Origin of the sequence: Streptococcus sp. 27098_8_22 (assembly GCF_041432415.1) — a bacterium.
In the GTDB taxonomy this organism is placed as follows: Bacteria; Bacillota; Bacilli; order Lactobacillales; family Streptococcaceae; genus Streptococcus; species Streptococcus pseudopneumoniae_M.
Map to the genome: position 1 here is coordinate 1 of NZ_JAPVZP010000008.1, position 57,671 is coordinate 57,671.

Consider the following 57,671-nt stretch of genomic DNA (forward strand, 5'->3'; position numbering starts at 1 on the left):
TTTGATTTCTGTCTTGTGTTTTTTCAAGTCCAAGGTGTATCAGGAAGTATGAATACTGACAAGTGAGAATAAAAAAAGACAACTGTCTCTTTTACAATTGTCTTTGTTTGTGATTTTATATTGATAATTTTTGATTAAAGTTCTGCAATCTGATTAAGATTTACTTCCGCTACTGTATCATTACCAAACATAGAGATAATCATTTTGACTTTGTTGTTATCAATTTCTGTGATCTTACCTGTGTAATCAGCGAAAGCACCGTCAATGATGCGAACAGTTTGGCCAACTTCAACATCAATATCAAATTCTTGGACAGTTTGACCCATAGAAACTAAAATATCGCGAATTTCTTGTTCCAAAAGTGGAGTTGGCTTTGATCTGTTTCCGTGTGAGCCCACAAATCCTGTTACGTTTGGTGTGTTACGCACAACAAACCATGCTTCGTCGGTCATAACCATTTCTACAAGAACATACCCTGGAAAGCGATTTTCTTCGATTTCTTTTTTCTTTCCATTTTTTTCCACTTGCACTGTTTGTGTAGGAATCTCAACACGCAGAATATTTTCTAACATATTGTATGTTTGTGCACGCTGCAATAGATTTTCTTTTACTTTATTTTCGTAGCCAGAATAAGTTTGTAGCACAAACCATCCTTTATCAAAACTATCCATGTTTTTTCCTTTCCTAACTGAAGAATTTCAGCGACTAGATCTTTTTCTTAGCTTATTTTAAAAAATATTAATAAAACGAATCAATCCGCTAACAATCAATTGGTCAAAAATATAAATCATCACTACAAAGAAAGCAGTGTATTCCATGATAGATTTAAAATCTAACCAACTTTCCTTGCGAGTCGGCCAAGTTGTTTCTTTAAGAAGTTTAAAAATGTCCTTAATAAAACGCATCGTTTTCTCCTATCTCGTTTCTCGGTGTGTGGTGTACTTGCCACAGTGTTTACAAAATTTATTTACTTCTAAGCGTGTTGGTTTTGGATTTCCACTAATCTTAATCGAATAGTTTCTAGAACCACAAACCGCACAGGCTAGACTTGCTTTTTTAAGTGCCATAACGCCTCCATCTTACCTATTATAACAAGAATCCTCTGCTTTGACAAGCTTAATTGTTTTTTGTATTCTTAAATCTTTCATTTTAAAATTGTGGTAATTTCTCAAAGTAACTTCCACCATAGCGGAACTTAATCTGAAACGCTTTCAGATAAGGGGATTTTGTGCGCTCTTTTTTTCGATTCATTTTGGCTATAAAAGCGATGAAGTCAAGCATTAGTAAAACCAGTGGAACTTAACCTGACACGGATTTCCACTGGTTTTTACGATTTTTATCAGACTAACTTCCACTTGGATTAGCTGTGGAACTTAGTTTGGGAATTTAGCGTTACAATTTGTCAAATAAGGCTTTCTTTCAATAACGTACCGAATTATTTAGAAATTGAAAAAACCCAGGAATCATCCTAGGCTTTATGGTTCTTATTTACCAAGGTAGTATTCAGAAACTACGTTCAATTTTTCGTCAAATTCGAATACCAATGGTGGGAAGTTAGGGATTTCTACGTCCATGATTTCGTCGTCTGACAATTGTTTGATGTGTTTTACAAGAGCACGGATTGAGTTACCGTGTGCTCCTACGAATACGTTTTTACCATCTTTAAGAGCTGGAGCGATTTTATCTTCCCAGAATGGAAGGGCACGTTCCAAAGTCACTTTCAAGTTTTCAGCATCTGGGATAACTGAGTCGTCAAGTGAAGCATAACGACGGTCTGTGTGAGCTGAGTGCTCATCATCGCGATCCATTGCTGGAGGCAATACATCGTATGAACGACGCCAGATGTGAACTTGTTCATCACCAAATTGTTCAGCTGCTTCAGCTTTGTTTTTACCAGTCAAACCACCGTAGTGACGTTCGTTCAAGCGCCATGATTTTTCAACTGGAACCCACAATTGGTCAGATGCTTCAAGAGCCAAGTTAGTTGTTTTGATTGCACGTTTCAATACTGAAGTATAAGCTTGGTCAAATTCGATACCAGCTTCTTTGATCAATTTACCAGCGTCAATCGCTTGTTGTGTTCCTTTTTCAGACAAATCAACATCAGCCCAACCAGTGAAAAGGTTAGCTTTGTTCCATTCAGACTCACCGTGGCGAGCAAAAACCAATTTTACCATTTGATGGATACTCCTTTTATTTTCCGAGGTTTCCCTCGTTTATCTATTCTATTTTACACAATTTTTCACAAAAAAGCTAGTCAAAATCAATCAAAAAAGAGAAGAGACTTCTTGACTCTTCCCTTATTATGTATAGAACTATCCTTCAATTTGGAAATGTTTTAAGCTCGACAAGTATAGCGCTCCACCAATGATGAGGATAATTCCACCTATCCATCCTAAGAACGGAATCAATGATACTACCGATCCAACGATAAATAAGATAGACGGAGCAAGTGAGATACGCTTGTCATCCTTATAGTAGACAAGAGTGAGAATTCCTAGGATAAGAGTTGCTATTTTTACTAAAGTAAAAACAAGGAAAACAATTCCCAAAATCACTCCCGCAAAATCTTCATTTTCAGAAATAGCTGCAATCATAACGATAACGACTGGTAAAATTGCTAAAACAGCTCCTGCAATGATTCCAATAATTCCATCAACTTGTGCAAGTGTTTTTGTCTTCATAACTGTCTCCTCAAAATGTTATACAATCGTTATTTTATCATATTTTAGTTTTTATTTAAAGTTTTTACCAGTCTGGTACGGAATGATGATTAATGATTGATGATTGATGATTTCGTCACTGGGTCTCTATACGAATCAAACTAGTGATATTTAAAGTGTAATAGTTCTATTGTTTTACTTGTTATTTTACATTATGTTCAGTCGTTCAAGTAATCCATTTATTTTTTTCATAATTTCGTTAAATATTCTCACTCAAATCAGAAACTATATCTAATTTCCTTCTAATTAGAGGAGAAGCATTTATTATTTGATTTGTTACTAATCTTTAGTATTCCTAATTTTTAGCCTATTATACTTATAATTCTTCTTTAGTTTTCCCTATTATTTTTAACCTTAACTTTAGTTACAAGTCAGTTTCCTTCTCAATCTTGATCATCTTCTAGATTTTCTAACTGTTTTATATTTTCAATTTTTCGCCCTACACTCTTCTGTAAGGCTATCTGAGTTAAATATCCGTTTTCTTGTTCTATGCCTTACTCAGATTTAATTTTGTGCTCTTGATCGTTTCTGAAAGAATTATACAACTAGTATTAATAAATTATTGACTAATTTACATACAGTAATTTTCCGAGATATAGTTATCAGGAAAAAATTTAATTTATCTGACTTCAAATAGTAAAACGAGCAATTGAACTCAAAAAGAGTCTAGGACAAAAGTCTAACCTTAAATATAAAAAGCGCAAAAAATCACTTCCTGTACTATACTGTAATTGAAATTTTTTTATTTTGGGCGTTAGAACTATTTCCTCAGTCCTAGCGCCTTTTCTGTTTGATAAGTCTGCTTGGTGGAGAGTAGTTTGTAAATGATTCTGAGAATCTTATGAGCACAAGCAATGACGGCTTTCATCTTACTTCCTCTTGGGGAAATTCGATTGTATAGTTTATTGAAATAAGATATGAACAAAGAGGTTAGGAAAGTCAAGTTAATTTCTAAAAATGTTTTAGAATCCATGGTGTACTACTCTAAGTTCAATCCACTATAAAAAGAAGAAAAAGATGGATCCTTAGAATGTGCTGCAATTAATCCCGACATGGTCAAAGCCTATTTGATATATCGATTTCTTTGCGTGATGTGCGAGGATTTTTTAATGCCAGCACTTTCATAAGACCCTGAGCAGATCCCAGCCCATGATGCTAAGTTTGCATCGAATGGAAAGGCTGTAACAGTTGGTCCAATCTTAGCTAGAATAGTGGCAGCACAGTTTTCATTCACACCAGGAATGGTTTGAAGTATCCTATTTTCCTCAGGGGAACTCCTTTTCGATGTAGCGTTGAATCTCATCGGTCAGTTTTTCAATAAGTTCCTGATACATCTTCAAAGGTTACAACTACTGGACCATCATTATTAACCTTGATGTCTGTTGTTGGGTTAACTTTCTTAACTTTATCTGCTACTTTAGCTTTTTCGGCATCTGTAAGCGATGAGGGGGTTACAACTGAGTTACAGCTGAAGTCTTAACGCATTTTGAGTCAGCTTCTTGTGAAATACATAAATCATATCCTCAGTTAATTTTTAAATTATGACATGTCTTTAACATACAAATTAAACTACAAAACACAGCTTCATTTTAGTCAATCATTTTGAATTATATATTTAAAAATTCTTTTCATACAAAAAAATTCTAAAATGACAATTTTTCTTATAAAATACAATATAATAAATGTAGGCATATTCTTTGTTTTTTTGATTTACTTGTGATATAATAACTAACATCTTAAAAAAATATGATTTTTGTTTGTTATAATCAATTTTATTATAGGAGGAATGATTTATGAGAGCTCTATTGACTCAAAAAGAACAAAGGCAATTAAGAATTTTAGAATATTTATTTGAAAATCCAGACTGGATCCACTTAGATCCTCTAGCAGAAGCCCTAAATATCAATACACGTATCATTAAAAGCGATATTAAGGAAATGCGCGAGGTTCTATCATGCTTTGAAATCCAATCTTCCACAGCTGGTATCAGACTGGCTAACCCTAAAAACTTGGGCATCGAACGAATTTACCGCCACACTTTGCAAGATTCTTCTCACTTCCAGGTATTAAGAGCATTCTTTTTATTGACAGAACCATTTACCTACGAACATCTAGCCCAAAACCTTGATGTTTCTCTTCCTGCCCTTCGCAAAAAGGTCGCCGAGATTAACAATACTCTACAAAGTAAATACCGCTTCAAACTCAAGGTCACTCCAATCTCTATCATTGGTGATGAAAGAGACATTCGCTTTTTCTTCGCCCAATATTTCCATGAAGCCTACGGTTACTTCAAGTGGCCATTTCCTGAATCTAGGAAAGATATTGCAGAGTTTGTAGAATTTTTCCTAAAGCTAACAGGCTATCCTGCCAACTATACAAACCTACTACAGATAGAAACTCTAATCGCCGTTAATCTTCATCGTTTTAAAAACGGTATCACGATTCAAACAGTCAGTGATTCTGAAAAATTACTCCTTATCTACGACCAACTTCCAGAGTATCTGGAGCGACTTGAACCGTTGGCTAAGAGTCTGAATATTGAACTCAATCCTGATACCCTAGAACAACTTTTTCACTCCTTTATTCAAAAAGGAATCTTCTTTACAGTCGAAGATTTTCTAACTGCCCGCTCAATTGATCCACAAGTTGACAACTCTTACCACGCTGCCCGTGATGTCCTTGATAACTTGACACGTGATTTTGGCTTTCACTTCTCAAATACAGATGAGCTGGTCTGGCACTTACATAACACTGCGATTCTTGAACGTCAAGAAATTAACTCTGAATCCTTTATTTCACACAATAAATCATACTCTCTTAAAAAAGTTAAAAAGTTCTTCCCTAAATTTTACGAAGCAGCTGTTTTGGAAATGATGCGCTATAAGTCTAGCATTGGGCAGAAAGAACATGCCTATGCTGTTGTCCATTTGGTCTATACGCTCTTCACTCACGCTTCAGATTTGATGGAACAACTGTTAGAATCACTTAATAACATTCGTGTCCTTGTTTTGAGTGAGTTTGACTTTGCACATCCTCGATCGCTTATCTCTCTTTATAAATTCTATACCTCTAAGAATATCCAATTCGAAACCTGGGACAAAGAAACACTGAATGTTGACGAAATTATGGAGGCTGGATACGATGCCATTTTGACTAACTTCGATATAGATGGCCTAAAACATCCAAATCTAATCAATATCGGTCGCATGTCCAATCTTCAGGTTATTAATGAGCTTAACACCATTTCAATTGGTAGGCTTTAAGGAAGGCTTCTTTTGAAAGATCAAGCATTCACAATTTTATTTCTATATGGCCACTCAGCTTAACTATGCAAAGACGAAAAAGCTAGAATTCTGAATATCAGAAAACTAGCTTTTTTTGTTTATTTTTTTATCCTACCATAGAATTCCCTTATAGGATAAAAGGAGGGCTATAAATAATAAAGCATAGAAGAAAATGAAGAGCCACTTTAATTTCACACATAGAGCTACATATTCACGGATAAAGGCTGACGGAATGTAATAGCCAGCTGTCCGACATCCCAAGCCATCTCCTTTCATGCCTAACTTGCGAGCATAGGTACTTGTTCTAAAAACATGATAATCATTTGTCACAAAAAGAAATTGGGGGCTTGCTACCAGTTTCTCGCCAAGCTTCTTAGAAAAAAGAAGATTCTCATAGGTCGTTCTTGATTGTTCCTCCAGGATAATCGCATCTTGGGGAACATCTGTCTCGGTAAGCAGATAATTTGCAATCGCCTGAGCCTCAGATATCTTTTCATCCGCCCCTTGTCCACCGCTGGCAATAACTTTTATATGAGGATTCTTAGACTTGTGGTAAGCTTCTACTGCCTTATCAATTCTCCTCTTTAGCAAAGGTGTTACCTTTTCTCCACCTAGTAAACCTGCACCGTGAATGATAATAAAATCATAATGCTTCTTCTTAGGAATAAAGAGATACAAGATAGAGTACAACATAAAACCCGCAAAGGCAAAGCCAAAAATAAAATAAGAGTAGAAAATGAATACAAATAAAATGTTTAGAAAGTGATTGGTGTAAAATAATTCATTTTGACCTCCCAATCGAAATGAAATCAAGGCAAAAAATACCAAAATGACTATTCCAAGAAGCATGGAGAGATAATTGGCCTTTGAACGTCCCTCTCGTTTCAGCAGGATAACACCATTATAGATTAAAAAGATACCACTTAGAAAAAGCAACAAGGGGAGTAAAACAAAGGCTACTCCATAGAAAGCAAGCTGAACATTCTCATAACCGTTTTTATAAAAAAGGTAGGATAGATAAATATAACTCGAAATGAGAGATAATAAAAATAATACTGGATTCCACAAACTCCTATTATCCTTCCAAAATGACAGGATAAATGCTAATACAATTCCTATAACGAGATACATTTCTTCCTCCTTTAATGATTCTATTTTATCATAATTATCCACATAGAAAAAGAGGATCTAAGATCCTCTTATCCTTCTATCCTACTCTCTGCATCTGCCACCACTTGAGCAAGACTGGTTTGGCTCAGCTCCTGCTCCATGGCTAGCTGAATCTTTTGTAATTTCTCATCTAAAACCCCATGGATGTTAGCTCCTACTGGACAGGCTGGATTGGGATTGTCATGAAAACTAAAGAGTTGTCCAGTTTTTCCAAGGCATTCGACCGCTTGATAAATATCCAAAAGACTGATATCCTCAAGATTTTTGATAATCTCTGCCCCTCCAGTTCCACGCGCGACTGAGATTATCTCTGCCTTTTTCAGTTGGGACAAGGTTTTACGGATAATAACTGGATTAACTCCTACACTACTAGCTAGAAAATCGCTAGTCACCTTGCTTTCCTTCCCTTTTAGGGCAATAATAATCAACATGTGAGTCGCAATGGTAAATCGACTTGAAATTTGCATCCTCTTCTCCTTTTTTCGTCAGATTAGTTCCTTCTTTTCTTAAGTTTATTATATCTCTTCTAGTTGTAATGTCAAGAATTACCACTAAGCCAGTCGTCTAGTTCTGCATCATGCCCTTGACTTTGGGCGATTTCATGAAGTAATTCTTGATTATGAGTATGGTGAATCCCATTAACCAAGCTTTCATAATAAACTTGGTAGTAGGGTAATTGTAAGTCTTTGGCTAGCTGTAATTCTGCCTCAATATCATAATCAACCCGACGAAAATCGATATCTTTCAAACCTTTTTCATCAAACTCTAAAATCATGTACTGAGCACGTAAGTCCTTGCGTAAATTTTCAGATAAAAAGAAGGGTTGACCAATGGAACCTGGATTCAGGATAAGCTGGCCACCACTACCATACCGAAGAAACTGTTGATGGATATGACCATAAATGGCAATATCGCAGTCTGGATTGGTGACAAGACGGTCAAAGTCCTCTTGCTTTCCAAGATGAATCAGCTCTCGTCCCCAATTTTTATCAGGCAAGTGATGGCTAATCCCTAGCCTCAGATCTCCAAACTGGCGATGAACTTGCAAGGGATAGTTCTGCAGCGCCTCAATCTCCTCGATGCTGACTTCTTCCATGATATACTGACACTGGCGTAAGAGATAACGATGACTGGGTCTACTTTTATCTAACTTACGATGGCAGGTGCGCCATAAGCTCTCCTCCCAATTTCCCAGAACTCTAAGAGTGATGGGTAAAGTCTCCAATGTATGGAGAATATTTTTTCGTCCTGTTCCTGGCATGAGGATATCTCCCAAGAGCCAATACTCATCAACCTCCGACTTCTGCGCATCTGCTAAGACAGCCTCTAAAGCTGTCGTATTGCCATGTATATCCGATAATACTGCGATTTTTGTCATATCTCTTCCTCTTAGCTTTTCTATTTTTATTATAACAAACTCCAAGTTAAAGTCAAAAAGCATCTATCCTCCTATCGTTTTTTACTTTACTTTTTTAGTGAAAAGGAATACAATGAATGTAATAAGAATGAGGAGGTTTTTGCTATGACACAACGTTATGAAAACATCATGGTAGCGGTTGATGGTTCTAAGGAAGCTGACTTGGCTTTCATCAAAGGGGTTCATTCAGCACTGCGTAACCAAGCAAAACTAACTATTGCCCATGTCATTGACACGCGTGCTCTTCAAAGCATCTCAACATTTGATGCTGAAGTTTATGAAGAGTTACAAGTCGAGGCCAACGATTTGATGGCAGAATATGAAAAGCGTGCAAGAGATGCTGGTCTCACAGACATTAAAGTTGTTATTGAGATGGGGAACCCTAAAACTCTCTTAGCTAAAACAATTCCAGACAAAGAAAAGGTTGATTTGATTTTGGTTGGAGCAACAGGGCTCAATGCTTTCGAGCGCCTGCTAGTTGGTTCTTCATCAGAATATATCCTACGCCATACCAGCGTTGACCTTCTCGTCGTTAGAGATAAGGACAAAACTTTGTAATAAAAAAGAAATGAGGTTGGGATTTTTCTCCTAACCTCATTTTTTTCATAAATTGTTGATGCAGTAGATGGAGCCAGGAAATCAAAACATCATTCAAGGCTTTCTTTTCTATCGCCTATTTCTTATCGGCTCTTTCCTTGTGGCGTTCATAGGCCTTTATCTGACGCTCAATCTCCTTTTTAATGGCTGGTTCTGGAGCATATCTCTCCTCCCAGTCATCTGGTTTTAGGATTTTGTGAGTAACTGGGTCAAAATGAGCTTTTCCATCAGGAAACATTTTACCCATATTGGCTTGATGGACAATATCAAAAATCCGCTCTGGATCCACTCCCATCAAAACAAAGCTACCATAGGTGAAATACAAGGTATCAATTAAGGCATCTACTTGCCCTACCAAATCTTGCTTAGCAGGTGTTTTCTTAGCAACTTTCTCTGCTGCTTGATCCAATGCTTGATGTAACTGTCCAACTGCCCGTTCGAAGTCTTCTTCAGAAGAGCTAGCAGCTCGAACAAACTCGACCAGTTCTTCTATCTTAAATCCTGCTCTATGGGTGGCACCTTCTAAATCCCAAGCTTGGGGCTCCTCTTGAGTTCGTTCATCCATCATGTGGTGGAAGGTCTTGACCTTATTGAAATGATAGTCACGGCTGACAAAGACTTTCTCTGAAGCCAAAACACCAAAGTGTTCCAAGGCCTTGTGAATCCCATCTTGCTGGTTGCTGGTTGTGATATGCTTCGCCACTTCCTTGACACTGCTACTACCATTGCCCATAGCGACTGACATCCCAACACCCGCCAGCATCTCTAAGTCATTGTCTGAGTCACCAAAGGCCATGACTTGATTGAGATCAAAACCATACTCTTTTCCGACTCGGCGAATGCCTTCTAACTTGGAATTTCCTTGGTTGATGACATCGGCTGCAAAAGGATTACTACGAGTCAATTTCAAGTCTTTAAAATCAGCTGCTGTTTTCTCAGATTCTTCTGGCGTCATTAGCATCAAAACTTGATAAATGGGCTGATTCATCAACTGAAGCAAGTCTTCTTCCTTCTGAGGAACAATCTTACTCACCATTCGATTAAAGGAATGACTAACTGTACGAGTCAACATAGAGGGGACAAAACGACTCACCCTTTGAGAAAAAGAACCTAGGCCAAAAGACATGATTTTCGAACCCAGCATGGCATCCTTGGTCCCTAGAGCAATCTCCTTTCCCTCTTTTTTGGCATAGGTGATCAACTGCCGTAAATGAGACTTGGAAAGAGGACTTGTAAACAAGACTCTGTCTTTATTAAAGATATATTGGCCGTTATAGGTTACGGCAAAATCCAGATCTAAATCTTCCATTAAATCCTTAACAAAAAAAGGTCCTCGCCCTGTGGCTACTCCAACAAGCACCCCCTGGTCCTTCACAATCTTAATCGCGTCCTTAGTGGATTTCAAAACACTCTTGCGATCGTTGACTAGTGTTCCATCGATATCAAAAAAAACAGCTTTGACTTCCATCCTACCTCATTCTCCCCTTTTGTGATACAATGATTATACCACATTTCAGAAAGAGTGAGTAAATCATGCCTAAGAAAATCCTTGTTTTACATACGGGTGGTACTATTTCCATGCAAGCCGATGCTTCTGGCGCTGTTGTGACTAGCCAAGAAAACCCTATGAATCATGTATCCAATCCACTTGGAGGAGTTGAAGTCCACGCGCTCGACTTTTTTAATCTGCCAAGTCCCCATATTAAACCCAAGCATATGCTGGCCCTCTATCAAAAAATCAAAGAGGAGGCTGATCATTATGACGGTTTCGTGATTACACATGGGACAGATACCTTGGAGGAAACTGCCTATTTCCTCGATACCATGGAGGTTCCTCACAAACCGATCGTACTAACAGGGGCCATGCGTAGTTCCAACGAACTCGGAAGCGATGGTGTCTACAATTATCTCAGTGCCCTACGCGTAGCGAGTGACGATAAGGCTGCTGATAAGGGTGTCTTGGTCGTGATGAATGATGAAATCCACGCTGCTAAGTATGTGACCAAGACGCACACGACAAATGTTAGTACCTTTCAAACGCCGACCCACGGCCCTCTTGGGCTCATCATGAAATACGAGATTCTCTACTTCAAAACAGCTGAACCCCGTGTTCGTTTTGACCTTGATAGGATCCAGGGCTTGGTTCCAATTATTCCAGTCTATGCTGGTATGACAGAAGAACTCCTTGATTTGCTTCCTGTTGACCAGCTAGATGGTCTTATTATCCAGGCCTTTGGTGCTGGAAATGTTCCCAAGGAAACATCACAAAAATTGAACGCCCTTATCCAAGAAGGACTCCCAATCGCCTTGGTTTCTCGTTGTTTTAACGGGATTGCTGAACCTGTTTATGCCTATGAAGGCGGTGGCGTTTGTCTACAAAAGGCTGGTGTATTCTTTGTCAAAGAACTCAATGCTCAAAAGGCTCGTCTCAAACTCCTCATTGCTATCAATGCTGGCCTTACAGGGGATGAATTACGAGCCTATATGGAAGGATAATACTCTTCGAAAATCAAATTCAAACCTCGTCAACGTCGCCTTGCCGTACTCAAGTACAGCCTGCGGCTAGTTTCCTAGTTTGCTCTTTGATTTTCATTGAGTATAAAAAAGTCGGTGAGATAGAAATTACTAGACCACGTCTTGTTTTCTAGTCACCCCCGTAAGCCTTCTACCATCAACTTGATGCTTGAACCATTGACCAAAAAGCTTTTACTACTAAAAAGCGAGGTCGGGATTTTTATCCCGACCTCTTCTTGTTAATCTTTACGAGTTGAATGACGTTCTACCAAACCATGTGGCAAAAGAACTTCACGCTCTTCTAACTCTTCCTTATGCATAATCTTCGTCAACATACGCATACTAATAGCGCCAAGGTCATACAAAGGTTGCGCAATGGTGGTTAGGTTTGGACGAGTATAGCGCGCGATTTGTGAATCATCACTGGTGATAATTTCAAAGTCTTCCGGTACAGAAACTCCCTTGTCAGCAAGTCCGTTCAAAACACCTGCCGCTAATTCATCACCTGTTACAATCGCTGCTGTTGCTTTAGAAGAAATCAAGCGTTCTGCCATGGCATAACCATCAACATAACGGTATTTTGATTCAAAAACAAGACCTTCACTGTAGTTAATTCCCGCTTCTTTCAAAGCATCTTTGTAACCAGCCAAGCGAATCTTACCATTAATATCATCCACTAATGGTCCACTAACGAAGGCAATTTTTTTATTTCGTTTCAAGAGATGGCGGACTGCATCAACAGTAGCATGTTTATAGTCAATATTGACACTTGGAAGTTGGTGTTCTATGTCAACTGTTCCTGCAAGAACCACAGGTGTGCGTGAGCGTGAAAACTCTGAGCGAATCTTCTCAGTTAAATGATAACCCATGAAGATAACGCCATCCACCTGTTTAGAAAAGAGAGTATTGACCACAGATACTTCCTTTTCATCATCCTCATCACTGTTAGCAAGGACGATGTTGTATTTGTACATTTCCGCGATATCGTCAATCCCTTTAGCAAGGGTAGAGAAATAAGTGTTTGTGATATCTGGAATAACAACTCCAACTGTTGTTGTTTTCTTGCTTGCTAGACCACGAGCTACTGCATTAGGGCGGTAGTCAAGACGATCAATGACCTCTAGGACTTTTTTACGGGTGTTTTCTTTGACGTTCTTATTGCCATTGACAACACGACTGACAGTTGCCATTGACACTCCCGCTTCTCGGGCAACGTCATAAATTGTTACTGTATCATCTGTGTTCATTCCGTTTCCTTTCTACTTTGAAAATTTTGTTTTCATGATTCCACTGCTTTCATTTTACCACTAATTGTAAGCATTTTCAAGCATTTGATGAAGATTCGTTGAAAAAATTTCAAAATCATTCTCATCTTTTTAAAGGTAGTTGACTTTTCTTGATTTTTCTAGCAGTTTGCAGTATGATAATAAAAAAATCAATTAGGAGATAGGGATGGCTTTTACAGATTCTCATAGACGATGCGCTAGTTTCGGTGTAGTGACCAATTTACCCGACGATGTTATCGATTCAATCTGGTATATAATAGATCATTTTTTAAAGCATGTTTTTGATCTAGAAGATGAATTGGAATTTCGGCTTTTGAATAATAAAGGCTCCATCACTTTTCGTTTTTCTAGTCAACATCTTCCAACAACGATTGACTTCGACTTCAACCATCCCTTTGACCCACTCTATCCACCTAAAGTTCTGGTGCTAGATATGGATGGGAAGGAAACCATTCTCCTACCAGAAGAAAATGACCTATTTTAAAAACTCTAGCTTCCCCTATCTACTTAGGAAACTAGAGTTTTCTTTTTGCTAATAAATAGAACGACTGACTACTATACCACTTGGTTTGGTATATTCTAAATCAAGATAATCCTGATAAGTTCCTGGGACGATAAATCCTTGGGGGCTGAGAATGTCTGTTCCAGCTTTACCCACGATAGAGTCAGCCAATAAGACACAATTTGTACTGAGAACAAAATAGGTCTTAAACTTAGACGAACTAAACTTATAAAGAGTGGCATCAGCCTCGTGTTTCAGCTGATAAGAATAGGTATGCTTGATTTCTCCTTCTCTTCTTTTCATGAGTTGAGAGCTTGGTTCCCAAGGAATTAAGAGTTCTTCAATTTCTCTCAGTTGTTCCTCTATTGCTTCTTTCTGTTGTTCAGACAAGCTTAAGCCATAGGCAAAGAGAGTTTTCTGGCTTTCTCTCTTACAGAGTTCGATATACTTTTCTCGATTAGCCTTAAATAAAACCCCATCCCCAATCATCCCAAATAAACGCTCCGAGTGCGGATCATAAGAACCATAGGAAATAACCTGACCTTGATAGCAGATATCCACATGCCCCATGGCTAAAAAGAAAGAGGATTCTGAAGTATGGATAAAAATTTCCATATCAACTGTCTGGTCATTTTTTCTCTCTGAATGTACTTTCCCTTCTTCGGACTCATGATTAGAAAACCATTTATTCAATCGACGTAGGGTATTGATAGGAATTAGAGCTGTTATAAAAATGGGCAGGGTCATTCGTATCTTCCGCTTAAGTCTAGGATTACGGATTCCTTTTTCAAAAAAGAAACCATCTCTGAGACTACTTGCCCCTAACATCAGTAAGTAAAAACCAAGTAAGAGCAATTCAAAATTTGTTGCGTCATGAAAAGGGGAGATACTATAGAGACCAAATCCCATCATCCACAAAGCATCAAATAAGTAATTGAGCCTCGGATGGATATGATTATTTCGGTAAATCAACCAGGTAATCAGGCTAATTAAACCTGTAAACAATTGATAACTTCCAATAGCAATGACTAAGACATAGAGGGCTATCCCTTGCAGGATGACTGAATCAAATAGAATGACAGAAAGTCCTAACTTGGCTATGGTTACAAAAATATTTTCTCTACGGGACTTTTCCTGAAACCATCGTGTCAATAAATGCCAAACAGTCGACAAGGAAAAGTAGGCCATCAAGAGTTGATAACCAAGCCTCGGTACAATCTGTCCAAAACAAATCAAGAGAAGACCGAGGATAATAGCTAGCATTCCTTCCCCTAGACTTTTCCATTTACTATAAGTTTCGAAAAACTTAGGCATTTTCTTTCTCCAATTGACGATACAAGTGGCGGATCGGTTGTTTCAGTGTTGGATGGATGAAATGCGGAGCTATTTCTTGGAGTGATTCTAAGACAAAGAGACGTTCAGCAATATAAGGATGAGGCAAGATGAGGTCGTCTGTATAGATGATCTGGTCCTCTACAAAAAGCAAATCCAGGTCAATCAAGCGAGGTCCCCAATGAACCTCTCTAACCCGTCCCATCTCTGATTCAATCTCTAACAAGGTTTCTAACAAGATTGGAGCTGGCAACCAGGTTTCCACTTCAATGACTTGATTGGCAAAGCTATCCTGCTCCACACCACCCCAAGGCTCGGTCGTCAAAACACTAGACTCTTTGAGAATGTGGATGCCACGAGCTTGCATTTGGTCAATAGCTTGCTTGAGATTAGCCGTCTTATCCCCCATATTGCTTCCTAAAGCGATAAAGGCACGCTGCTTGCGACGGTGGATGGTTACTGAACAAGTATCCAGCGGTAGATGGATAGGTGCCCAAGGTTTTTTTAGTTCCAGCTCAATCTCTTGAACGAGAGGGTAGGTCTCAAAAGTACGCTCTACTAGTTTGTAGGCTACTGTTTCAATCAAGTCCTCAGTATTTTCCTGAAACCATGTCGTCCATTGCTGGCAAAGTTCTCCGTAATGGACAGAAGCAGTTAAATCCAAGTCTGTCGCAGCCTTGGTCATATCATAGGATAGGGTGGCTGAAACGACAAACTTCTGCCCCAGTTCCTTCTCACTAGGAAAGAGTCCATGAAAGGCGAAAATTTCTAGGTCTTTAATTCGCAGTTGATCCATAACTAGTCCTTTCTAGAAAAATCCGCCCAAAGCGGATTCTTTTTATACTCAATGAAAATCAAAGTGCAAACTAGGAAGCTAGCCGCAGGCTGTACTTGAGTACGGCAAGGTGAAGCTGACGTGGTTTGAATTTGATTTTCGAAGAGTATTATAGTCCCATGAGACGATAAGCCTGATCACGAAGATCCTTATCTGTCTCAAATAGGCCACGAGCCACTGTTGTCAAGGTTGCAGTTCCTGGTTTTCGAACACCGCGCATACTCATACACATATGTTCTGCTTCAATGACAACGAAGGCTCCCTTGGCTCCCAAATACTCCATCAAGGCATCAGCCACTTCGATATTCAAGCGTTCTTGAATCTGTGGCTTTTTCGAATAAACTTCCACCGTACGAGCTAATTTTGATAAGCCTGCTACACGCCCATCAGGAATGTAGGCAATATGAGCTCGACCATAAAATGGTAAAAAGTGGTGTTCACACATGGTATGGAAAAAGATATCCTTTTCCACTACCATATTGTCATCAATAATCTCAAAGGATTTTGACAGGTGCTCTTCAGCAGTTTGACCAAGACCTGAAAAAATCTCTTGGTACATACGAGCGACACGGGCTGGTGTTTCCTGCAAGCCTTCGCGATTTGCATCCTCACCAACTGCCTCGATAATCATTTTTACAGCTTCTTCAATCTTTTGTGTATCCATTCTAATTTTTCCTCTCCATTAGGTAGGTTCTCACTTGGGCTAAAAAGTATAATGAGCCCGTGATAATCCTAACTGTTTTTTTCTCTTCATTTTCTGATAATTTTTTATCTAGAAATTCCTGCCAACCTTGGTAGTTGAGATTTCTAGAATCAGCCATCTCTTTCAAGACTTTTTCATCCGTCGCCCGACTATCCTCAAAATGAGTTAGTGTAATCTTAGTATTGGACAAAGTTTCTAGCAAGTCCAACATATCCTCCAAGGCCTTGGTTTTGATACAAGTAAAGAGGATTTCCTTCTGATAGTCCGTAAAGCGTTCTTTCAAGGTAGCCAACAAGGCCTTGATGGCATGGGGATTGTGGGCCCCATCTAAAATCATCAAGGGTTCCCTATAAATAACTTCCAAGCGTCCAGGCCAGCTTGTTTCTTCCAAAGCTTGAGCCACTAAAGCATTATCTGGTAATTTTTGACCAGTCTCTTTGCAATAGCTATCTAACAAGGCCAGCGCCATCCCTGCATTCTCTATCTGGTGCAAACCAAGCAATCCTGTTTGGAAACGACCTTGTCTGACTGAGCTTGAATAATCAAAGATTTCGCCCGTCTCCACACTCTCATGATGGCTAACTTGATAATCTTCCCCATAAGCAAACCTAGAAGCTTGTTTCGCTTTCACAATCTGGTCGATAACCGACAAGGCTTCTGGGACAATGTGGCCTGTCACTAGAGGAACTCCTTGCTTGATAATCCCTGCTTTCTGCTCTGCTATGGCTTCCAAGCTGTCCCCTAAAAGCGCTACATGGTCTAATCCGATAGTCGTGATGCCTGTTAGGATAGGTTGGCAGACATTGGTACTATCCAAAAGTCCGCCCATACCAACTTCCATGATCGCCACATCGACTTGCTCAGAAGCAAAATAGTCATAAGCTATAGCAGTGATAATCTCAAATTCTGTCGTTCCTTGCAAGGCTTGAGCATGCTCTCCTTCAAGTAGTGAACGATAATCCGCCATCAAGGACTCTAATCTCGCTTCTGGGATAGATTCCCCATTAATGACAATCTGATCGGTATAATGAATCAGATAAGGAGAGCTAAAGACACCAACTCTTAGTCCCATCTTTTCCAACAGATTCTTCAAAAAGGCTATAGTAGAGCCCTTTCCATTGGTTCCACCAATATGGATAACCTTGAGTTTAAGATGAGGATTGCCACGTAAGGCTAATAGCTCCACCATCCTCTCCAGACCAAAATGCGGTTGGTCTGTCCGGTAGTTTGCTATCCACTGGTTCGTTTCGTTTTTATTCATGTTATTTATATTGTTTCAAATCTAAATTTTCCGCATGGTCTGCCAGACGGATGGCTGATGCAATTTCGACTGCCATCTTGTGACTGGCTACATCATGCACGCGCACTACTTCTACACCCTGTCTAGCAGCAATGCTGGTCACATGAGCCGAAGCAATATCACGATTGCGGAAGCCAGCTTCAGTATCTGGATTTACTTCAAATCCATTTTCTTCTAGAATATTAATGACAAATCGCTTACGAGAAACTCCTAAAAAGATAGGATAGCCCATCTCGTGAAGCTTATCAAGGTCACGTAGGAGAATGAGATTTTCTTTCTTTGTCAAACCAAAGCCAATCCCAGGATCCAGCATGATCTTATCTTGCGAAATCCCTGCTTTCTCTGCTCTTCTTAGAGTACGGTCAAAGAAAGCTGTCATCAATTCTTCTACTGGTAGTTGTTCAAAGTCTGCCAAGTCTTCCTTTGTAAAAGTCTCTCCAAATCCAAAATGAGGAAATATGAGTGAACTAGGGTGCTGAGGGCGTGCCATAACTGGATTAAACATGATGACTACCTGAGCTCCAGCCCTGGCAACCACCTCTGCCATTTTCTCATCACCCATGAGGCCTGTAATGTCATTGACTATATTAGCCCCAGCTCGTAAAGCCACTTCTGCCACCTGACTCTTCCAAGTATCTACCGAAATCCGAACATCACTTTCTTGACGAATAGCCTGAATGACTGGAACCACACGCTGGATTTCCTCTTCAATCTCAACATAGCTACTTCCAGGTCGAGTAGATTCTCCACCGATATCTAAGATAGTGGCTCCTTCAGCTATCAATTTTCGAGCCTGCTTCAAAGCTTCCTCAACAGCAAAAAACTGGCCCCCATCAGAAAAAGAATCTGGGGTGACATTGATAATTCCACAAATAGCTGTTTTTGTAAGATTGTCTCTTTTTTCCACGTTCATCACTCAAATTTCATTTAGATTAGTATTCCTCTATTTTACTGTTTTTTTTGGATTCTGTCCAATTATCCCTCGATACTCCCAAACTTTAAAAGAACGCAAAAAAAGGAGAAGCTGAGTTCTCCTTTACAATCCATGCTTATAATTAAATGCATGTGCTTCAATTTCTTCAATTGTGTCTGGGAAACGTTGTACCAGTCTAGCATTTAATAATTTTCTTAGACTTTCTTGTTGTGTTAATTCTCCCATCTCTAAAGCATGTCTTACATACTCTCTAACTTTCCAGTATTGTTTAGCATCTTCTATCAATAGTTTTTCAAATTTTTTAGGTCGTATAAATATTAATCTTACAACAAAAACAATTGCTGAAAAACTTAGCACTGTACCAATATCTGACAAACCAATTGGTACACTTAATAGCCAAATAATAAAAACTGTAAATAATGGATGTCTTTTAATAAAGTTTACTAATTTCTCAGTATTAAATTCTTTCGTTAGATGTTGAATATCCTTTTGCAAAACTGAAATATTTATTACACTAGCTTTTTCAGGGAAAGGATAGCTTTTAGCTCTTAAATGACCATCGACTTCTAAATGACACAAATCTTCACGTACAATAGGGTCAAAAAATCTAGCTTGATAATTTTTAAACTTTGTAGCTGCTCTCTCCTCAGCTGCTGACAATGTTTTCTGAATACCTATTTTTGTCGCCGCATGCCCTAGTGTTAAGCCAGAGCTAACTTTTAGTGAGTCTGTAAATAATCCCATTTTTTATTTTCCTTGTCTTCTTTTTAATGCTATTCCTAGCCCTGATAGAATTGCTAAAACAAATAATGTTAAGTTACTTTCTTTCGTTCCAGTATTTGGCAATGTTTTTGCACGTTCTACTCGTGAATAAGTCGACTTGCTTGATGCTTGTTGCTGACTTGTGTAAGTCTGACCTTTTACGATAACATTTCCTTTATTATCGATAGTAACGTTTTTATCACTTGCATAATCTTTATTTGATTTATCATTATTGACTTGTGGACGATCAACGTTAACTGGTTTTTCATAAGTAGCTGGTTTTGTTTCACGTACAACAACATTCCCTTGTGCATCCAACGTAACTTCTTTACCTGCATCAAGAGCCTTCTTCAATTCGTCAACATTGATAGTAGGAAGTTCTTCAGCAACTGGTGCATCTTTAGGAACAGCTACGATTGTTCCGTCAGGAAGTGTTTTAACAGTGCTATCTTTAGCATCTTCTTTAGCTAGTTCTTCAAGATTTAGTTCAGGAAGTGTTTCAGCAACTGGTGCATCTTTAGGAATAGCAACAATTGTTCCGTCAGAAAGTGTTGCAACAACGTTTTCTTGAGCTTTCTCTGCAAGGTCAACGAGTCTAGCATATGTTGCTTCAAGTTCTGCGAGTTTAGCTTCTTCAGCTTTTTGTGCAGTCAACAAGTTTTCAAGCTTAGATTGTGCCATTTCTAGGTCAGCTTTAGCGAGTTCCAATTTGACACTAACGGCTGTTCGAGCTTGTTTTGCTTTAGTTAGAGCAACAGGTGCGTCCAAATATGCTTGCAATTGTTCAGCCAATTCTTTAGCTTCTTTAACAAGAGCATCTTTTTCAGCAAGAAGTTTAGTAACTTGTTTGTTCAAGTTATCTAGTTTAGTTTCTTGGTCTTCAAGGTTCGCTGAAGCAATGTCAAGAGCTTGTGACGCAATTGTTTTAACAGTTTTAGCTGATTTAAGTGCGTCTTGAGCTTTTTCAAGAGTAGCTTTCTTGTCAGCTAGACTTGCTGAGAAGTTAGCGACTGCTTCACTTGCTTTAGCTTCACGTTTCTTAGCATTTTCAAGAGCAATGTTTGCTAAACGTAGGTTGTTTTCAGCAACTTGAGCTTGCAATGGCGTAGCCATTGCGCTTGCCAATACTTTTTCAGCTTCAGTTTTCAAGCTAAGTGCGCTTGCGTAATCAGTTGAAGCTTTTGTCAACGCATTCTTAGCGTTTTCTAAAGCTGTAGTTGCTTGTTCAAGATTTGATTGGGATTTGATTACTTTAGCTTGAAGTTGGTTAACATTATTTTTTATCTCAGCTTGAGATAATTTTTCAAAAAATGGTGCGTATAGCTGTTTTGTTTCAGCAATTTGTTCTTGCATTGAGCTCAACTTGCTTTTGACTAAATTATCAACCTTAATGGTCATGATTTTTTTATAATCGTCTAAAGTTCCCGAAAAATCATCTGTTGAACTTGACTGATATTTAAAAGTACCATCATCATTTTTCTTAAGCCAGCTCACACTCCAACCATTGAAAGGGGCGATATGTCTTAATTTAAAAGTTTCCCTAACAGTGAATCCCCCAGATGAACCTGTGAAATCGATGCTTGGAACTTTATGTTCTTTTTCATAATCATCCAACTCCTTCGCTTTACCATCGAGTTGAGCCTGTTTTTGGGGATCAATTACATTTGTTCTACGATACTCATTTTGAATAGCAGCATAATAGTTGTTATATTCTTGGAGTAGATAAATATATTGCGGATGGTTAACAGCGTAATTAATAAGTTCAGCAACCTTACTGTTATACTCAGCTAATGAATGTTCAATTTTGGATAATTTAATTGCCCCATATTGACTATAAATAATCGTATCGTTAGCTTTTGCATTAGGAAATGAATGGGTAAAATATGCACCTCCAGCTTCTGTTGAATCAGACCTATTTTGGTATAACCCCATATGAACGTTATCTCCAGATAGAAGGTTAAAATAATGTCCCCAATTAGAATGAGCATCTTTAAAAGCAAAACCTAACATGTGATACACAAATAAAGTGTTCAATTCTGTAAATGTCATGCTACTTTTCTTAAATCCAGCCATAGGATAAATATTTTCTGTAAATGCGCCTGTAGCTTTTTGAACATTTGAAAATCCATTATGACCTAGTTCAGAACCATATTTATTTACGTTTTCAGGTTTGTTAGCAAAATCATTCCAAGCATCAATAGCTTTCATTCCCAAATCAATACTATTTTCTGTAACTTTATTTATTGGCTCTAGCCCACTGATTTTGCGAAAAGCATTTAGTTGAGATGCGAATGCGATGTTTAGTGCTTTATAATCTTCTCTTGACAAGATTAATTTACCATTTTGTAAATTGTATGTCTTGTTAAACGCTTCATCTCCAATTAGAGCTTTGATGAATTGTTGTGAAGTATCGTCAATATAAAGATTCAACATACTACTAAGTAGATTTTCTTCAGCGTATTTTTGAGCTTCAACATTTTTATCTTCTTTTATTAATCTTCTGAACTCGTTCATTTTAGCTGTAAGATCAAAAGTTTTATCTTTGAAGTAAATAGTACCTGATTTATCTACAATTTCAGCATTGATAGCTTCATAGATGTTTGTTGGTTTGCCAATATTTTTTAATGCATCTTGAGCTTTTTTCAATTCATCTTGAGCTGATTGCAATTTAGCTTCTACTGATTCAGCATGTTGATTAGCTGTTGTCAATTTTTCTTTAGCCAATTTGACAGCATCATTTTTAGTATTTACATCAGTTTCAGCTGATTTGATAGCATCTTCACGTGCTTCATCAGCTTTTTTTGCTGTTGCAAAAGCAGTTTCAGCTTCAGTGACTGTAGCTTCAGTGTCTTTAACGCCTTTTTGAGCTTCTTTCAAGTCTTTTTCAGCAGTTGCAAGTCCAGTTCCGTCAAGAGCAGATTCTGCATTTGCGACTGTTTGTTCAGCTGTTTGGACATCTTTGTTAGCTTGTTCAAGATTAGCTTGAGCACTTGCCACGTCTGATTGCTTTTCAGCAAGAACAGTAGTCTCAGTTTTGATTTGTTCATTTGTAGCTTCAGTTGCTTTTTGGTTAGCAGTTTGTGCTTCAAGGTTCTTAGCTTGAGCATCTTTGACTTCAGCAACTTTTTCAGGTGTTACTTGAGAAGCAATTGCTTGTGCATCGTTAACAGCCTTATCTGCATTAGAATATTCTGTTTCAATTGAAGCAACAGTAGCTTCTTTTTCTTTGACACCAGCTTTAGCTGTATCAATCTTAGCTTCAGCTTCTTTCACAACAGCTTTTTGCGCATCAAGTGCAGGTTTCACTGTGGAAGGCGCAGGAACTTGGCTCTTTTCAAGTGGTTTCAATTGTGACTTAGCAACAAGTGTAGGTTCATTGACAGCAGTCTCAGCAGGTACTGGTGTTGCTTGAGCTTCTTGAGCAAATGCAGGCGCACTAACTGATGCAAGCGCAATAGCTGTTGAAGTTGTGAGGGTTTGCAATTTTTTCATCAATTTCTCCTTTAATGGCTAATAGGATTGGTTTGACTGTTAAGTCAAACCATGGTATACGTAGTATATCATGCAATTTTACATGTTTTATACCAGTATTTTAACATAATTTTAGTTTATAGACAATATTTTTGTAAATATTTGTTTGCACACTGGTTATTTTCTGCTTTTATTCCTTGTATTATGGTAGATAAACGAGGTAAAACATGGAACCTATTCAATTAAAAAAATATATCGGTCAAAAAATTCGTACCATTCGCAAAGAAAAAAGATTAAGTCAACAAAAGCTCAGTGAAAAGGCTGGTGTGGGTATAGATTATATTTCCAACCTTGAAACAAAGGGTTCAAATATAAAGATTGATACACTTGAAAAGATTATCACAGCTCTTAATATCACACCATCAGAGCTATTTGAAAGCCGTATAACCCAAAAGAATCCACATCTAGAGTTATTAGTTGACCAATTAACTCAACTTCCACAAACGAGTCAAGAACAGCTATTAGAAGCCTTCCAATTACTAATAAAAACCGTGAAAGAAAAACCAAACCGCTAAGATTTGAATCCTAGCGGTCATTTTTTCATTCGTTCAATTTTCTTTCCTTATATTATGCAGTTTTGTTGTGATACGAATAACGCTTCGTCGCCTTGTATCAGTCGAAAGTTAATTTTCTATCATCAACATCAACAATTGTTAAAAATCACTAACTTTTGCCATTGTTCAGTATCAAGGAGTTCTGATGCTCCACCACCGCGTCACAAATACATCCACTAACACAAAAAGGTGACAGAGCCACCTTTTTGTTAACGTTTCAGTTTTGTTCCTTTTTCTACAAAATCAGGATTTTATAGAGACTAGCGGGCTGAAATTATTTTTCTGTAAGTGCAGCCAAACCTGGCAATACTTTACCTTCAAGAAGTTCCATTGATGCTCCACCACCAGTAGAGATCCATGAGAACTTGTCTGCACGACCAAGGTTGATAGCTGCGGCAGCTGAGTCACCACCACCGATGATTGATTTAACGCCTGGTTGTTTCACGATAGCGTCCATAACACCGATTGTACCAGCTTGGAAGTCAGGGTTTTCAAATACACCCATAGGTCCATTCCATACAACTGTTTTAGCACCAGTCAAAGCTTCATCAAATTTAGCGATAGATTTAGGACCGATATCCAAACCAAGGAATCCTGGGTCTACTGCTTCACCTTCAGTGTCTTTCACTTCAGTGTAGTCAGCAAATGCATTCGCTTCTTTTGAGTCAACTGGCAAGATCAATTTACCGTTTGCTTTTTCAAGAAGAGCTTTTGCAACATCCAATTTGTCTTCTTCTACAAGTGAGTTACCGATTTCGATACCTTGTGCTTTGTAGAATGTGTAAGTCATCCCACCACCGATAAGAACTTTATCAGCTTTTTCAAGCAAGTTTTCGATAACACCGATCTTGTCTGAAACTTTTGAACCACCAAGGATAGCCACGAATGGACGTTCTGGAGCTTCAACTGCTTCTTGGATGTAAGCAATTTCGTTTTCAAGAAGGAATCCAGCGACTGCTTTTTCAACGTTTGCTGAGATACCAACGTTAGATGCGTGTGCACGGTGAGCAGTACCGAATGCATCGTTTACGAAGATACCATCTCCAAGTGATGCCCAGTATTTACCAAGTTCAGGATCGTTTTTAGATTCTTTCTTACCGTCAACATCTTCAAAACGAGTGTTTTCAACCAAAAGAACTTGTCCATCTTCAAGAGCGTTGATAGCCGCTTCCAATTCAGCACCACGAGTAACACCTGGAAGGAATGTAACTTCTTGACCCAATTTAGCAGCCAAGTCAGCAGCTACAGGAGCAAGTGATTTACCAGCTTTGTCTGCTTCTTCTTTTACACGTCCAAGGTGAGAGAAGAGGATTGCACGTCCACCTTGTTCAAGGATGTACTTGATAGTTGGAAGAGCTGCAGTGATACGGTTGTCGTTAGTAATCACGCCATCTTTTACAGGAACGTTGAAGTCAACACGAACGAGAACTTTTTTCCCTTTCAACTCAACGTCTTTAACAGTCAATTTTGCCATTTGGAAAGACTCCTTAATTTTTTTTACGTGTTAATTATATCACAAAATCAATAAAAGAGATAGCAAAACCTTAAACTTTTATCCGCAACAATTTTTCTCGATTAATTCAGGACAGTGCCTGTAACTAAGACAGAATACTCTACCATTTTTATTAATATGAAGTCAGTGTTAGATACACTCTCTATCTTAATCTTCTTTTTTCTTTTGAGCTAGCAAACCAAAGCCACTTAAAACTCCAGCTAGGCCAAGAGCTACTAGATTTGCATCTACTCCTTCACCTGTACTTGGAAGTTGTTTTCCTTCAGTTTTTTCAACTTGTGCTTCTGCTTTTGCTGGTTCCTGCTTAGCTGCTTGTGCTACTGGAGCAGGTGCAAGATGTTTGTCATCTTGGGCATCCACTTTTGGCCCAATCTCAACAATCTCAGTAACAGTTTCTTTGATAAGCTCTATTCCCTTAAGACTGCGGTTGCCTTCAGTATCAACTTCTACAAGATTTCGACGAATTCCTTCAACTCCTGCTTGAACCAAGCGACGTTCTCCTGCTTTAAGACTAGGATTTACTCGTTCTTCATGACCGTATGCCACCTTTTCTTCCTCAACAACCAATGCTGGATTGCTGATAGTCAAATCTTTGACTCCGTCTAGCGGTTGAACACGGCTTTCTACCTTAGTACCAACTTCAGTGATTTCTGCAACTGCTTCCTTGACTACCTCTGTTTTAAGAAGAGTACGGTTACCTTTGGCATCTACTTCAATCAGACGACGAGTCTGCCCTTCTACACCTACCTGAACAATACGACGTTCACCCAACAAGAGGTCTCCTGCTGGACGTTCTTGGCGTTCGAAGGTTTGAGTTTCTGTTTCAATCACTAACTCAGGTAGCGCTTCAACTGTTGGCGCAGTTTCTCCTTCTTCTAAGCTACCCACATGATGACTTTCTTTAACTACAAGTTTTTTGTTGAGTTCTTCCTTCAGGTTGGCAAATGCTTCTGGACTTGGATTTGTTGAGCCAATAAGAGTTTCTGCTTGAGCGATGATTGGATCGTCTGCATTTTTCTCACGAACTTTTCCTAGTAGAGTTTCAAGTTCTTCCTTAGCTGTTTGATAAAGCTGTACACCATTCAAGTCAGCACCAGCTTGTTTCAAGTCATTCAAGGCCTGGTTGACTGCTTCTTGACTAGCATCATGATTTTCTAAGATAGCTTTCGCTGCATCAAGCTTCTCAGCAAGAGCTGCTTGTTTTGCTGCATCAGCAAATGTATAAGCTATTGTTTCTTTGCGTCCTTGAGCAGATGTGATTTCTTGTTTCAGATATTCGTCGTTAATGGCTGCCTTAGGTGATACTAGAACATCAAAGTCGACAGTTTGTCCTTGATAATGCAACTGAAGTTTTTGACGGCCTGTTTTTTGAGAATCATAACCTGTAATTTCGACTCCTTGGTCTGTAAAGCTATGTTCAGTCTCTGTCTCATCATCATACAAGACCTTGAAACGTCCTTCTGATAAGTCTAGAGTATCGCCTACCAAGTAGTCAATTTTCGGTTGCTTGCTAATATACAAGGCTGCGACTTCTTTTGGACCAGTTTCTTCACCAGTCACTTGAACCTTGAAACTTCCTGCAACTGGAAGACCAAGATAGGTTACTGTTAACTCTTGTTCACCATGATGGTGAGCATCGTAGCCGTTAACAACTACACCTGCATGACTGAGGTTGATGACTTCATCTGATTCTTCACCTTCGTATTTGACACGGAGAAGACCACCTTTAAGATTCAATTCCTCACCATCTTGGTAAGTCGTCTTTTTAGGTGCTACTTCTAGACTGACAGCCTTAATCTTTCTTTCATCCTGAGGAATCGTCACAGCAAGAGTATTACTGATTTCTTTTCCTGGCAATTGTGTTCGGTAATAAAGAAGACTTGGACGTTTTTCAAAGCTCAATGGTTCTGTCGCCAAATCTCCTCCAACTGCTGTATTTAAGGTAGCGATTGGAGTTTGTGAATCTGCCTTGTCATAGACTGTGATGGTTGCCCCAGCAGGAACTTCTGAGAATCCTAGTTGAACCTTATTGTCCGTTAAAACACGCGCTGCAACTTTACTCATTGGAATGTTTTGACTCTCCGTATCAAGAGTTTCATACATCTTCCAGTTGTAGATACGAATGGCTTTCCATGGTGTTCCATTGTCAGACGTGATGACGTTCAAGCGCCATTCTTGCGCAGTGATTGGGCTATCAAGGGTGATATCTGAAACATGGGCTTTATTGCCACGAACAGCTTTAGCTAGTTTCCATTCGCCTGCTTCATCTTTGTAGTAAAGGTCAAAGTCTTTGGTGTTCATCAAGCCATCATTAACAGACTCTCCACCAGCTCCTGCGTGGTCCATGACCCATCTAACAACACGGCGTGGTTGTGTCAAACGGATATCAACACTACCACTCAACTGAGCAGAAGACCATTTGTCAGATAAGCTAGTGATAGTTCCATTCAACATACCTTCGATACCTTCTCCACCTTCTGTCTCTGGGAAGGTACTTCCGATAACAGTAGCCCCTGGAACGATATTTTCTGCAAGAGGTCTTGGAAGGCTGGTATCTTGGACAGTCATTCCCCACTCAAAGTTTGTAGTTGCTGCTTCAGAGCGAAGTCCATTTTTCCCAACTGCGACAACCTTCAACTCTTGACTAGTACTAGTTGCACTAGCTGAACGGCTAACTTTTGGTAGGTAGATCGTAGTTGCAGATGAGCCTGTCAATAGGCGCCAAGCATCGCCATCCTTCTCATAAACTTCATAGAAGTCAGCATCCTTGTTACCTGTAAATTGAACAATGGCTTCCGCTTCTTGAGCATTTTTCAGAGATTGTTTAGCTACTTTAAGAGCAGTTGGTGATTGAGGTGCCTCTTGATTATCTGACACTGTCAACTCACCCAAGTTAAATTGGTAATCCTTAAGAGCAGCAGTATTTTCAAAAGTAAGTTTGATACCGTAAATGGTCTGACCTGCCAAGGCACTCAAGTCAAATTCGTCTTTTGTCCAATCGTCAGATAGAGTCAGTTCTTTACGAGCATTCTCGCCACCATAAGTATAGTTTTTCTGAGTCGCAAATTCTACATAGACCTTGCTTCCTTTACCACCTTTATGGGCGACACGGAGTTTCGTTTTATCTGTTACTTCCAGTTTTGTAGAGTAGAGACGAACATCTTGGTTGGTATTTTCAGCTAAATCACCCGCAAACTTGAGTGAATTTCCTCCATTGTAGGCATCTTCAAAGTCATAGTCAGCTTGGAGTTTAGCAGCTGAGGATGTTTGCCACCAACGCCATGTAGGCAAGATACCTGATACAGAACGGTAGTTCCATTCAGAATCCTTAGAGACTTTACCGTCTACAAACCATTTTTTACCATGTCCAGTGTTAAAGGATGTTGTGAAGCTACGACCCACTGCTGGTGTGCGGTCAGCTACGAGGTTGGCAATCCCGTACCAGTCCTTGTCCTCTGGTTTTTGACCAGTTGGATCTCCTTGATAACCTGTAAAGAAGATGTTCTCATTCTTATGATAGTCTTCGCCTGTCTTACCAAGACTCGTGATAGTATCAGGTGCAAAGAGTCCAAGTGATAAGCGGAGCTTGCCATTTTCATCTAGAAGGGCATCCCATTTCACTTTTGTCTTGTAGGAACCGCCTTGTTGCAATTCCAAACCTGCAAAAACATCATACTGACTACGTCCAAGCCATTTTGCCATAGTTACAGAGTAATCATTTTTCTCTTTGGTCCAGTTAAAGTTGGCAAAGAAGTGATCCGCAGGAACCTTGTCTCCCTCTTTTTCCATGAATTGGTAATTGTATTCACCAAGTCCATCTTCATGATAACGACCATATTCATAGGTCATGGCGTCATACCAAGAATATTTGACTGGATGATTAACTTGAGCTGCATATTCCTTGGTATAAAGCATGAAGTCACGCATTTTCTTACCAAGAGGCGTCACGATATCACCTGTTGTTTCTTGGTTGATAAAGTAGCCATCAAAACCATAGTATTTAGCCAAATCAACCAACTTACGAGCGATAGGGAAAGTTCCGTCTTCGTCTTGTTGAAGGGCTGCGGCAAATTTTTCTTGGTCTGCAATGCTATTTGACCAGTTAAAGAATAAGGTACCCAATACAGGGACACCATTACGGTGACCAGCATCAATCACATCCGGAGTTGGAACCAGCCCTTCCCAGAAGACCATGGAATTCAAGTACTGCCAGTAGTCGAAAGCGTAGGCTTTAAACTCTTCACCACCTACAGAAGCATGGTCTTTAGCCTTAGAGTTAGTGTTAGCAAGAGCTTCAACCTTAGCGTCCTTATTAGCTTTTTCGTTGACTACATGTCCACGATAGCGTTTGGCTAGTTCTACTGAAGAGCGGTTAATAGCATCGTCTTCGCGAGCACCTGGTTCCCATTTCAACAAATCTTCCCATGTGTCAAACTTAATTTCTTTTGGTCGAAGACTTTTTTCTTCTTTCTTAGGAACGTCAGCGACAGTAGCTTTTTCTTCTGGCTTGTTTTCTGTAGTTGCAGGCGTTTCTTCAGCCTTAGGCGTTTCAGCAACTGGACTAGTTGCTTCCTTATCAGCTGCAGTCAATTGATCCAAACTTGGTTTCTCTTCTGAAACAGGCTGCTCGCTTGTCTTATCTTCCGTCGCTTCTAGCTCCTTCAATACTTCTGGTGCTGGTGTAGTTGCTTCTGCTGGAGTAGTGGTTGACGGTTGCTCTGAAGCTACTGCTGTAGTTGTTGCCCCATTTTCTGGAACGACAGACTCTTCAGCCAAAGCTGGACCTGCAAATAGAACGGAACCAATTATCAATGAGCAGGCACCCACTGACAATTTCCGAATACTATAGCGACAATGTTTTTCAAAAAATGGATTCTTCATTTTTTCTCCTTTGACTTTCTCATGAAAGTAAGCGCTTTATTTTTGAATTAAAAAAGTAGCTGTTCCAAAAATACACAGAACAGGTCATTTTCATTTTACGATATTTAGAAAAAGAGTCAACACTAGCCCTTCAAGAACTATAAAGAAGTGAAGAATTAATATAAATTAGACAATCATTGACCATTTTTCGAATAAAATCAACATTTTTCTCAAAAAAGAGCATTTACTACTTGTTAGATTTACTTTTATCCTTTAAAATAGAATGGGAGAAATTCCGCGATTATTTTTCGGAGGAAAAAGAAAATGTCCATTAATTGGCAGGAAATTATTTTTCACTTTTTAGGTGGTCTGGGTCTATTTTTATATAGTATCAAGACCATGGGAGACGGTTTGCAACAAGCTGCTGGAGACCGCCTTCGATATTACATTGACAAGTACACAAGTAATCCCTTCTTAGGGGTTTTAGTGGGGATTGTCGTCACTGCCCTAATCCAGTCAAGTACAGGTGTAACGGTTATTACGGTTGGACTAGTCAGTGCTAGTCTCCTCACCCTTAGACAGGCCATCGGGATTATCATGGGAGCCAATATTGGAACGACCGTAACATCCTTCATCATCGGTTTCAAACTTGGCGAGTATGCCCTACCCTTGATTTTCCTTGGAACCATGTTCTTATTCTTTACAAAAAACCGTACTGCAAATAATATTGGACGTATCCTTTTTGGTGTGGGTGGTATCTTCTATGCCCTCAACCTCATTAGTGCTGGGATGAGCCCTCTTAAAGACTTGCCTCAATTTAAGGAATACATGGTTACTTTGGGTCAAAACCCTATCTTGGGAGTTGTGGCTGGTGCAGTTATTACCGTTCTGATTCAGGCTTCTTCTGCAACCATCGGGATCCTACAAGGTCTTTATGCAGGTGGATTCCTCGACCTCAAAGGGGCACTACCAGTCCTATTCGGAGATAATATCGGTACAACCTTAACAGTTATTATCGCAGCAGCCGGAGCAAACATCTCTGCTAAACGAGTTGCAGCAACACACGTTACCTTTAACGTTTTAGGAACCATCCTCTGCTTAATCTTGTTAGGCCCATTCACTTCGATGATCGAGTACTTCCAGGCACTACTTCACCTCTCACCTGAGATGACGATTGCCTTCTCACACGGTGCCTTTAACGTAAGTAACACCATTGTACAATTCCCATTCATCGGTGCTTTGGCTTACTTTGTTACTAAGCTAATCCCTGGTGAAGACGAAGTTGTTAAATACGAACCTCTTTACCTGGATGAACAACTCATCAAGCAAGCTCCTTCTATCGCCCTAGGAAATGCCAAGAAAGAACTCTTGCACCTAGGAAACTATGCTGTAAAAGCATTTGACCTTTCTTACGACTACATTATCAATTCTAATGAAAAAGTCGCAGAAAAAGGACACAAGACTGAAGAAGCTATCAACACAATCGACGAGAAATTAACACGTTACCTCATTAGTCTATCTAGTGAAGCATTGAGCCAAAAAGAAAGTGAAGTCTTAACCAACATCCTTGACTCTTCTCGAGACTTGGAACGTATCGGTGACCACGCTGAAGCTTTGATTAATCTTAACGACTACTTGCAACGCAAGAATGTTCAATTCTCTAACTCAGCCCTAGAAGAGTTGGAAGAGATTTACCGTCAAACAAGCGATTTCGTTAAAGATGCTCTTGAAAGTGTTGAAAACAATGACCTTGAAAAAGCTCAAGCTCTTATTGAACGCCATGAAGCCATCAACAAGATGGAACGCGTCCTTCGTAAGACTCACATCAAACGCCTAAACAACGGCGAATGTTCTACCCAAGCTGGTGTCAACTTTATCGACATCATTTCACACTACACTCGTGTGTCAGACCACGCTATGAACCTTGCTGAAAAGGTTTTGGCTGAACAAATTTAAGATAAAAAAATGCTTTGATTCTTTCGAATCAAAGCATTTTAAATAGCTCTCCAATCATAATGGAAGAGGCAGCTGCACCCTTGTACCTTGCTTCTTCCTTTTGGATAAAACTGGCTAGATTGACTAACTCTGGCGCAGGTGTTCTAGGATTCTTGAGGAGTTCAAGTGTGACCAGCCCTGAAAGTCGAACTGCAAGCAAGCGCTCATTGGTGCTGGGTAATTGCTTAGCAGTCTCTACAAGTGCAAGCACTAGATCTTCACTCAGGTTTTGACGGGCATGATTGTAAAGATTCCGAATTAAGGTTTCTAGGTTTGGTTCTTCCATCCCTATTACCTCCATCATTTCTGTTTAATAATTTTTAATCAAATCTACTGTAGAACGATCCAATTTTTTAACCAAGGCTTGTAAGAAAGCTTGAGCTTCAAGGAAATCGTCCATAGCATAAAGGGTTTGATGAGAGTGGATATAACGAGCGCAGACACCGATTGTTGTTGATGGGACACCACCATTTTTCAGATGAGCTGCACCTGCGTCAGTTCCACCTTTTCCACAGTAGTATTGGTATTTGATGCCAGCTTCTTCAGCAGTTGTCAAAAGGAAGTCCTTCATGCCTGGGAGAAGCAAGTGACCTGGATCGTAGAAACGAATCAAGGTTCCATCACCAATCTTACCTTGACCACCATAAACATCACCAGCAGGTGAACAATCCACAGCAAGAAATACTTCTGGATCAAATTTGGTTGTAGATGCATGGGCACCACGAAGTCCAACTTCCTCTTGCACATTTGCACCGAGGTAAAGTTCATTTCCCAGTTTTTGACCTGACAAGTTTTCAGCTAATTCGCTAACCATAAGCACACCGTAACGGTTATCCCATGCTTTTGAGATGATATTTTTTTCATTCGCAGTTAGAATCGCACTACTATCTGGCACGATTGTGTCCCCAGGACGGATACCAAAACTTTCAGCTTCTTCCTTATCCGCAAAACCACCGTCAAAAACGATATCTGAAATAGCTGGCATGGTTGGGCCACCTGTGCCTCGAGTCAAATGTGGAGGTACTGAACCTGAGATGACTGGAATTTCACGTCCTTGGCGCGTAAAAAGTTTAAAACGCTGGCTGCTAACAACCATAGGGTTCCAACCACCAATGCTGACTACTCGGAAGGTCCCGTCTGGCTTGATTTCACTAACCATAAAACCAACTTCATCCATGTGAGAGGCTACCAAGACACGAGGGGCATTTTCAACTTCTGAGTGTTTAACCCCAAAAATACCACCCAAGCCATCAGTCACAACTTTATCCACGTGAGGTGTTAATTTTTCACGAAGATAAGCGCGAACAGGTGCTTCATGACCTGAGATAGCGGGAAGTTCTGTTACTTCTTTGATTTTAGAAAATAATGTTGTCATTTCTATCCCTTCTTTCTTTCAACCATTTTACCACTTTTTATAGGAGAAGGGTAGTGGGAATCAACATTTTACCAAGTAACTTACTCTTATAACAATAAAAGAATCACAAATGTGATCCTTCTTCTCTTGTATTCCGCTTTAATGAAAAGTGATCTGGTACGGGGTCTTTACCCGTTTCAGACCAAGGATGGCAACGTAATATCCTAGCCAAGCCCATCAAAACTCCCTTTAATCCATGTTTTTCAATAGCCTGAATCATATAGTTGGAACAGGTAGGCTCAAAGCGACAAGAGGGGGGAAAGGCTGGTGAGATAAAGCGTTGGTAAAAGCGCACTGGCGCAATTAAGATTTTTTTCATTATTTATTATTTGTTACAGCCATGGTGTGTAGTTGGCTGATTTCTTTTTTATTGAGACGACGTGCTTCTCCTGGACGAAGTCCTGTCAAGTCTAAATGTCCAAAACGTGTTCGAGACAACTTATCCACTTGAAGCCCAACTGCTTCAAACATCTTTTTAACCTGGTGATTGCGTCCTTCATGAATGGTTAGCTGGACAACTGAACGGTTTTTAACAGGATCTACTTTGAGAATTTCGTAAACAGCTGGCTTAGTCTTTTTGCCATCAATCTCAACTCCACGAGTCAAAGGACGAAGATTTTCCTTGTTAGCCACACCTTTAACACGCGCAACATAGACCTTGTCAATCTCATTACGGGGGTGAATCATCTCGTCTGTAAAGTCCCCATCGTTGGTCAAAATCAAGACTCCAGATGTATCCCAGTCCAAACGCCCTACCGGATAAATCCGTTCTTTCACATTGGGTAAAAGGTCAACAACAGTCTTGCGGCCCTTGTCATCCGTTACACTGGAAATCACACCACGTGGTTTATTGAGCAGATAATAGACCTTTTCTTCGTTGTAGATGGGTTGGCCTTCAACTTCGACCTTGTCGCCTGACTTGATAGTCGTCGCTAATTCACGTACTACCTCACCGTTGACTGTCACCAAGCCTTGCTTGATTAGTTCCTCTGCTTTTCTCCTACTGGCCACACCAGCGTGGGCAATATATTTATTGATTCTCATCTTCTTCTATCCTTTCACCAAATAATTGGCTTTCTTGTGCTTGAATATCAAGTTCATCTATCACTGGCAATTCTTCCAGATGATTAATACCCATGTAATCTAGGAAATAATCCGTAGTTACATAGAGATTAGGGCGACCCAAAACCTCTTTTTTCCCGTCTTCCTTTATCAGATCAAAAGCCTGCAACTTTGCCAAGGCTCCACTCGAGTTGACCCCACGGATGGCATCAATTTCTATCCGTGTGATAGGCTGCTTATAAGCAATGATGGACAAGGTTTCTAGCGCAGCTCGAGATAGACTCTGGTTGATGGGCGCCTTAGAATATTCTTTCAAAATAGCTGCAAATTGAGGCTTGGTTACCAATCTGTAGGCACCACCTGTCTCAATCAAGGCTAAACTGGAATCCTGGTCTTTTTCATACTTTTGAACTAACTTTTCTAAGCTTTGCTGAATCCCAGTCGGTGGCAAAGAAAGGAGTTCAGCCAACTGGCGTATCCTTATCCCCTCTTCACCCGCTACAAACAAGAGCGCTTCTATTTCTGCTAAAGTACTCATACTTCCTCTCTATCAAGCCTGACTTTGTTCTACTTGATTTTCCTCTTTCTTTTTCATGAGATAGATATCTCCAAAGCTCTCTTTTTGAATTAAGAGAATTTCTTGGGTTTTAATCAACTCCAAGGTCGCTAAAAAGAGCATGATGACCTCTTGTAAATCCTTGGTTTCTTTAAACAAATCTTGCAAGCATAATTGCTCACCTTCAACCAAAGCTTCTCGGACGATAACCATCATATCCTCAATCTTGTACTCATCTCGTAAAATGGTTGTGTGACTTTGCGAGAATTCTTCTTTTTTCTTGGAAAGCAAGTTTGAAAAGGCTAAGAAAAGATCAATCGTCGTCTTATCATGCACAAGTTCAGCATCCTCATAAATCAACTCTGTCGGCGCTTTTGAGTAATATTGAGCTCGCTCTTGATGCTTCACTTCCAACTGCTCTCCCAAAAGTTTAAACTTACGGTATTCTTCGATTTGAGAAAGGAGGTCCTGCTCCAGGTCATCCTCTAGGTCTGTCACTTCTGCAACCTTGGGCAAGAGCTTGCGACTCTTTATGAGCATGAGTTGACTAGCCATGACCATGTACTCACCTGCGACTTCCAAACGCATAGCTTGTAATGTGGAGATATAGGCTAGATATTGCTCGATAACCTCTGTAATGGGCACATCATAGATATCCATCTGGTACTTTGAAACCAAGTGCAAAAGAAGATCCAAAGGCCCTTCAAAATCTTTTAATTTAATATCCATTATCTATATTTTTCCAAGGTCATGACTGTCTTTAGTCCTAATTTTTTAGCAATTTCGTACAAGTCAACCTTTTCTTCGATTTGTCTTAATATAAACTGTTCTCTCAATTTTTGGGCAGATAAGTCTGAAAAACCTTTTTCCTTTAGAAAGGCTTCTAACTGACGAAAGGCCCACTGACGGGAGTATGGCTTCCCAGATTTTTCAAAAAGATAGGTCTGCCCCATCAAGGGTTCTAACTCTGCAAGCAAGTTTGTGGGAAGGCTCAAAATTCTTTGTTGAGAAGCTTTATTGATTCTCAATACTTGAAAGTCTAGATTCACATCACTTGTTTTTAAGGCTAGAATTTCACTTGGTAAGAGGCCCAATTCAACTATCAGCAAGGCCAACAAGCGTCCCTCTGGATAGGCACTTTCTTGCCAGAAAGAACTGAGGTCTAAAAGTTCTGACTGAACTTGCTTTTTCTCAGCCTGTTTTGGTAATTCTAAACGATAAAAGGTACCAATTTCCCCCTTCTGGTATAAAAAGTAAAGAAATTGATTGCAAGCAGAAACCTTACGCTTTTGGGCACTGATTTTAAAATTTGATAGTTGAGCTTGGTAGATTTTTAAACTTGTCTCAGAGATTCGTTCTCCAATCAAATCAAAAAACTGCTCCAAGTCATACTTATAGGATTGCTTAGAATTTACAGACAAACCTTGTTTTTCTTCTAAAAATGCTGAAATCCCTTCTCTCATTTGCTTCGAATCTCATATTCCTTACTAAAGTCATGCAAGAGAGCATTGACAGCCTTGAGGATTGACTTCCGTGTGATAATCCCTTGGAAAATACCATCCTTACCAACGACTGGTAGGAAAGACTCATCCACTAACTTATGCAAAACATCCGTCAATGTATAGTCTGGACTGACAACTGCTACGTCCTTTTTGGTCATGTGTACGATATCCGTATCTGCCATGGCTTCCTGACTCAAGTCCTGCTCCATCTGGTAGGCCAGAATGTCTCTAAGTCCAATGGTTCCGACAAATTCTTTCTCATCAGTCACTACTGGCACTCTGGTATAGGTCATCTGGCTAAGGAGGAGAATTGCATGATCTGCATTGTGGCTATCAATGAGTACAGCCAAATTTTCAGCAGGAGTTAAAAAGGTTTCCTCTTGCTCCAGTAAAAACTGTTCAAACTCCTTGGCAATCATCGAGCAAACTCCTTGGATAAGCCTGGATAGACCTCATGGTTACGTGTCAAAAAGTCCACTTTAAAGTAGCTATCATCAATCTCTACACGGGCATAGAGGCATTCTCTGATAGTCCCACGTGGCTGACTGATAGAACCAGGGTTTAGAAAGAGAGTCTTCCCTTCCATCCAAGCGTTTGGAACATGCAAGTGCCCATAAAGACAGATATCTGCATCTTCTTCCTGAGCCCAGAAATCTAGTTTCTGGAAATTAAAGTTAATATCAAACAAATGTCCATGGGTCTGGATGATCTTGGTAGGGCCTAGTTGAGTCACCAAGCGTTCTGGATAATCTGAATAAAAATCCATGTTCCCTCTGACGACCTGGATTCCTTCCCAGAGGGGTGAATCTGGGCGAAGCTCAGAGTCACCATCGTGAAAAATAGCATCGACTTTCCCTAGATAACGGTTACGGATTTCTTCTACAATCAAGCTATCTCCGTGGGAGTCACTCATTACAATGATGGTTTGCTTTGCCATGATGGAAATACCTCCAAAAGTTTCTTAACGGCTAAGGCACGGTGGGACTGGCTATTTTTTTCTTCAAGTGTTAATTCAGCTGATGATTTGCCAGTTTCTCCTACTAGGAAAAGAGGATCATAACCAAAACCATTTTCACCCTTAGGTTCAAAGTTAATGTAACCTGGCCAGTCAGCTTCGACAACCAAGCTTTCCTTTCCTGGGCTAGCTACGACAAGGGTTGTATGGAATTGAGCTGAACGGTCCTTGAGTTCAAAAACCATAGCTAATTCGTGCAAGAGTTTAGCATTGTTTTCCTGGTCAGTTGCTCCCACTCCTGCAAAACGAGCTGACCAAACACCTGGTAGACCACCGAGGACATCGACTTTAAGACCAGAATCATCTGCTAGAACCATCTTGCCTGTTAATTTAGAAATAGTTTCTGCCTTAAGGCGGGCATTTTCTTCGAAGGTCATACCTGTTTCGGCTACTTCAGGTAGGTCTGGATAATCATTTAGATTTTCTACGTCATAGCCCAGTTTGTCAAAGATAGCACGAAATTCCTTGGTTTTCCCCTCGTTACGAGTTGCAATCAACAAGGTTTCTCTGACTTTATTTGTCTCGAAAAAGTCTTGAACATTGACTCCTTCTTTAGGCAATTCTACATGCAGAAGTTGTCCATTTTCAACTAAGAGCAAGGCACCTTGACGTTGAATGACTTCCAAGTTTCGGTCCGCTTCTTGGTTGAGAATATCTACCACAAAAGAGAGTAAGCGGTAGGCTGAACCATATCGTAAAACAGTGACTGAAAGTGGAAATCCTCGCTCCTCATCTCGAAAGATTTTGGCCAAATCAACTAGCGGAAACTCTAACTCATCATCCGTCAAAGTCCGAATGCCACCAAAAACACTGTAGGATCCAACATACCAGTCTTGGTCATCCTTGTATTCATAAATTTTGTTTGTCATAATGTTACATGCTCCACATGAATCTCTTTTTCCAGCCATTCTGCTCCTATCTGGGCAAAACTTTGGCTATTTGCAGTTGTATAAAAACGGTGTTGAAGGGGCGCCGCATCTCGGCTACGATTAATCTCAAAGTAATTGAGTAAGACTGAGATATCGCGCACACACTCAGCTCCACTATCGATCAGCTGAACCTTAGGCCCCATGACATTTTGAATAATGGGTCTGAGGAGTGGATAATGAGTACAGCCCAAAATTAAGCTATCTACTTTTCCGACTAAGGGACGCAAGGTTTCATAGACAACTTTCTTGGTCACACTGGTCGATAGAGCACCTGACTCGACCAAGGGAGCAAACTTAGGGCAGGCCAAGCTTTCCACTTGTAAATCTGGGTCTAGATCATGAATCTTTTGTCGATAAATATCTGATTTTACCGTCATCGGGGTTCCAATCACACCGATTTTCCCACCCTGACTCGCTTTGATAGCTGCTGATGCACCAGGCAAAATCACACCCAGCACCGGAATATCCAACTTAGCTTTAATCTCTTCCCAGACGACTGCCGTTGCTGTATTACAAGCAATGACAATCATCTTAACATCCTTGGTCAAAAGAAAGTTGACCAGCTGCCAAGTATATTCACGAATCTGCTCAGCAGGACGGGGACCATAGGGAGCCCGTGCCGAATCTCCAATATAGACGATTTCTTCATGAGGAAGTTGGCGCATGAGTTCACGCACAACCGTCAAGCCCCCGACACCCGAATCCAAAAAACCAATTGGTCGATTATCCATACAGTCTTCTTTCTAGTATTTTTTCTGATTGATAGTTCATTATCATTACATTTCTTCCTGAAATTTCTGACAGACTGGGTAGCTCCCGACTGTCTCCCTCTTAATCATAATCAAATATCAATAGAATGCAAGGAAAAAGTCTTGTCTCTAAATATCAGTCAAACATAGTGAGAAGTCTGGAACTTTCATCCCAGACTTTTCCTATTTATTTCTTTTTATTGTTAGCAAGGGCTGCTTTTTGTTGGCGAATGATTTGGTGGTAAACTTGTTGTACTTTAGCTTCGCTTGGCTTTTGACCGTTTGCACTTAACAGAGTACGAACTGCTTCTGCGTTCAAACGTGGGTTATCCGCAAATTCTTTTTCGATTTGCTTGCGCACCAAGTACATACCTCCAAGAGCTCCTCCTAGAAAAGCTAAAAGAATCAATACAATTGCTAAAATAAGGTTCATAACATTTCTCCTGTTTCTTTTTGAATCTTCTATATTATACCATAAAGTCCCACGCCTGACTAGTTTGAGTTACGCTTTCATAAGGGTTGGTAATTACTCAGATTATTTTTTATCTCTGATCTTTTTCAATAGAATTAAAAAGAACTAAAATTTGGTAAAATAAGGCCATTTCTCTTGTAAGCCCTTGCAATAGTTTTATTTATTTGTTATATTAAGATTATCTGAAAAAATCACACATATTTCTGAAGACTTATTTTTTTAAAAGATAATGTATGCGCTTACAGATTTAAGAAAGGAGAATTTTGTGGATAAGAGATATTGGGAAAAATCCTGTAAGTATAGCATCCGCAAGCTAAGTGTCGGAGCTGCCTCTGTTTTACTTGGTGCTGTGTTTTTAGCAGCACAGGGTGTTGCTGCTGATGGTGTCGAGATTACGGAAAGTGAGGCAACAATTACTGAAACCTCTGCTAAACCGGATACAAAGGTAGAGGAAGTTCTTGTTTCTAACACAGAGACTCGGCCTGTAGCTGAATCAGCTGAAAAGCAAACAAACCCAGAGGCAGAACTACCTCAAACTAGTAGTCAGTCAGAGACAAGTGCTACTACCGCCCCAGCTGACAATAAGGAGAGTGAGAAACCGGAACTTCCTGTGAACAAGCAAGAACATTACGAACTACATTACAACCAACCAACTGCTCCTTCCTATGACGGATGGGAAAAACAAGCCCTTCCAGTCGGAAATGGAGAAATGGGTGCCAAGGTTTTCGGACTCATCGGTGAAGAAAGAATCCAATACAATGAAAAAACTCTCTGGTCTGGAGGCCCACAGCCAGATAGTCAAGACTACAACGGAGGAAACTACAAGGATCGCTACAAAGTCTTAGCCGAAATCCGTAAGGCCTTAGAAGACGGTGACCGTCAAAAAGCCAAACAACTAGCAGAGAGAAATTTGGTTGGGCCAAATAATGCCCAATACGGTCGCTACCTAGCCTTCGGTGATATCTTCATGGTCTTTAATAACCAGAAGAAGGGCTTGGAAAATGTTACTGACTATCATCGTGGCTTAGACATTTCTGAAGCTATCACAACTACCTCCTATACCCAAGATGGGACAAGTTTCAAGCGAGAAACCTTCTCTAGTTATCCAGACGACGTCACTGTGACCCACTTGACTAAAAAGGGAGATAAGACGCTTGATTTTACCCTTTGGAATAGCTTGACTGAAGATTTGATTGCGAATGGCGACTACTCCTGGGAATATTCGAATTATAAACAAGGAGCAGTTACGACTGATTCTAATGGTATTTTGCTCAAAGGAACTGTCAAAGACAATGGTCTGAAATTTGCTTCCTATCTTGGTATCAAGACGGACGGAAAAGTCACTGCTCAAGATGGTTATTTGACTGTCACTGGAGCCAGTTATGCAACACTGCTACTCAGTGCCAAGACCAACTTTGCTCAAAATCCAAAAACCAATTATCGCAAGGATATTGACCTAGAAAATACTGTCAAATCGATCGTTGAAGCTGCTAAAGCCAAAGACTATGAGACTCTGAAAAATGATCACATCAAGGATTACCAAAGCCTTTTCAATCGTGTTCAACTAAACCTCGGCGGTAGCAAGTCTAACCAAACTACAAAAGAAGCTCTCCAAACCTATAATCCAACAAAAGGGCAAAAATTAGAAGAACTCTTCTTCCAATACGGACGTTATCTACTGATCAGTTCTTCTCGTAATCGGACAGATGCCCTTCCTGCCAACTTGCAAGGAGTCTGGAATGCTGTAGATAATCCACCTTGGAACTCAGACTACCACCTCAATGTCAACCTACAGATGAACTACTGGCCTGCCTACATGAGCAATCTCGCAGAAACAGCTAAGCCAATGATCAATTATATCGATGACATGCGCTACTATGGCCGTATAGCTGCTAAAGAATATGCAGGTATCGAGTCCAAAGAAGGGCAAGAAAATGGTTGGCTGGTTCATACTCAGGCGACACCATTCGGCTGGACTACTCCTGGTTGGAACTACTATTGGGGTTGGTCTCCTGCTGCCAATGCTTGGATGATGCAGAACGTCTATGACTACTACAAATTCACCAAGGATGAAACTTATCTTAAAGAAAAGATTTATCCAATGCTCAAGGAAACAGCCAAGTTCTGGAATTCCTTCTTGCACTACGACAAGGCTAGTGACCGTTGGGTTTCTTCTCCATCCTACTCGCCAGAACATGGAACTATCACGATTGGGAATACCTTTGACCAATCTCTAGTTTGGCAGCTATTCCACGACTATATGGAAGCAGCCAATCATCTGAAGGTCGACCAAGATTTGGTGACAGAAGTGAAGGCTAAATTTGATAAGCTCAAACCACTTCATATCAACCAAGATGGTCGTATCAAGGAGTGGTTTGAGGAAGACAGCCCACAATTCACCAACGAAGGCATTGAAAACCATCACCGCCACGTTTCTCATCTAGTTGGACTCTTCCCAGGTACTCTATTTGGCAAGGATCAACCTGAATATCTAGAAGCTGCACGCGCAACCCTCAACCACCGTGGAGATGGTGGAACTGGTTGGTCTAAGGCCAATAAAATCAACCTCTGGGCCCGTCTTCTAGATGGAAATCGTGCCCACCGTTTGTTGGCAGAACAGCTCAGATCTTCAACCCTAGAAAATCTCTGGGATACACACGCGCCTTTCCAAATTGATGGAAACTTTGGTGCAACCAGCGGTATGGCAGAAATGCTCCTTCAGTCTCACACAGGCTACATTGCCCCATTACCAGCCCTTCCAGATGCATGGAAAGACGGGCAAGTCTCAGGCTTAGTCGCTCGTGGTAACTTTGAAGTCAGCATGAAATGGAAAGAGAAAAATCTTGAAACGCTATCCTTCCTTTCTAATGTTGGTGGGGATTTAGTCGTAGACTATCCAAATATCGAATCTAGTATTATCAAGATTAATGGCAAGGAAGTTCAAGCTAGTCGCCTCAAAGATAACCGTATCCAACTTGCGACTCAAAAAGGTGATGTCATTACCTTTGAAAACTTCCCTGGACGAGTGACTCGCTTATCAGCCCTTCGAAAAGATTCCGCCACAGCTGAACTCGACTTTAACACAGTTGAGGGAGCAAGTCATTATGTCATCCGACGAGAAAGCAAGGATGAAAACAGTCAAACTCCTAGCGTTCGTGAGTTTATCACCAACCAAACTCACTTCATCGATCGCTCGATTGATTCTAGCCATGCCTATACTTATACCGTTAAGGCTATGCTAGGGGATCGTACAACACCAGTTTCAGATCCTGCTTCTATCGATGCCTTCAGTGAGTTGATGGATGACCGTGACAAGCGCATCCAGTACGGCTCTGCCTTTGGAAATTGGTCTGACACAGATCTATTTGGCGGAACCGAAAAATACGCCGATATCTCAAATGGAAATTACTCTGATAAGGATGCGACTGCAACCATTCCATTCAATGGACCTGGTATTGAAATCTACGGACTCAAGTCATCTCAATTGGGACTTGCTGACGTTAAAATCGATGGCAAGTCTGTTGGAGAACTTGACTTCTATACAGCAGGAGCAACTGAAAAAGGTGTATTAATAGGACGTTACACAAATCTATCTTCAGGTTCTCACCTCATGACCATCACTGTTAAGCGCGAGCACAACGGACGTACAAACGAGCGTGCAAAAATTTCTCTCGATTACTTCAAAGTCTTCCCAGACCAAGGAGAAGCTGTTGAGAAGATTGACGACCGTGACCCTCGTATCCAGTATGGTTCCATGTTTAAGGATTGGAGCGATGCAGAACTCTATGCTTCTACAGAAAAATACGCTGACATCAACGCTGATGATAGCCTCGCTTCTGAAGCCACTGCAACCATTCCATTCTCTGGAACAGGTATCCGAATCTATGGATTAAAAACGGCATCACTAGGCAAGGCACTTGTCACACTGGATGGAAAAGAGATGCCAGCTCTTGATTTCTACACTCCGGGAGCGACTGAAAAAGGTGCATTAATTGGCGAATTTACCAATCTAGCAGATGGCGATCACGTTCTTACTTTGAAAGTAGATCCGAATTCTCCACAAGGACGAAAGAAAGTTTCTCTCGATTCCTTTGATATCTTAAAAGCTCCGTCCGTGTCACTCGATAGTCCAAGCCTTGACCCTATTAATTCCAAAGATAAGACTGTTACCTTAACCCTACCAACTGGCAATTGGGATGGAGTCGCTGTGACCTTCCCTGGTATCAAAGATCCTCTCCTACTCAGAAAAGTCGATGAGGACCATCTTGTCACATCTGGCGAACAAACAGTATTAACCATTAAGGATAACAAGGTCCAACTAGACATTCCTGAGGCTACAGATCGTAAAGCTGGTAATTCGATAGGAGCTTATGCCATCCAAGATACAACAACTACTAGTCCTGTTGTAACTGTCTTTCCTAAGGACGAAACTGCTCCAGTTGAAGAAAAAATCCTTACAAGCAAAGGGGATGAGCCTGCTCCAGTAGTAACCATTCCTGAGTACACAGATCCTATTGGGACAGCTGGAGATCAGGAGGCACCTACTGTGGAAATTCCTGAATACACTGGTCCTATCGGAACTGCTGGTGAGCAGGAGGCACCTACTGTGGAAAGACCTGAATACACTGGTCCTATCGGAACAGTTGGGGATCAAGAGGCACCTACTGCGGAAAGACCTGAATATACCAAACCTATCGGAACAGTTGGGGAACAGGAAGCGCCTACTGTGGAAAGACCTGAATATACCAAACCTATCGGAACAACTGGGGAACAGGGAGCGCCTACTGCGGAAAGACCTGAATATACCAAACCTATTGGAACAGGTAGTGGTCAAGCCTCGCCAAGTAACACAGTTCCTGAGTTTAAACTCAAAGTATTGAAAGACAAGACTACAAGAGTTCAAGTTATTAGTGGCACAACTGAACTAGGAGGCGCAAGCTACCTCGACAGTCAAAAAGTTGAAAATAAAGAACTCTTGGGCAAGAAATACGATGCTTACGCTCTTCAACTCAAGGATAAAGATGGACAGCCAGTTCAACCAAAAGGTGCTGTACTCGTTCGACTACCAGTATCCGGTGATATTCAAGAACTCTATCAATTAACTTCAACAAATGAATTAAAACCACAAGAATTCACCATTCGAGACGGTATGATTGAGTTTATTACTTTTGACGTGAGCACCTACGCTATTGTCTACAAGACAGAAGGCTCAACTGTTAAACCTGTCCCAGCTCATACGGAAGAAAGAAATCTAGAAACCACAAAACCATTGGTTGAAAGTAATGAAGCCAATGATCAGGTCTCTACGAATGATAAACAACTCCCAGCCACAGGTGAACAAGTTAGCTCTCTCCTCTTTATAGCAGGTCTCAGCCTAGCCCTCTCAGCTACTTTCTTACTAAAAGGTAAGAAAAATTAAACATTGTCCCCCTAGGAATATAGATTTATTCCGCTATAAAAAAGGATGGAAAATCATTCCATCCTTTTTCTATTTCAATAATATACTACAAATCAAATCCTATTCACATCTTTTGTAAATGATTTGGTAGGGTAGAAAAGTGGTAGAACAAGTCTTGATGTTCTACCGTTTTTTTACATCCACTACTTCCGTTTTCTTGCGATCAGGTGAATCGGTGTTCCTTCAAAGACAAAGGCCTTGCGGATTTGATTTTCCAAGAAACGTAGGTAAGAGAAGTGCATGAGTTCTTCTTCGTTGACAAAGATGACAAAGGTTGGTGGTTTGGTTGCCACTTGGGTCGCATAGAAAATCTTAAGGCGTTTCCCTTTATCTGTCGGTGTTGGATTGATGGCGATAGCATCCATAATCACATCATTCAAGACAGCTGATGGAATACGGGTATTTTGACTCTCGCTGATTTGTTTGATCATCTCAGGCAACTTGTGGAGACGTTGCTTGGTCAATGCTGAAACAAAGATAATAGGTGCGTAAGGCAGGTATTGAAACTGCTCACGGATATCCTCTTCCCAGTTTTTCATGGTGTGGTTATCTTTTTCAAGTGTATCCCACTTATTGACCACGATAATCATCCCTTTACCAGCTTCGTGGGCAAATCCAGCGATACGCTTGTCATACTCACGAATACCTTCCTCGGCATTGAGGACCATCAAAACTACATCTGAACGGTCAATAGCACGCATAGCACGCATAACCGAGTATTTCTCAGTATTTTCATAGACTTTACCTGACTTACGCATACCAGCCGTATCAATCATGGTAAACTCTTGGCCGTCAGCATCTGTAAAATGAGTATCAATGGCATCACGAGTGGTACCAGCGACAGGGCTGGCAATGACGCGATCTTCTCCCAAAATGGCATTAATCAAGCTAGATTTTCCAACATTTGGACGACCAATCAAGCTGAATTTAATAACATCTGGATTTTCTTCTTCAACTTCATGTGGGAGATTTTCCACGATAGCATCCAGCACATCCCCTGTCCCGATACCGTGAACAGATGAGATTGGTAGAGGTTCGCCCAATCCAAGAGCATAGAAATCATAGATATCATTTCGCATCTCTGGATTGTCAACCTTGTTAACGGCTAGGATGACTGGTTTATGAGTTTTATAAAGTTTACGGGCAACGTATTCGTCCGCATCTGTAATTCCTTCTTTACCAGACACGACAAAGACGATAACATCTGCTTCTTCCATGGCAATTTCTGCCTGGTGCTTGATTTGTTCCATGAAAGGCGCATCGACATCATCGATACCTCCAGTATCAATCATACTAAAAGAACGATTGAGCCACTCACCTGTGGCATAGATACGATCCCGCGTTACACCTTCAATATCTTCTACGATTGAGATGCGTTCTCCCGCGATACGGTTAAATAGGGTTGATTTCCCAACATTGGGACGTCCCACAATGGCAACAGTTGGTAAGGCCATGTTTTCTCACTTTCTACAATAACTTCTTCTGCTCAAGATTTTCTCGAGTCGAGCTTGGTTCTGGATTGCCGAATTGCTCTGCTAAACGTTGACTCCAAGTTGTAGTCGCACGCGCACCTGCATATTCAGTCTGTACACGGTCATAGGCTTCGATTGCCTCAGTTGACTGTTCTTGGTATTCTTCCTCAAAGACAACATTCTCTAGTGGCAGTCTTGGTTTTACAGCATGCTGTTGATTTGGCACACCGAGTGCAATCCCAAAGACTGGATAGGTATAGTCAGGAAGCTTGAACAATTCTGCTAACTCAACAGACTTGTAACGCACCAAACCGATAATCACTCCACCATAGCCTAGGCTTTCTGCCGCAAGCAAGGCATTTTGTCCAGCCAAAGCCGCATCTACTGAAGTGATGAGGAGTCCTTCCACCCCTTGAGGTTGGAAAATATCCGTATGGAGACGAGCTCCTTTTTCTGCACGGTTTAGGTCACCAACAAAGAGGAGAAATGCAGCTGATTGGCGAATAGCTTCCTGAGGGACTAGATCAAATAAGGCGTCCTTCTTTTCTTGACTTCTGACAAGAATGACCGAGTAGGATTGGAAATTTTTCCAAGAAGAAGCCATTTGGGCAGCTGTCAAAATCTCATTCAAGTCTGCTTGGGGAATCTCTTGCTCCTTAAATCTACGCACTGAAGTATGATCCTTCATTAATTTGATTGTTTCTGTCATCGGCGGTTTTCTCCTTCAAGTCTTGTTTCCTCTGCTAAATAACGAATGCGTTCCATGACGCGTCTAGCTTCCCAGGTTTCGTCATTTCCATTTTTCCCTTTTGCGAAATGCTTCTCCAAATCTTCAAAGTTGAAGTTGGAGGTGAAAAAGGTTGGCAAATCTTCCTGCATACGATATTGGAGAATAACCTGCAGGATCTCGTCACGCACCCAAGCTGTTGATTGCTCGGCACCAATATCATCCAAAATCAAGACTTCAGCAAGCTTGATCTCATCCACCAAGGTCTTGACATTGCCATCACCAATGGCATTTTTGACATCGATGACAAAGCTCGGATAGTGGAGGAGCGTTGATGAAACACCACGTTTTTCTGACAAATCATGGGCTAGGGCAGCCACCATGAAACTTTTACCCACACCAAAGTCTCCATATAAGTAGAGACCTTTCAAATTATTGGGGTAAGCGTTAACAAATTTTATCATTCTATTTAGAACAGTTAAACGCCGAACATCATCACGATAAACATCTAAAAAACTGACATTTTTCAAGCTAGATGGAAAATTAATTAAGTTGAGACGTTTCTTGATGGCAGCTTCTTTTTCTGCTGCGATTAGCTCCGGAGTTTCTTCATAAGAAACGTCCGCATAGCCATGGTTCATGACTAGAATGGGCTTGTAGCCACGCGCGATATAGTCTGTATCTCCTCGGAGGAACTTATCTCTCTCAGTGATGTATTGGTTAAACTTGGAAATACTACGGTTCAACTCCTCCTGACTGAGGGATTCTTTCTGGATAAAGGCCGCAACATCAGGGTCTTTCACTATTTGCCGGACTAAATCCTGATACTGAAATCGGCTTGGTTGACGTTTGAGTACATCTCCGACACTTTCCATCTAATCACCTCCGTTATCTAATTTTGCTAATAATTCTAGGGTTTGGCGTTCCATTTCTTCTAATTCCTCAGCGGATGACGTATTTTTATATTCAGGGTTGCTCCATTTAGGCACATTGGTTTTTGCTGGGGCAGTCTGATTCTGCTTTCGCGTTTTTGCTTTTTGGCCACGTTCACGAATACGGAGGACAGCTTCCTCTGCACTACGGATATTTTGATAGGCGTAGTCATTAGCCACCTTCATGGCGTATTTTTCATTGATATTGGCCGAATCAACCTTATTAAAGGTCAGGAGCAGGATAACATTGATTACTTCATCCAGCAAGCCCAAGGCCGCCATCTGCTGGAGCAGGTCTCGTTCAGTCTGGGTAATACTTCCCTTGCGAGTCTGCTTGATTTCAGCAAGGAACTGCAAGGCTGTCTTTTTCTTAGCCTCTCGGATAATGGTAGCCTCCTTGGGACTAAAGTCAGAAGTCACAGGATTTTGCGCTATCTTTTCACGGATGCGTTTGACAGAAATCACTTGCGACACTGCTGTCGCTTTGGCTACTTGATAAGTTTCAAACCAGGTCCACCTCTGCTCGTCTGCTATTGCAAACAAGGCCAAAACATCCGAAGTCTCATCTTGAAAGCGAAGACCATCACGGGCCATGAGCTGACGGAAATGCTCCAAATCAAAATCATCTGCTGCAGGCTGACTGCTAGAGGTTTCTTGACTCACAGACTCGGATAACTGAGGAAAGATTTGACTCAAGGCCACCGAGATCGGTTCCCCTTCAACACTTTCCTGTCTCATGGCTGCAACCGCACTATCCCCAATCATTTTTTCTAACAAGGTCCGATAAACTGTATGTTGTAAAAATTCTTGAGTTGATAGGGGAGGATGAAGTAACAGGCTATAGGTCTCCCCCTGCTGATAGAGGGTCACCAATTTCATGGCTGTCAGAGTTTTAAAAGCCTTTAAAAGACTATCCATCCCAAAATTCAGATGGTTGAGCATGGCTGCAAAGAGATGTTCCTTTTGACCACCATCCCAAAAAGTCACAGCATAAAGATATAGGCTCAGCGCCTCCTGACCGATAATCGGGAGGTAGCACTGCACCATTGATGAGGTATCTTGCGACACCCGATTATTCTTTACAAAAGAAAAACGGTCATTTGGCTTCATTTATTTTTCCTTTTTCTTTTTTGAGGATTGTGTGATCTGCTGGAGTAGGCTTTCAAGCTCACTCACATCCTTAAAACTACGGTAAACACTGGCAAAACGGACATAAGTAATCTCATCTAGCTCTGCCAACTCTTCCATAACCAAGGAACCAATAACCTCACTCTGAATTTCATTTTCATTGCGACTACGGAGTTTTTGTTCGATGCGATTGACCACCATGCCAATCTCATCACTAGACACTGGACGTTTCTGGGCTGAACGAATAATCCCGTTAAAGATTTTATCTCTTGAAAATTGTTCCCGTGTACCATCTTTTTTTACCACAACCAGTGTTCTCTCTTCAACACGTTCATAGGTTGTAAAACGATGCTGACACTCTTCACACTCACGTCTTCTTCTGATTGTATTTCCTTCTTCAGCCTGGCGACTATCGATCACACTTGATTTTGTAGCGCCACATTTTGGACAACGCATGCCTTTCCCTCCTTGTCGTTTTCTTTTCATTATACCATTTTTTAAGAGATTCCCAAAATAATTCTCCTTTTGGCTTGACAAGTTTTTTGTTTTGTTGTATTATTGAATTAACACAAAGGTAAATAGAAAGGAGATCGTGATGTCTTGGACATTTGATAACAATAAACCCATTTATTTGCAGATTATGGAGAAAATCAAATTACAGATTATTTCCCATAAACTCGAGCCCAATCAACAGCTTCCAACCGTTAGAGAATTAGCAAGCGAGGCAGGGGTCAATCCCAACACCATCCAGCGTGCCCTATCGGACTTGGAAAGAGAAGGCTTCGTTTATACCAAGCGGACATCTGGACGCTTTGTCACAGAGGACTTGGACTTGATCCTCCAATCCCGTAAGCAACTGTCAGAAGAACAGCTGCAACAGTTTGTAACAGGCATGGTAGAATTTGGTTATGAAAAAGAAGAACTACCGACTGTTTTGAGAGATTATATTGAAGGAGTTTAAACTATGACCTTGTTAGCATTTGAAAATGTGTCGAAATCCTACGGAGCAAGCCCTGCTCTTACAAATGTTTCCCTTGAAATTCCAGCTGGAAAAATCGTTGGTCTCCTTGGGCCAAACGGTTCTGGAAAGACAACCTTGATTAAACTAATCAACGGCTTGCTACAGCCAGAGGAAGGGCGTATTCTTATCAATGGCGTGGAACCAAGCCCAGCAACTAAAGCGATTGTTTCTTATCTCCCTGATACGACCTACCTCAACGAGCAGATGAAGGTCAAGGAAGCTCTCACTTATTTCAAGACCTTCTACCAAGATTTTAATCTGGAACGTGCTCAAGGTCTTCTTCGTGACCTTGGCATCGATGAAAATAGCCGTTTCAAGAAACTCTCAAAAGGGAACAAAGAAAAGGTTCAGCTGATTCTTGTCATGAGTCGTGATGCTCGTCTATACGTGCTTGACGAACCAATCGGGGGTGTAGACCCAGCGGCTCGTGACTATATCTTGAACACCATCATTAACAACTACTCTCCAACTTCGACTGTCTTGATTTCAACTCACTTGATTTCAGATATCGAACCAATCTTGGATGAGATTATCTTCCTCAAGGATGGAAAAGTCGTCCGTCAAGGAAATGTTGATGATATTCGCTATGAGTCTGGAGAGTCTATCGACCAGCTCTTCCGCCACGAATTCAAAGCCTAGATAAAGGAGATTATTATGTTTTGGAATTTAGTTCGTTATGAATTTAAAAATGTTAACAAATGGTATTTAGCCCTCTATGGTGCTGTGTTGGCTCTTTCTGCCCTTATCGGGGTTCAAGCTAGTTCCCTAAAATCCATTGATACACCTGATCAACAAATGATTATGTTAGTTTTTCTGGCTCTAGTTTTTGGTGGACTAATCATTACCTTAAGTATTTCAACCTTGATTTTGATCATCCGTCGCTTCAAGGGTAGTGTCTACGATCGTCAGGGATACCTAACTCTCACACTCCCCGTATCTGAGCACCAAATCATTTTATCCAAACTTTTGGGTGCTCTCATCTGGTCTCTGGCGAGCTCATTAGTCTTTATCTTGAGTATTTATATCATTTTAGTTCTGACTGGTGCAAACTTCCTTGATATCTTTTCTCTCGAATACCTCTTTAAATTTTACATGGATAGTTTCTGGCTTTCTGTGATTTCATATATCCTCAGCACAATTTCAGGAATCCTCTGCATCTACTTGGCGATTTCCATCGGACAACTTTTCAATGAATACCGCACAGCTCTTGCCGTTTTAGCCTATATTGTTATCCAAACCATTCTCGGCTTTGTTGGTCTCAACTTTCGCATAGATATCGACTACAATTGGATGATCTCCTTTGAAATCGTTAAAGACCTCATCCTCAGCGCAGCCTTCTATCTCGGAACCTACTATATCTTAAAGAATAAAGTTAATTTGCAATAAAAAATGCCCAGCTACTAGAGCTGGGTTTTTGCGTTAACTCAATATCAAATTGGCTACGATCGGACTTACAAATACATAGAGAATACCTGTAACACCGATGGCTAGTCCTCCCATAGCACCTGCAACTGGTCCATAGCGAAAAGCCGTTCCAGTTCCAACGGCGTGACCTGTTCCACCCAGGGCTAGTCCAGCCGCTACTGGATCGTCTATCTTGAGCCATTTTAAAAGCGTTGGTCCTATAACGCTGGTCAAAATCCCCGTCGCTACGACAACTACTAGGGTCACGGTAGTCAAGCCTTGCAATTTTTCTGTGATCCCTACTGCCATAGCAGTCGTTACTGACTTAGGAAAGAGAGAAATAGCTAGGAAAAAGTCCATGCCAAAGATTTTTGCGACTAGGGCTGTAAAAGAGGTATTGACGATGACAGCTAGAAAACTACCCAGCAAAATACTTCTAACATGATGCTTCATCAAGTGGAAGCTCTTATAGAGGGGAATTCCTAGAGCCACTGTTGAAGGAACAATCAAGTTATTAAGATAAACCCCACCTTGGTAGTAATCTTGGTAGGAAATGCCAGTTACCTTTAGAAATATGATAATAAAAATAGCTGACAGTAGCAAAGGAGTCGTTAAGGGATGAGGATAACGTCTGAAAATCATCATTCCCCCAAGATAGGCTAAGATTGATAAAGCAATCCCAAATAGGGGATTAGATACAAATTCGCTCATTTGGTACCTCTTTCTTCGTAATCACCTTCATAGCGTTTTTTGATAAATTGAACCACAAGCGCAATCAAGATGATATTAATCACTGCTGCAAAAAAGACAATCAAAACAATCGGCAGAAGATAGGGTGCAATCACATCAAATTTTTCCATAATTCCAACCGCAGGAGGTAGAAAGAGAATGGTCATGTTGGCCAAGAGAAAATTCCCAACCATGTTGACATGGCGGGTGCGCAGCCACTTGAACTGCAAGGCTAGAAAAAGAATAATCAAACCGATGATACTTCCAGGAATCGGCAAATGAAAAAAACTGGAGATCCCTTCACCGATTAGAGAAATCACAAAAAGAATCATTAACTGAACATATAACTTCATCGTAAACTCCACAAATAGACTTTCTGCATACCAGTTTACTCTTTTTTCAGAAAATTTCAAGGAAATATATAAGAAACATCCTTCTTGCTATCCAAGCCAAAAAGGTGTATACTAATTGCGTGCGCAAGCATCATAGATACACTAGTATGATTACACTATTATAGAAGGAAAGGAGATGGACATGACTTACTTAGAAAAATGGTTTGACTTCAACCGTAGGCAAGTAGAGCTAGAAGCTATTTTAGAAGAGACCATCGCTGAGCAGAGTGAACAAACCTTGACACTCAAGGAGTTTTACCTCTTGCACTTTCTAAATCAGGCTGAAGGCAAATCCCTAAGACAAATCGACTTGCCAGATAAACTCCACCTGAGCCCTAGTGCTGTTTCACGGATGGTGGCTCGCTTAGAAGCCAAGAACTGCGGTTTACTTAGTCGGAGATGCTGCGACCAGGACAAGCGAGCTAGTTTTATCTGCCTGACGAGAGAAGGACAGACTACCTTGGCTTATTTACAAACAGCTGTCGAAGAAAGCTTAGCAAGAAAATCAAACTGGTTAGCCTAACATATTTTTCAAAAAAACTTGCGTGCGCAATCATTTTTCTTGACATTCCTTTTTTCAAGGAGTAAAATGAAATCATGATTTAGCAAAGGAGAATCCTATGATTGAAATCACTTATCTTGATGCCAGCAAGCAAGAGAGAACCATGACCTTTGAGTCATACGATGAATTTGAACGTTCTCAACATGCCTGCCTGATCGGTGTCGCAGACTACTACCCTGTTCAAAAATTGACTTACAACGGTCATGATTTGGACTACCATGGGACTTACGGAGATGTCTTCTTCTATCTCATGAAACAAGATTTAAGCCAATATAACTAAAAAGGAGAAATACTATGGCCAAAGCAATTACAGATGCAACATTTGAACAAGAAACTAAAGACGGATTGGTCTTGGTAGACTTCTGGGCAACTTGGTGTGGTCCATGTCGTATGCAAGGCCCAATCTTGGATAAGCTGTCTGAAGAACTTTCAGAAGATGTCTTGAAGATCGTTAAAATGGACGTTGATGAAAATCCTAACACAGCTCGTTCATTTGGAATCATGTCTATTCCTACTCTTCTTTTCAAAAAAGATGGACAAGTGGTTAAACAAGTTGCTGGTGTTCACACAGCAGAACAAATCAAAGCTATCGTTGCTGAATTAAGCTAATCAAAGGAGAGACCAAGTGCATTCATTTGGTCTCTTTTTTCTTGCCCTTTGCCATTTTTCAAAAAATATGCTAGACTGTAAGTAGAATATCACGATGTTTGGGACATGCCATCGCTAAAAAAAACCTCTACTTGGTATTTTTTAGCTCCCTATAGGGAGCTTTTTGCGTGCTCTGAACATTTCCCATTTTGGAAGGAGTACTATGAAACGTCAATCAGCCTTGGTCGTCTTTAGCGGCGGTCAAGATTCAACAACCTGCCTTTTCTGGGCCAAGCAACACTATGAAAAGGTAGAAGCCGTTACCTTTGCCTATGGCCAACGCCACCATCTCGAAATTCAAGTGGCCAAAGAAATCGCTGAGGAACAAGGAATTCGTCATCATATCCTAGATATGTCTCTGCTAGGACAAATTACTGAAAATGCCTTGACTTCAGATCTAGAAATTGAGCAAAAAGAAGGAGAGGTTCCTAATACTTTCGTCGATGGTCGCAATCATCTCTTTCTGTCCTTTGCTGCAGTCCTTGCCAAGCAGCGTGGAATTACGGATATCGTGACAGGAGTGTGCGAAACAGACTTCTCAGGCTATCCTGACTGTCGTGATGTCTTTGTCAAATCGCTCAATGTGACCCTCAACCTTGCTATGGATTACGACTTTGTGATCCAAACGCCTCTCATGTGGCTAGACAAGGCTGAAACTTGGAAATTAGCCGACCAACTCGGTGCCTTTGACTATGTTCGTGAGAAGACCTTGACCTGCTATAATGGGATTATCGGTACTGGTTGTGGAGATTGTCCTGCCTGCCATCTACGCCAACATGGTTTAGAGGTTTATCTCTCTCAGAAAGGAGAGGCCTGATGTTTTTTGCCCCCAAAGAAATCAAACAAGAAACTGGGGAATCTCTTGTCTACAATCCTCACAGAACCTTAGTCTCAAAAGAATTTACCTTCGATGCTGCCCACCACCTCTTTCACTATGAAGGAAAATGCAAATCCCTACACGGTCACACCTATCATCTGCAAATCGCTGTCAGTGGATTTTTAGATGATAGAGGTATGACCTACGATTTCGGAGACATCAAAGCGATCTACAAGGACTACTTAGAGCCCCACTTGGATCATCGCTATCTCAATGAAACCCTTCCCTACATGAATACGACTGCTGAAAATATGGTTTACTGGATTTTCCAAACCATGAGCCAAGAGTTGCCAGACGAGCGCGGTCTCCGTTTGGAATATGTTCGCCTCTATGAAACTCCGACTGCCTTTGCAGAGTTTAGACGGGAGTGGTTAGATGACTAAGGAACGTGTCCTCAAACTACCAGTTCTGGAAATTTTCGGCCCAACCTTTCAAGGAGAAGGTCGTGCTATCGGCCAGAAAACCATGTTTGTCCGCACTGCTGGTTGCGACTACCATTGTGACTGGTGTGACTCTGCCTTTACTTGGGATGGTTCTGAGAAGCCTACTCGCATGACAGCTGATGAAGTGATCGCTGAGTTAGACAAACTAGGAAGCTACGACTATGTAACCCTGTCTGGAGGAAATCCTGCCATCCTAGCTGCCAACATGGCCGAGTTAGTCACCAAGCTCAAGCAACGTGGTGTTACTCTGGCTGTTGAAACCCAAGGCTCCCGCTGGCAACATTGGTTAAAAGACATCGACCAGGTGACTCTGAGTCCCAAACCTCCTTCTTCCAAGATGGAAGTCAATTTTGAGACCTTGGATTTCATTGTTTCTCAACTAGATCCAGACAAAGTCACCTTTAAAATCCCTGTCTTTGATGATGCAGACCTAGCCTTTGCCAAAGGCATTCAAGAACGCTACCAACCAGATGTCCTCTTCTTATCGGCGGGAAATCCTGAGCCCAAAGCTACAGGCAATATTGTCCAAGACCAACTGGACCGCCTCAAAGAGCTATGGGAACGTGTCGCTGCTGACGATAGCTGGGGCAATGTCCGCGTCCTTCCCCAACTCCATACCCTCCTCTACGATAACCAACGTGGTGTTTAAGATTAGAAAGAAAAAATCATGTCACAACAAGAAGAATTGAAAAACTTAAGCCTACTGGGCAATAAAGAAACTACCTACATCTTTGACTATCAACCAGAAGTCCTCGAATCCTTTGACAATCGTCATGTGGAAAATGACTATTTCATCAAATTCAACTGCCCTGAATTTACCTCACTGTGCCCAATCACTGCGCAGCCAGACTTTGCGACTATTTATATTTCCTACATTCCTGACAAGCTCTGTGTCGAGTCAAAATCCCTCAAACTCTACCTCTTTAGCTATCGAAACCATGGAGATTTTCACGAAAACTGTATCAACACTATCGGGAAAGACTTGGTCAACTTACTCGACCCTCGCTATTTAGAAGTCTGGGGAAAATTCACTCCACGCGGAGGCATTTCAATCGACCCTTACTACAACTACGGTAGACCTGGAACTAAGTATGAAGGCCTGGCAGAACAACGCCTCTTCCAACACGACCTTTATCCAGAGAAAATTGACAACCGCTAATACTCTTCGAAAATCTCTTCAAACCGCGTCAACGTCACCTTGCCGTAGATATAGGTAACTGACTTCGTCAGTCTTATCCACAACCTCAAAACAGTGTTTTAAGCTGACTTCGTCAGTTCTATCTACAACCTCAAAGCAGTGCTTTGAGCAACCTGCGGCTAGCTTCCTAGTTTGCTCTTTAATTTTCATTGAGTATAAAAAGATACGAAAAAGCCCTGTTCCTCATCATGAGGAGCAAGGCTTTTTAAGTTTCAATTATTCTTCAGTTCCAAGGAAGTTTTTAGCAACAAGGGCTGCAAGAACACCACCAACGATTGGTGCAAGGATGAAAATCCAAACTTGTTGAAGAGCTACACCACCTACCAATACAGCAGGAGCCAAGCTACGAGCTGGGTTTACTGAAAGTCCAGTAATGTTCAAGCCAGCTAGAATCAAAGCTGTCAATGACAAACCAATCACCAAACCAGCAATTGCGCCATTCCCTTTGCTTGCTGATGTTACAGTCATGATGACCAAAACAAACAAGAATGTTGCGATTGTTTCAAACAAGAAACCACCAAAGACAGTTACTCCGTTTGCCAAGGCATTTTCACCAAGACTTGCAGTTGACATACCTGAATTTGCCAAGAGGAAGAATACAGATCCAGATGCAAGGAAAGCACCAACCACTTGTCCGAAGATGTAGTTTACAAGCTCTGAAGATGACAAACGTTTGTTAACAAACATAGCGATAGAAACAGCTGGGTTCAAGTGAGCACCTGAAACAGTTCCGATTGAGAAAGCTGCAACTACGATTGCCAAACCAAAAGCAAGAGCAATCCCAAGGTGTCCAAGTCCTTCAACACCATTTCCAAAAACAACAGCTCCTGTTCCGATGAACACAAGCATAAAAGTACCGATTAATTCAGCAACAAATTTTTTCATGATAAGTCTCCTTTTTTCAAACTATGTATTAGTCTATCAGAAGAAGGAAAGGGTTTCAAGAAATGTGCTTGGAAATTTTGTGTATGTTTTCACATTTAATAGTCGAAATCTAATATTGAAAAGATTGAATGGCTTCTTTCAAGTCATCTTGTAAACTATTTCTCTGGTCGAGTTGTACATAGACTTCTAATAAACAAGATCTAAAATTGGAAAATTTATAAAAATCTTCCGTCTCTTCTATCGGGAAATCAAGTGACTTTATCCAAGAGGCTAGTGTCGCTTGA

Annotated in this window: 58 protein-coding genes and 1 pseudogene (1 of these 59 running past the window's edge); 17 read left to right on the top strand and 42 right to left on the bottom strand. The window is 40.7% G+C overall.

Features of this window, described 5'->3' with window-relative positions; genetic code table 11:
* Positions 1-134 precede the first annotated feature (134 nt).
* From nusG to O3633_RS08205, 7 genes and pseudogenes are all read right to left on the bottom strand, one after another.
* Entirely contained in the window at positions 135-671 is a 537-nt protein-coding gene (gene nusG, locus O3633_RS08175; protein ID WP_045763385.1) for a transcription termination/antitermination protein NusG, read from the bottom strand.
* A gap of 57 nt (positions 672-728) precedes the next feature.
* Positions 729-905 carry a preprotein translocase subunit SecE gene (gene secE / locus O3633_RS08180; RefSeq protein WP_001211016.1) on the bottom strand — a complete coding sequence of 59 codons (177 nt, stop codon included), beginning with the start codon at positions 903-905 and terminating at the stop codon, positions 729-731.
* Between the two features lie 9 nt (positions 906-914).
* Positions 915-1,067 carry a 50S ribosomal protein L33 gene (rpmG, locus tag O3633_RS08185; RefSeq protein WP_001809375.1) on the bottom strand — a complete coding sequence of 51 codons (153 nt, stop codon included), beginning with the start codon at positions 1,065-1,067 and terminating at the stop codon, positions 915-917.
* A 417-nt stretch (positions 1,068-1,484) separates the two neighbouring features.
* A complete protein-coding gene (locus tag O3633_RS08190) occupies positions 1,485-2,177 on the bottom strand; it encodes a phosphoglycerate mutase (protein WP_000240128.1) in 693 nt (230 codons plus the stop codon).
* A gap of 138 nt (positions 2,178-2,315) precedes the next feature.
* Positions 2,316-2,684 carry a hypothetical protein gene (locus tag O3633_RS08195; RefSeq protein ID WP_000853145.1) on the bottom strand — a complete coding sequence of 123 codons (369 nt, stop codon included), beginning with the start codon at positions 2,682-2,684 and terminating at the stop codon, positions 2,316-2,318.
* 1,102 nt (positions 2,685-3,786) lie between these two features.
* Entirely contained in the window at positions 3,787-4,026 is a 240-nt protein-coding gene (locus O3633_RS08200; RefSeq protein ID WP_371620958.1) for a transposase, read from the bottom strand.
* A gap of 11 nt (positions 4,027-4,037) precedes the next feature.
* Positions 4,038-4,169, bottom strand: a pseudogene (locus O3633_RS08205) (hypothetical protein); the annotation flags it as partial.
* 347 nt (positions 4,170-4,516) lie between these two features.
* On the opposite strand from O3633_RS08205, the gene O3633_RS08210 reads away from it, so the two are divergent.
* The gene (locus O3633_RS08210; RefSeq protein WP_371620959.1) at positions 4,517-5,986 is read left to right on the top strand and encodes an AcpB/EbpR/MafR family transcriptional regulator; all 1,470 of its coding nucleotides are present in this window, start codon (positions 4,517-4,519) and stop codon (positions 5,984-5,986) included.
* 132 nt (positions 5,987-6,118) lie between these two features.
* On the opposite strand, the gene O3633_RS08215 is transcribed toward O3633_RS08210, so the two are convergent.
* The 3 genes from O3633_RS08215 to O3633_RS08225 form a co-directional block, all read right to left on the bottom strand.
* On the bottom strand, positions 6,119-7,138 hold the full coding sequence (locus tag O3633_RS08215) for a YdcF family protein (protein ID WP_371620960.1): 1,020 nt from the start codon (positions 7,136-7,138) through the stop codon (positions 6,119-6,121).
* 68 nt (positions 7,139-7,206) lie between these two features.
* Positions 7,207-7,644: an Rrf2 family transcriptional regulator gene (locus O3633_RS08220; RefSeq protein ID WP_371620961.1), complete on the bottom strand. Its 438-nt coding sequence runs from the start codon at positions 7,642-7,644 to the stop codon at positions 7,207-7,209.
* Positions 7,645-7,715: 71 nt separating this feature from the next.
* Positions 7,716-8,555, bottom strand: coding sequence for a metallophosphoesterase family protein (locus O3633_RS08225; protein ID WP_371620962.1), 840 nt, complete (start codon positions 8,553-8,555; stop codon positions 7,716-7,718).
* A 144-nt stretch (positions 8,556-8,699) separates the two neighbouring features.
* Here O3633_RS08225 and O3633_RS08230 point away from each other — a divergent pair, with 144 nt between their 5' ends.
* Positions 8,700-9,152: a universal stress protein gene (locus O3633_RS08230; protein ID WP_049504821.1), complete on the top strand. Its 453-nt coding sequence runs from the start codon at positions 8,700-8,702 to the stop codon at positions 9,150-9,152.
* A gap of 115 nt (positions 9,153-9,267) precedes the next feature.
* On the opposite strand, the gene O3633_RS08235 is transcribed toward O3633_RS08230, so the two are convergent.
* Positions 9,268-10,659 (bottom strand): Cof-type HAD-IIB family hydrolase, encoded by a 1,392-nt coding sequence (locus tag O3633_RS08235; protein ID WP_371620963.1) that lies wholly within the window; start codon positions 10,657-10,659, stop codon positions 9,268-9,270.
* Between the two features lie 65 nt (positions 10,660-10,724).
* Between O3633_RS08235 and O3633_RS08240 the strand changes: the two genes are divergently transcribed.
* A complete protein-coding gene (locus tag O3633_RS08240; protein WP_371620964.1) occupies positions 10,725-11,687 on the top strand; it encodes an asparaginase in 963 nt (320 codons plus the stop codon).
* 257 nt (positions 11,688-11,944) lie between these two features.
* Here O3633_RS08240 and ccpA read toward each other — a convergent pair whose 3' ends face one another.
* Complete coding sequence (gene ccpA, locus O3633_RS08245; RefSeq protein WP_371620965.1) at positions 11,945-12,952, bottom strand: catabolite control protein A; 1,008 nt, start codon at positions 12,950-12,952, stop codon at positions 11,945-11,947.
* A 205-nt stretch (positions 12,953-13,157) separates the two neighbouring features.
* Here ccpA and O3633_RS08250 point away from each other — a divergent pair, with 205 nt between their 5' ends.
* The gene (locus O3633_RS08250) at positions 13,158-13,475 is read left to right on the top strand and encodes a DUF960 domain-containing protein (protein WP_371620966.1); all 318 of its coding nucleotides are present in this window, start codon (positions 13,158-13,160) and stop codon (positions 13,473-13,475) included.
* Positions 13,476-13,523: 48 nt separating this feature from the next.
* Here O3633_RS08250 and O3633_RS08255 read toward each other — a convergent pair whose 3' ends face one another.
* The 7 genes from O3633_RS08255 to O3633_RS08285 all read right to left on the bottom strand — a co-directional run bounded on the left by O3633_RS08255 (position 13,524) and on the right by O3633_RS08285 (position 22,851).
* A complete protein-coding gene (locus O3633_RS08255) occupies positions 13,524-14,807 on the bottom strand; it encodes a DUF308 domain-containing protein (RefSeq protein ID WP_371620967.1) in 1,284 nt (427 codons plus the stop codon).
* Positions 14,800-15,621 (bottom strand): 2-amino-4-hydroxy-6-hydroxymethyldihydropteridine diphosphokinase, encoded by an 822-nt coding sequence (gene folK / locus O3633_RS08260; protein ID WP_371620968.1) that lies wholly within the window; start codon positions 15,619-15,621, stop codon positions 14,800-14,802. The genes O3633_RS08255 and folK overlap by 8 nt, the downstream gene beginning before the upstream one ends.
* Positions 15,622-15,769: 148 nt before the next feature.
* Positions 15,770-16,324, bottom strand: a complete 555-nt coding sequence (gene folE / locus O3633_RS08265; RefSeq protein ID WP_000380927.1) for a GTP cyclohydrolase I FolE — start codon at positions 16,322-16,324, stop codon at positions 15,770-15,772.
* Between the two features lies 1 nt (position 16,325).
* Positions 16,326-17,624, bottom strand: coding sequence for a bifunctional folylpolyglutamate synthase/dihydrofolate synthase (locus tag O3633_RS08270; RefSeq protein ID WP_371620969.1), 1,299 nt, complete (start codon positions 17,622-17,624; stop codon positions 16,326-16,328).
* Between the two features lies 1 nt (position 17,625).
* The gene (gene folP / locus O3633_RS08275; protein WP_371620970.1) at positions 17,626-18,576 is read right to left on the bottom strand and encodes a dihydropteroate synthase; all 951 of its coding nucleotides are present in this window, start codon (positions 18,574-18,576) and stop codon (positions 17,626-17,628) included.
* Positions 18,577-18,699: 123 nt separating this feature from the next.
* Positions 18,700-19,341, bottom strand: coding sequence for a hypothetical protein (locus O3633_RS08280; protein ID WP_371620971.1), 642 nt, complete (start codon positions 19,339-19,341; stop codon positions 18,700-18,702).
* A 3-nt stretch (positions 19,342-19,344) separates the two neighbouring features.
* The gene (locus O3633_RS08285) at positions 19,345-22,851 is read right to left on the bottom strand and encodes an LPXTG cell wall anchor domain-containing protein (RefSeq protein ID WP_371620972.1); all 3,507 of its coding nucleotides are present in this window, start codon (positions 22,849-22,851) and stop codon (positions 19,345-19,347) included.
* A 206-nt stretch (positions 22,852-23,057) separates the two neighbouring features.
* Here O3633_RS08285 and relB point away from each other — a divergent pair, with 206 nt between their 5' ends.
* Positions 23,058-23,405: a type II toxin-antitoxin system RelB family anti-toxin gene (relB, locus tag O3633_RS08290; RefSeq protein ID WP_371620973.1), complete on the top strand. Its 348-nt coding sequence runs from the start codon at positions 23,058-23,060 to the stop codon at positions 23,403-23,405.
* Positions 23,406-23,718: 313 nt separating this feature from the next.
* Here relB and O3633_RS08295 read toward each other — a convergent pair whose 3' ends face one another.
* Both O3633_RS08295 and O3633_RS08300 read right to left on the bottom strand, forming a co-directional pair.
* Positions 23,719-24,918, bottom strand: coding sequence for a phosphoglycerate kinase (locus tag O3633_RS08295; protein ID WP_001096781.1), 1,200 nt, complete (start codon positions 24,916-24,918; stop codon positions 23,719-23,721).
* A 186-nt stretch (positions 24,919-25,104) separates the two neighbouring features.
* Positions 25,105-29,838, bottom strand: a complete 4,734-nt coding sequence (locus O3633_RS08300) for an endo-beta-N-acetylglucosaminidase (protein WP_371620974.1) — start codon at positions 29,836-29,838, stop codon at positions 25,105-25,107.
* Positions 29,839-30,141: 303 nt separating this feature from the next.
* Here O3633_RS08300 and O3633_RS08305 point away from each other — a divergent pair, with 303 nt between their 5' ends.
* The gene (locus O3633_RS08305) at positions 30,142-31,773 is read left to right on the top strand and encodes a Na/Pi cotransporter family protein (RefSeq protein ID WP_049527702.1); all 1,632 of its coding nucleotides are present in this window, start codon (positions 30,142-30,144) and stop codon (positions 31,771-31,773) included.
* Positions 31,774-31,801: 28 nt separating this feature from the next.
* On the opposite strand, the gene O3633_RS08310 is transcribed toward O3633_RS08305, so the two are convergent.
* The 12 genes from O3633_RS08310 to O3633_RS08365 all read right to left on the bottom strand — a co-directional run bounded on the left by O3633_RS08310 (position 31,802) and on the right by O3633_RS08365 (position 39,472).
* Positions 31,802-32,098, bottom strand: a complete 297-nt coding sequence (locus tag O3633_RS08310) for a bacteriocin immunity protein (RefSeq protein ID WP_371620975.1) — start codon at positions 32,096-32,098, stop codon at positions 31,802-31,804.
* Between the two features lie 24 nt (positions 32,099-32,122).
* Positions 32,123-33,187 carry a glutamyl aminopeptidase gene (pepA, locus tag O3633_RS08315; RefSeq protein WP_049530041.1) on the bottom strand — a complete coding sequence of 355 codons (1,065 nt, stop codon included), beginning with the start codon at positions 33,185-33,187 and terminating at the stop codon, positions 32,123-32,125.
* Positions 33,188-33,290: 103 nt separating this feature from the next.
* Positions 33,291-33,545 carry a membrane protein insertion efficiency factor YidD gene (gene yidD, locus O3633_RS08320; RefSeq protein ID WP_049530040.1) on the bottom strand — a complete coding sequence of 85 codons (255 nt, stop codon included), beginning with the start codon at positions 33,543-33,545 and terminating at the stop codon, positions 33,291-33,293.
* Positions 33,545-34,270 (bottom strand): pseudouridine synthase, encoded by a 726-nt coding sequence (locus O3633_RS08325; RefSeq protein WP_371620976.1) that lies wholly within the window; start codon positions 34,268-34,270, stop codon positions 33,545-33,547. Before O3633_RS08325 ends, yidD begins: the two co-directional genes overlap by 1 nt.
* A complete protein-coding gene (gene scpB / locus O3633_RS08330; RefSeq protein WP_371620977.1) occupies positions 34,257-34,826 on the bottom strand; it encodes an SMC-Scp complex subunit ScpB in 570 nt (189 codons plus the stop codon). Before scpB ends, O3633_RS08325 begins: the two co-directional genes overlap by 14 nt.
* Before the next feature lie 12 nt (positions 34,827-34,838).
* Positions 34,839-35,573 (bottom strand): segregation/condensation protein A, encoded by a 735-nt coding sequence (locus O3633_RS08335; protein ID WP_371620978.1) that lies wholly within the window; start codon positions 35,571-35,573, stop codon positions 34,839-34,841.
* Positions 35,573-36,307 carry a site-specific tyrosine recombinase XerD gene (gene xerD, locus O3633_RS08340; protein WP_315640500.1) on the bottom strand — a complete coding sequence of 245 codons (735 nt, stop codon included), beginning with the start codon at positions 36,305-36,307 and terminating at the stop codon, positions 35,573-35,575. The genes O3633_RS08335 and xerD overlap by 1 nt, the downstream gene beginning before the upstream one ends.
* Positions 36,304-36,765, bottom strand: coding sequence for a cyclic-di-AMP-binding protein CbpB (cbpB, locus tag O3633_RS08345; RefSeq protein WP_371620979.1), 462 nt, complete (start codon positions 36,763-36,765; stop codon positions 36,304-36,306). The genes xerD and cbpB overlap by 4 nt, the downstream gene beginning before the upstream one ends.
* On the bottom strand, positions 36,762-37,283 hold the full coding sequence (locus O3633_RS08350) for a metallophosphoesterase (protein ID WP_001118959.1): 522 nt from the start codon (positions 37,281-37,283) through the stop codon (positions 36,762-36,764). Before O3633_RS08350 ends, cbpB begins: the two co-directional genes overlap by 4 nt.
* Positions 37,259-38,230 carry a nucleoside-triphosphate diphosphatase gene (locus O3633_RS08355; protein WP_371620980.1) on the bottom strand — a complete coding sequence of 324 codons (972 nt, stop codon included), beginning with the start codon at positions 38,228-38,230 and terminating at the stop codon, positions 37,259-37,261. The genes O3633_RS08350 and O3633_RS08355 overlap by 25 nt, the downstream gene beginning before the upstream one ends.
* The gene (gene racE / locus O3633_RS08360) at positions 38,227-39,021 is read right to left on the bottom strand and encodes a glutamate racemase (protein ID WP_049503242.1); all 795 of its coding nucleotides are present in this window, start codon (positions 39,019-39,021) and stop codon (positions 38,227-38,229) included. The genes O3633_RS08355 and racE overlap by 4 nt, the downstream gene beginning before the upstream one ends.
* A 205-nt stretch (positions 39,022-39,226) precedes the next feature.
* Complete coding sequence (locus O3633_RS08365; RefSeq protein WP_001048970.1) at positions 39,227-39,472, bottom strand: YneF family protein; 246 nt, start codon at positions 39,470-39,472, stop codon at positions 39,227-39,229.
* A 304-nt stretch (positions 39,473-39,776) separates the two neighbouring features.
* On the opposite strand from O3633_RS08365, the gene O3633_RS08370 reads away from it, so the two are divergent.
* Entirely contained in the window at positions 39,777-44,930 is a 5,154-nt protein-coding gene (locus O3633_RS08370; protein ID WP_371620981.1) for an SIALI-17 repeat-containing surface protein, read from the top strand.
* 182 nt (positions 44,931-45,112) lie between these two features.
* Here O3633_RS08370 and der read toward each other — a convergent pair whose 3' ends face one another.
* From der to nrdR, 5 genes are read right to left on the bottom strand one after another with little or no spacing between them, the layout of a single operon-like run.
* A complete protein-coding gene (gene der / locus O3633_RS08375; protein WP_049508964.1) occupies positions 45,113-46,423 on the bottom strand; it encodes a ribosome biogenesis GTPase Der in 1,311 nt (436 codons plus the stop codon).
* A 13-nt stretch (positions 46,424-46,436) separates the two neighbouring features.
* A complete protein-coding gene (locus O3633_RS08380; RefSeq protein WP_371620982.1) occupies positions 46,437-47,150 on the bottom strand; it encodes an NADPH-dependent oxidoreductase in 714 nt (237 codons plus the stop codon).
* Positions 47,147-48,043, bottom strand: coding sequence for a primosomal protein DnaI (gene dnaI, locus O3633_RS08385; protein WP_371620983.1), 897 nt, complete (start codon positions 48,041-48,043; stop codon positions 47,147-47,149). The genes O3633_RS08380 and dnaI overlap by 4 nt, the downstream gene beginning before the upstream one ends.
* Complete coding sequence (locus O3633_RS08390; RefSeq protein ID WP_371620984.1) at positions 48,044-49,210, bottom strand: DnaD domain protein; 1,167 nt, start codon at positions 49,208-49,210, stop codon at positions 48,044-48,046. It lies immediately after the preceding gene.
* Positions 49,211-49,684: a transcriptional regulator NrdR gene (gene nrdR / locus O3633_RS08395; RefSeq protein ID WP_001203674.1), complete on the bottom strand. Its 474-nt coding sequence runs from the start codon at positions 49,682-49,684 to the stop codon at positions 49,211-49,213. It lies immediately after the preceding gene.
* 139 nt (positions 49,685-49,823) lie between these two features.
* Between nrdR and O3633_RS08400 the strand changes: the two genes are divergently transcribed.
* The 3 genes from O3633_RS08400 to O3633_RS08410 are packed head-to-tail and all read left to right on the top strand — an operon-like array spanning position 49,824 to position 51,635.
* Positions 49,824-50,189 carry a GntR family transcriptional regulator gene (locus O3633_RS08400; protein WP_000119157.1) on the top strand — a complete coding sequence of 122 codons (366 nt, stop codon included), beginning with the start codon at positions 49,824-49,826 and terminating at the stop codon, positions 50,187-50,189.
* A 3-nt stretch (positions 50,190-50,192) separates the two neighbouring features.
* Positions 50,193-50,888, top strand: a complete 696-nt coding sequence (locus tag O3633_RS08405) for an ABC transporter ATP-binding protein (protein ID WP_371620985.1) — start codon at positions 50,193-50,195, stop codon at positions 50,886-50,888.
* 15 nt (positions 50,889-50,903) lie between these two features.
* The gene (locus O3633_RS08410; protein WP_371620986.1) at positions 50,904-51,635 is read left to right on the top strand and encodes a hypothetical protein; all 732 of its coding nucleotides are present in this window, start codon (positions 50,904-50,906) and stop codon (positions 51,633-51,635) included.
* A 33-nt stretch (positions 51,636-51,668) separates the two neighbouring features.
* On the opposite strand, the gene O3633_RS08415 is transcribed toward O3633_RS08410, so the two are convergent.
* Both O3633_RS08415 and O3633_RS08420 read right to left on the bottom strand, forming a co-directional pair.
* Positions 51,669-52,364 (bottom strand): LrgB family protein, encoded by a 696-nt coding sequence (locus O3633_RS08415; RefSeq protein ID WP_049508971.1) that lies wholly within the window; start codon positions 52,362-52,364, stop codon positions 51,669-51,671.
* Positions 52,361-52,735 carry a CidA/LrgA family protein gene (locus O3633_RS08420; protein ID WP_000781324.1) on the bottom strand — a complete coding sequence of 125 codons (375 nt, stop codon included), beginning with the start codon at positions 52,733-52,735 and terminating at the stop codon, positions 52,361-52,363. The genes O3633_RS08415 and O3633_RS08420 overlap by 4 nt, the downstream gene beginning before the upstream one ends.
* Before the next feature lie 181 nt (positions 52,736-52,916).
* Here O3633_RS08420 and O3633_RS08425 point away from each other — a divergent pair, with 181 nt between their 5' ends.
* From O3633_RS08425 to queF, 7 genes are all read left to right on the top strand, one after another.
* Positions 52,917-53,297: a MarR family winged helix-turn-helix transcriptional regulator gene (locus tag O3633_RS08425; RefSeq protein WP_371620987.1), complete on the top strand. Its 381-nt coding sequence runs from the start codon at positions 52,917-52,919 to the stop codon at positions 53,295-53,297.
* 97 nt (positions 53,298-53,394) lie between these two features.
* Positions 53,395-53,616, top strand: coding sequence for a DUF4649 family protein (locus O3633_RS08430; protein WP_000570258.1), 222 nt, complete (start codon positions 53,395-53,397; stop codon positions 53,614-53,616).
* Between the two features lie 14 nt (positions 53,617-53,630).
* On the top strand, positions 53,631-53,945 hold the full coding sequence (gene trxA, locus O3633_RS08435; RefSeq protein ID WP_001029584.1) for a thioredoxin: 315 nt from the start codon (positions 53,631-53,633) through the stop codon (positions 53,943-53,945).
* Positions 53,946-54,147: 202 nt separating this feature from the next.
* Positions 54,148-54,801, top strand: coding sequence for a 7-cyano-7-deazaguanine synthase QueC (queC, locus tag O3633_RS08440; protein WP_061863422.1), 654 nt, complete (start codon positions 54,148-54,150; stop codon positions 54,799-54,801).
* Positions 54,801-55,244 carry a 6-carboxytetrahydropterin synthase QueD gene (queD, locus tag O3633_RS08445; protein WP_000464566.1) on the top strand — a complete coding sequence of 148 codons (444 nt, stop codon included), beginning with the start codon at positions 54,801-54,803 and terminating at the stop codon, positions 55,242-55,244. Before queC ends, queD begins: the two co-directional genes overlap by 1 nt.
* Positions 55,237-55,953, top strand: a complete 717-nt coding sequence (gene queE / locus O3633_RS08450; RefSeq protein ID WP_371620988.1) for a 7-carboxy-7-deazaguanine synthase QueE — start codon at positions 55,237-55,239, stop codon at positions 55,951-55,953. Before queD ends, queE begins: the two co-directional genes overlap by 8 nt.
* A gap of 18 nt (positions 55,954-55,971) precedes the next feature.
* Positions 55,972-56,463, top strand: coding sequence for a preQ(1) synthase (gene queF, locus O3633_RS08455; RefSeq protein ID WP_371620989.1), 492 nt, complete (start codon positions 55,972-55,974; stop codon positions 56,461-56,463).
* 255 nt (positions 56,464-56,718) lie between these two features.
* Here queF and O3633_RS08460 read toward each other — a convergent pair whose 3' ends face one another.
* Both O3633_RS08460 and O3633_RS08465 read right to left on the bottom strand, forming a co-directional pair.
* The gene (locus O3633_RS08460) at positions 56,719-57,387 is read right to left on the bottom strand and encodes an MIP/aquaporin family protein (protein WP_371620990.1); all 669 of its coding nucleotides are present in this window, start codon (positions 57,385-57,387) and stop codon (positions 56,719-56,721) included.
* A gap of 109 nt (positions 57,388-57,496) precedes the next feature.
* A protein-coding gene (locus tag O3633_RS08465) for a DUF2785 domain-containing protein (protein WP_371620991.1) crosses the window boundary here: on the bottom strand, positions 57,497-57,671 show its end. The gene runs 617 nt beyond the window's last position; the window shows 175 of its 792 coding nt (coding positions 618-792); its start codon lies off the right edge, out of view; its stop codon occupies positions 57,497-57,499.

Coding starts and splice junctions, on each gene's coding strand:
- O3633_RS08420 (WP_000781324.1), bottom strand. CDS start 52,735: ATGAAGTTATATGTTCAGTTAATGATTCTTTTTGTGATTTCTCTAATC.
- O3633_RS08215 (WP_371620960.1), bottom strand. CDS start 7,138: ATGTATCTCGTTATAGGAATTGTATTAGCATTTATCCTGTCATTTTGG.
- O3633_RS08365 (WP_001048970.1), bottom strand. CDS start 39,472: ATGAACCTTATTTTAGCAATTGTATTGATTCTTTTAGCTTTTCTAGGA.
- racE (WP_049503242.1), bottom strand. CDS start 39,021: ATGGATAATCGACCAATTGGTTTTTTGGATTCGGGTGTCGGGGGCTTG.
- O3633_RS08220 (WP_371620961.1), bottom strand. CDS start 7,644: ATGCAAATTTCAAGTCGATTTACCATTGCGACTCACATGTTGATTATT.
- O3633_RS08305 (WP_049527702.1), top strand. CDS start 30,142: ATGTCCATTAATTGGCAGGAAATTATTTTTCACTTTTTAGGTGGTCTG.
- scpB (WP_371620977.1), bottom strand. CDS start 34,826: ATGAGTACTTTAGCAGAAATAGAAGCGCTCTTGTTTGTAGCGGGTGAA.
- O3633_RS08295 (WP_001096781.1), bottom strand. CDS start 24,918: ATGGCAAAATTGACTGTTAAAGACGTTGAGTTGAAAGGGAAAAAAGTT.
- relB (WP_371620973.1), top strand. CDS start 23,058: ATGGAACCTATTCAATTAAAAAAATATATCGGTCAAAAAATTCGTACC.
- ccpA (WP_371620965.1), bottom strand. CDS start 12,952: ATGAACACAGATGATACAGTAACAATTTATGACGTTGCCCGAGAAGCG.
- O3633_RS08325 (WP_371620976.1), bottom strand. CDS start 34,270: ATGAGAATCAATAAATATATTGCCCACGCTGGTGTGGCCAGTAGGAGA.
- rpmG (WP_001809375.1), bottom strand. CDS start 1,067: ATGGCACTTAAAAAAGCAAGTCTAGCCTGTGCGGTTTGTGGTTCTAGA.
- O3633_RS08255 (WP_371620967.1), bottom strand. CDS start 14,807: ATGCCTAAGTTTTTCGAAACTTATAGTAAATGGAAAAGTCTAGGGGAA.
- xerD (WP_315640500.1), bottom strand. CDS start 36,307: ATGAGAGAAGGGATTTCAGCATTTTTAGAAGAAAAACAAGGTTTGTCT.
- O3633_RS08400 (WP_000119157.1), top strand. CDS start 49,824: ATGTCTTGGACATTTGATAACAATAAACCCATTTATTTGCAGATTATG.
- O3633_RS08280 (WP_371620971.1), bottom strand. CDS start 19,341: ATGGGATTATTTACAGACTCACTAAAAGTTAGCTCTGGCTTAACACTA.
- folK (WP_371620968.1), bottom strand. CDS start 15,621: ATGGATCAACTGCGAATTAAAGACCTAGAAATTTTCGCCTTTCATGGA.
- O3633_RS08390 (WP_371620984.1), bottom strand. CDS start 49,210: ATGAAGCCAAATGACCGTTTTTCTTTTGTAAAGAATAATCGGGTGTCG.
- queE (WP_371620988.1), top strand. CDS start 55,237: ATGACTAAGGAACGTGTCCTCAAACTACCAGTTCTGGAAATTTTCGGC.
- O3633_RS08200 (WP_371620958.1), bottom strand. CDS start 4,026: ATGAGATTCAACGCTACATCGAAAAGGAGTTCCCCTGAGGAAAATAGG.
- O3633_RS08190 (WP_000240128.1), bottom strand. CDS start 2,177: ATGGTAAAATTGGTTTTTGCTCGCCACGGTGAGTCTGAATGGAACAAA.
- O3633_RS08410 (WP_371620986.1), top strand. CDS start 50,904: ATGTTTTGGAATTTAGTTCGTTATGAATTTAAAAATGTTAACAAATGG.
- O3633_RS08355 (WP_371620980.1), bottom strand. CDS start 38,230: ATGACAAACAAAATTTATGAATACAAGGATGACCAAGACTGGTATGTT.
- O3633_RS08225 (WP_371620962.1), bottom strand. CDS start 8,555: ATGACAAAAATCGCAGTATTATCGGATATACATGGCAATACGACAGCT.
- folP (WP_371620970.1), bottom strand. CDS start 18,576: ATGAACGTGGAAAAAAGAGACAATCTTACAAAAACAGCTATTTGTGGA.
- O3633_RS08195 (WP_000853145.1), bottom strand. CDS start 2,684: ATGAAGACAAAAACACTTGCACAAGTTGATGGAATTATTGGAATCATT.
- secE (WP_001211016.1), bottom strand. CDS start 905: ATGCGTTTTATTAAGGACATTTTTAAACTTCTTAAAGAAACAACTTGG.
- O3633_RS08335 (WP_371620978.1), bottom strand. CDS start 35,573: ATGGATATTAAATTAAAAGATTTTGAAGGGCCTTTGGATCTTCTTTTG.
- nrdR (WP_001203674.1), bottom strand. CDS start 49,684: ATGCGTTGTCCAAAATGTGGCGCTACAAAATCAAGTGTGATCGATAGT.
- O3633_RS08285 (WP_371620972.1), bottom strand. CDS start 22,851: ATGAAAAAATTGCAAACCCTCACAACTTCAACAGCTATTGCGCTTGCA.
- O3633_RS08210 (WP_371620959.1), top strand. CDS start 4,517: ATGAGAGCTCTATTGACTCAAAAAGAACAAAGGCAATTAAGAATTTTA.
- O3633_RS08300 (WP_371620974.1), bottom strand. CDS start 29,838: ATGAAGAATCCATTTTTTGAAAAACATTGTCGCTATAGTATTCGGAAA.
- O3633_RS08415 (WP_049508971.1), bottom strand. CDS start 52,364: ATGAGCGAATTTGTATCTAATCCCCTATTTGGGATTGCTTTATCAATC.
- O3633_RS08405 (WP_371620985.1), top strand. CDS start 50,193: ATGACCTTGTTAGCATTTGAAAATGTGTCGAAATCCTACGGAGCAAGC.
- O3633_RS08460 (WP_371620990.1), bottom strand. CDS start 57,387: ATGAAAAAATTTGTTGCTGAATTAATCGGTACTTTTATGCTTGTGTTC.
- O3633_RS08250 (WP_371620966.1), top strand. CDS start 13,158: ATGGCTTTTACAGATTCTCATAGACGATGCGCTAGTTTCGGTGTAGTG.
- cbpB (WP_371620979.1), bottom strand. CDS start 36,765: ATGATTGCCAAGGAGTTTGAACAGTTTTTACTGGAGCAAGAGGAAACC.
- O3633_RS08240 (WP_371620964.1), top strand. CDS start 10,725: ATGCCTAAGAAAATCCTTGTTTTACATACGGGTGGTACTATTTCCATG.
- trxA (WP_001029584.1), top strand. CDS start 53,631: ATGGCCAAAGCAATTACAGATGCAACATTTGAACAAGAAACTAAAGAC.
- pepA (WP_049530041.1), bottom strand. CDS start 33,187: ATGACAACATTATTTTCTAAAATCAAAGAAGTAACAGAACTTCCCGCT.
- der (WP_049508964.1), bottom strand. CDS start 46,423: ATGGCCTTACCAACTGTTGCCATTGTGGGACGTCCCAATGTTGGGAAA.
- dnaI (WP_371620983.1), bottom strand. CDS start 48,043: ATGGAAAGTGTCGGAGATGTACTCAAACGTCAACCAAGCCGATTTCAG.
- yidD (WP_049530040.1), bottom strand. CDS start 33,545: ATGAAAAAAATCTTAATTGCGCCAGTGCGCTTTTACCAACGCTTTATC.
- nusG (WP_045763385.1), bottom strand. CDS start 671: ATGGATAGTTTTGATAAAGGATGGTTTGTGCTACAAACTTATTCTGGC.
- O3633_RS08380 (WP_371620982.1), bottom strand. CDS start 47,150: ATGACAGAAACAATCAAATTAATGAAGGATCATACTTCAGTGCGTAGA.
- O3633_RS08270 (WP_371620969.1), bottom strand. CDS start 17,624: ATGAATAAAAACGAAACGAACCAGTGGATAGCAAACTACCGGACAGAC.
- queF (WP_371620989.1), top strand. CDS start 55,972: ATGTCACAACAAGAAGAATTGAAAAACTTAAGCCTACTGGGCAATAAA.
- O3633_RS08235 (WP_371620963.1), bottom strand. CDS start 10,659: ATGGAAGTCAAAGCTGTTTTTTTTGATATCGATGGAACACTAGTCAAC.
- O3633_RS08230 (WP_049504821.1), top strand. CDS start 8,700: ATGACACAACGTTATGAAAACATCATGGTAGCGGTTGATGGTTCTAAG.
- queD (WP_000464566.1), top strand. CDS start 54,801: ATGTTTTTTGCCCCCAAAGAAATCAAACAAGAAACTGGGGAATCTCTT.
- O3633_RS08430 (WP_000570258.1), top strand. CDS start 53,395: ATGATTGAAATCACTTATCTTGATGCCAGCAAGCAAGAGAGAACCATG.
- queC (WP_061863422.1), top strand. CDS start 54,148: ATGAAACGTCAATCAGCCTTGGTCGTCTTTAGCGGCGGTCAAGATTCA.
- O3633_RS08350 (WP_001118959.1), bottom strand. CDS start 37,283: ATGGCAAAGCAAACCATCATTGTAATGAGTGACTCCCACGGAGATAGC.
- folE (WP_000380927.1), bottom strand. CDS start 16,324: ATGGATACACAAAAGATTGAAGAAGCTGTAAAAATGATTATCGAGGCA.
- O3633_RS08425 (WP_371620987.1), top strand. CDS start 52,917: ATGACTTACTTAGAAAAATGGTTTGACTTCAACCGTAGGCAAGTAGAG.
- O3633_RS08310 (WP_371620975.1), bottom strand. CDS start 32,098: ATGGAAGAACCAAACCTAGAAACCTTAATTCGGAATCTTTACAATCAT.